General features: G+C 53.7%; 60 protein-coding genes and 1 tRNA gene (2 of these 61 only partly in view). 47 read left to right on the plus strand and 14 right to left on the minus strand.

The features are described from left to right. The 9 genes from F1379_RS06180 to F1379_RS06220 all read left to right on the plus strand — a co-directional run. On the plus strand, positions 1 to 625 hold the 3' portion of the coding sequence (locus F1379_RS06180) for a GntR family transcriptional regulator (RefSeq protein ID WP_150267518.1). Its footprint begins 44 nt before the window's first position; the window shows 625 of its 669 coding nt (coding positions 45–669); the start codon falls outside the window, past its left edge; its stop codon occupies positions 623 to 625. Positions 626 to 676: 51 nt separating this feature from the next. After that, positions 677 to 1831 (plus strand): amidohydrolase, encoded by a 1155-nt coding sequence (locus F1379_RS06185; RefSeq protein WP_150267520.1) that lies wholly within the window; start codon positions 677 to 679, stop codon positions 1829 to 1831. Between the two features lie 54 nt (positions 1832 to 1885). Next, positions 1886 to 2929, plus strand: a complete 1044-nt coding sequence (locus F1379_RS06190; RefSeq protein WP_150267522.1) for a methionine ABC transporter ATP-binding protein — start codon at positions 1886 to 1888, stop codon at positions 2927 to 2929. Next, on the plus strand, positions 2904 to 3563 hold the full coding sequence (locus F1379_RS06195; RefSeq protein ID WP_150267524.1) for a methionine ABC transporter permease: 660 nt from the start codon (positions 2904 to 2906) through the stop codon (positions 3561 to 3563). Before F1379_RS06190 ends, F1379_RS06195 begins: the two co-directional genes overlap by 26 nt. Before the next feature lie 32 nt (positions 3564 to 3595). Then, positions 3596 to 4615 carry a uroporphyrinogen decarboxylase family protein gene (locus tag F1379_RS06200; protein WP_150267526.1) on the plus strand — a complete coding sequence of 340 codons (1020 nt, stop codon included), beginning with the start codon at positions 3596 to 3598 and terminating at the stop codon, positions 4613 to 4615. Positions 4616 to 4628: 13 nt separating this feature from the next. Continuing rightward, positions 4629 to 5459, plus strand: coding sequence for a MetQ/NlpA family ABC transporter substrate-binding protein (locus tag F1379_RS06205; protein ID WP_150267528.1), 831 nt, complete (start codon positions 4629 to 4631; stop codon positions 5457 to 5459). Positions 5460 to 5478: 19 nt separating this feature from the next. Beyond that, positions 5479 to 6288 (plus strand): pyrroline-5-carboxylate reductase, encoded by an 810-nt coding sequence (proC, locus tag F1379_RS06210; RefSeq protein WP_150267530.1) that lies wholly within the window; start codon positions 5479 to 5481, stop codon positions 6286 to 6288. After that, on the plus strand, positions 6288 to 7052 hold the full coding sequence (locus F1379_RS06215) for a VOC family protein (RefSeq protein ID WP_150267532.1): 765 nt from the start codon (positions 6288 to 6290) through the stop codon (positions 7050 to 7052). The genes proC and F1379_RS06215 overlap by 1 nt, the downstream gene beginning before the upstream one ends. A gap of 254 nt (positions 7053 to 7306) precedes the next feature. After that, positions 7307 to 7843, plus strand: coding sequence for a GNAT family N-acetyltransferase (locus F1379_RS06220; protein WP_239004579.1), 537 nt, complete (start codon positions 7307 to 7309; stop codon positions 7841 to 7843). 63 nt (positions 7844 to 7906) lie between these two features. Here F1379_RS06220 and F1379_RS06225 read toward each other — a convergent pair whose 3' ends face one another. From F1379_RS06225 to F1379_RS06245, 5 genes are all read right to left on the minus strand, one after another. Next, positions 7907 to 8497: a DUF2812 domain-containing protein gene (locus F1379_RS06225; protein ID WP_150267534.1), complete on the minus strand. Its 591-nt coding sequence runs from the start codon at positions 8495 to 8497 to the stop codon at positions 7907 to 7909. Continuing rightward, on the minus strand, positions 8494 to 8823 hold the full coding sequence (locus F1379_RS06230) for a PadR family transcriptional regulator (RefSeq protein WP_150267537.1): 330 nt from the start codon (positions 8821 to 8823) through the stop codon (positions 8494 to 8496). Before F1379_RS06230 ends, F1379_RS06225 begins: the two co-directional genes overlap by 4 nt. Before the next feature lie 100 nt (positions 8824 to 8923). After that, positions 8924 to 9919 (minus strand): sugar ABC transporter substrate-binding protein, encoded by a 996-nt coding sequence (locus F1379_RS06235; protein WP_150267539.1) that lies wholly within the window; start codon positions 9917 to 9919, stop codon positions 8924 to 8926. Continuing rightward, entirely contained in the window at positions 9916 to 11508 is a 1593-nt protein-coding gene (locus tag F1379_RS06240) for a response regulator (protein ID WP_150267541.1), read from the minus strand. Before F1379_RS06240 ends, F1379_RS06235 begins: the two co-directional genes overlap by 4 nt. Position 11509: 1 nt before the next feature. Beyond that, positions 11510 to 13312: a sensor histidine kinase gene (locus tag F1379_RS06245; RefSeq protein WP_239004580.1), complete on the minus strand. Its 1803-nt coding sequence runs from the start codon at positions 13310 to 13312 to the stop codon at positions 11510 to 11512. 261 nt (positions 13313 to 13573) lie between these two features. Between F1379_RS06245 and F1379_RS06250 the strand changes: the two genes are divergently transcribed. The 7 genes from F1379_RS06250 to F1379_RS06280 all read left to right on the plus strand — a co-directional run bounded on the left by F1379_RS06250 (position 13574) and on the right by F1379_RS06280 (position 23559). Next, positions 13574 to 14611, plus strand: a complete 1038-nt coding sequence (locus tag F1379_RS06250) for an ABC transporter substrate-binding protein (RefSeq protein WP_162551088.1) — start codon at positions 13574 to 13576, stop codon at positions 14609 to 14611. An 88-nt stretch (positions 14612 to 14699) separates the two neighbouring features. Further along, the gene (locus F1379_RS06255; protein ID WP_150267543.1) at positions 14700 to 16211 is read left to right on the plus strand and encodes a sugar ABC transporter ATP-binding protein; all 1512 of its coding nucleotides are present in this window, start codon (positions 14700 to 14702) and stop codon (positions 16209 to 16211) included. 6 nt (positions 16212 to 16217) lie between these two features. Further along, positions 16218 to 17255, plus strand: coding sequence for an ABC transporter permease (locus tag F1379_RS06260; protein WP_150267545.1), 1038 nt, complete (start codon positions 16218 to 16220; stop codon positions 17253 to 17255). Beyond that, on the plus strand, positions 17245 to 18216 hold the full coding sequence (yjfF, locus tag F1379_RS06265) for a galactofuranose ABC transporter, permease protein YjfF (RefSeq protein WP_150267547.1): 972 nt from the start codon (positions 17245 to 17247) through the stop codon (positions 18214 to 18216). Before F1379_RS06260 ends, yjfF begins: the two co-directional genes overlap by 11 nt. Before the next feature lie 90 nt (positions 18217 to 18306). Continuing rightward, the gene (locus F1379_RS06270; protein ID WP_150267549.1) at positions 18307 to 19341 is read left to right on the plus strand and encodes an ABC transporter substrate-binding protein; all 1035 of its coding nucleotides are present in this window, start codon (positions 18307 to 18309) and stop codon (positions 19339 to 19341) included. A 289-nt stretch (positions 19342 to 19630) separates the two neighbouring features. After that, positions 19631 to 21490: a carbohydrate-binding protein gene (locus tag F1379_RS06275; RefSeq protein WP_203457058.1), complete on the plus strand. Its 1860-nt coding sequence runs from the start codon at positions 19631 to 19633 to the stop codon at positions 21488 to 21490. 50 nt (positions 21491 to 21540) lie between these two features. Next, positions 21541 to 23559 (plus strand): beta-xylosidase family glycoside hydrolase, encoded by a 2019-nt coding sequence (locus F1379_RS06280; protein WP_239004581.1) that lies wholly within the window; start codon positions 21541 to 21543, stop codon positions 23557 to 23559. A 74-nt stretch (positions 23560 to 23633) separates the two neighbouring features. Here the strand turns inward: F1379_RS06280 and F1379_RS06285 are convergent, their stop codons facing one another. The 3 genes from F1379_RS06285 to F1379_RS06295 all read right to left on the minus strand — a co-directional run bounded on the left by F1379_RS06285 (position 23634) and on the right by F1379_RS06295 (position 25998). Then, the gene (locus tag F1379_RS06285) at positions 23634 to 23900 is read right to left on the minus strand and encodes a hypothetical protein (RefSeq protein ID WP_150267556.1); all 267 of its coding nucleotides are present in this window, start codon (positions 23898 to 23900) and stop codon (positions 23634 to 23636) included. Between the two features lie 573 nt (positions 23901 to 24473). Further along, positions 24474 to 24944 carry an NUDIX hydrolase gene (locus F1379_RS06290; protein ID WP_150268119.1) on the minus strand — a complete coding sequence of 157 codons (471 nt, stop codon included), beginning with the start codon at positions 24942 to 24944 and terminating at the stop codon, positions 24474 to 24476. A gap of 220 nt (positions 24945 to 25164) precedes the next feature. Then, positions 25165 to 25998, minus strand: coding sequence for a MurR/RpiR family transcriptional regulator (locus F1379_RS06295; protein WP_150267558.1), 834 nt, complete (start codon positions 25996 to 25998; stop codon positions 25165 to 25167). 180 nt (positions 25999 to 26178) lie between these two features. Between F1379_RS06295 and F1379_RS06300 the strand changes: the two genes are divergently transcribed. The 7 genes from F1379_RS06300 (at position 26179) to F1379_RS06330 (ending at position 33076) form a co-directional block, all read left to right on the plus strand. After that, positions 26179 to 27054, plus strand: a complete 876-nt coding sequence (locus F1379_RS06300) for a DUF8171 family membrane protein (protein WP_150267560.1) — start codon at positions 26179 to 26181, stop codon at positions 27052 to 27054. Beyond that, positions 27047 to 29002: an ABC transporter ATP-binding protein gene (locus F1379_RS06305; protein WP_150267562.1), complete on the plus strand. Its 1956-nt coding sequence runs from the start codon at positions 27047 to 27049 to the stop codon at positions 29000 to 29002. Before F1379_RS06300 ends, F1379_RS06305 begins: the two co-directional genes overlap by 8 nt. Next, positions 28989 to 29822, plus strand: a complete 834-nt coding sequence (locus F1379_RS06310) for an energy-coupling factor transporter transmembrane component T family protein (protein ID WP_150267564.1) — start codon at positions 28989 to 28991, stop codon at positions 29820 to 29822. Before F1379_RS06305 ends, F1379_RS06310 begins: the two co-directional genes overlap by 14 nt. A gap of 71 nt (positions 29823 to 29893) precedes the next feature. Next, positions 29894 to 30685 carry a PHP domain-containing protein gene (locus F1379_RS06315; protein ID WP_150267566.1) on the plus strand — a complete coding sequence of 264 codons (792 nt, stop codon included), beginning with the start codon at positions 29894 to 29896 and terminating at the stop codon, positions 30683 to 30685. Between the two features lie 561 nt (positions 30686 to 31246). Continuing rightward, positions 31247 to 32086 carry a DegV family protein gene (locus tag F1379_RS06320; RefSeq protein ID WP_150267567.1) on the plus strand — a complete coding sequence of 280 codons (840 nt, stop codon included), beginning with the start codon at positions 31247 to 31249 and terminating at the stop codon, positions 32084 to 32086. A gap of 139 nt (positions 32087 to 32225) precedes the next feature. Continuing rightward, positions 32226 to 32579 carry a hypothetical protein gene (locus F1379_RS06325; RefSeq protein WP_150267569.1) on the plus strand — a complete coding sequence of 118 codons (354 nt, stop codon included), beginning with the start codon at positions 32226 to 32228 and terminating at the stop codon, positions 32577 to 32579. Positions 32580 to 32881: 302 nt separating this feature from the next. Continuing rightward, entirely contained in the window at positions 32882 to 33076 is a 195-nt protein-coding gene (locus F1379_RS06330) for a sporulation protein Cse60 (RefSeq protein ID WP_150267571.1), read from the plus strand. A gap of 188 nt (positions 33077 to 33264) precedes the next feature. Here the strand turns inward: F1379_RS06330 and F1379_RS06335 are convergent, their stop codons facing one another. From F1379_RS06335 to F1379_RS06345, 3 genes are all read right to left on the minus strand, one after another. Next, a complete protein-coding gene (locus F1379_RS06335) occupies positions 33265 to 33552 on the minus strand; it encodes a YxcD family protein (protein WP_150267573.1) in 288 nt (95 codons plus the stop codon). Next, complete coding sequence (locus tag F1379_RS06340) at positions 33552 to 33986, minus strand: hypothetical protein (RefSeq protein ID WP_203457050.1); 435 nt, start codon at positions 33984 to 33986, stop codon at positions 33552 to 33554. Before F1379_RS06340 ends, F1379_RS06335 begins: the two co-directional genes overlap by 1 nt. A gap of 265 nt (positions 33987 to 34251) precedes the next feature. After that, on the minus strand, positions 34252 to 34818 hold the full coding sequence (locus F1379_RS06345) for a beta-class carbonic anhydrase (RefSeq protein WP_150267575.1): 567 nt from the start codon (positions 34816 to 34818) through the stop codon (positions 34252 to 34254). A gap of 140 nt (positions 34819 to 34958) precedes the next feature. Between F1379_RS06345 and F1379_RS06350 the strand changes: the two genes are divergently transcribed. From F1379_RS06350 to F1379_RS06395, 10 genes are all read left to right on the plus strand, one after another. Further along, on the plus strand, positions 34959 to 36476 hold the full coding sequence (locus tag F1379_RS06350; RefSeq protein WP_150267577.1) for a carboxypeptidase M32: 1518 nt from the start codon (positions 34959 to 34961) through the stop codon (positions 36474 to 36476). Between the two features lie 82 nt (positions 36477 to 36558). Further along, entirely contained in the window at positions 36559 to 37206 is a 648-nt protein-coding gene (gene trhA, locus F1379_RS06355) for a PAQR family membrane homeostasis protein TrhA (protein WP_150267580.1), read from the plus strand. A 146-nt stretch (positions 37207 to 37352) separates the two neighbouring features. Then, positions 37353 to 37709: a putative DNA-binding protein gene (locus F1379_RS06360; RefSeq protein WP_150267582.1), complete on the plus strand. Its 357-nt coding sequence runs from the start codon at positions 37353 to 37355 to the stop codon at positions 37707 to 37709. 18 nt (positions 37710 to 37727) lie between these two features. Continuing rightward, positions 37728 to 39113 carry a signal recognition particle protein gene (gene ffh, locus F1379_RS06365; RefSeq protein ID WP_150267584.1) on the plus strand — a complete coding sequence of 462 codons (1386 nt, stop codon included), beginning with the start codon at positions 37728 to 37730 and terminating at the stop codon, positions 39111 to 39113. 304 nt (positions 39114 to 39417) lie between these two features. Next, the gene (gene rpsP / locus F1379_RS06370; RefSeq protein ID WP_150267586.1) at positions 39418 to 39690 is read left to right on the plus strand and encodes a 30S ribosomal protein S16; all 273 of its coding nucleotides are present in this window, start codon (positions 39418 to 39420) and stop codon (positions 39688 to 39690) included. A gap of 22 nt (positions 39691 to 39712) precedes the next feature. Beyond that, a complete protein-coding gene (locus tag F1379_RS06375; protein ID WP_150267588.1) occupies positions 39713 to 39943 on the plus strand; it encodes a KH domain-containing protein in 231 nt (76 codons plus the stop codon). A 114-nt stretch (positions 39944 to 40057) separates the two neighbouring features. Continuing rightward, complete coding sequence (rimM, locus tag F1379_RS06380) at positions 40058 to 40582, plus strand: ribosome maturation factor RimM (protein WP_150267590.1); 525 nt, start codon at positions 40058 to 40060, stop codon at positions 40580 to 40582. Continuing rightward, on the plus strand, positions 40582 to 41409 hold the full coding sequence (gene trmD / locus F1379_RS06385) for a tRNA (guanosine(37)-N1)-methyltransferase TrmD (RefSeq protein WP_150268124.1): 828 nt from the start codon (positions 40582 to 40584) through the stop codon (positions 41407 to 41409). Before rimM ends, trmD begins: the two co-directional genes overlap by 1 nt. Positions 41410 to 42226: 817 nt before the next feature. After that, positions 42227 to 42676 carry a GNAT family N-acetyltransferase gene (locus F1379_RS06390; protein WP_150267592.1) on the plus strand — a complete coding sequence of 150 codons (450 nt, stop codon included), beginning with the start codon at positions 42227 to 42229 and terminating at the stop codon, positions 42674 to 42676. A 347-nt stretch (positions 42677 to 43023) separates the two neighbouring features. Next, positions 43024 to 43102: transfer RNA gene (locus tag F1379_RS06395), tRNA-Pro, on the plus strand. 80 nt (positions 43103 to 43182) lie between these two features. Here the strand turns inward: F1379_RS06395 and F1379_RS06400 are convergent. Then, complete coding sequence (locus F1379_RS06400) at positions 43183 to 43380, minus strand: hypothetical protein (RefSeq protein ID WP_150267594.1); 198 nt, start codon at positions 43378 to 43380, stop codon at positions 43183 to 43185. A 212-nt stretch (positions 43381 to 43592) separates the two neighbouring features. Between F1379_RS06400 and F1379_RS06405 the strand changes: the two genes are divergently transcribed. Then, on the plus strand, positions 43593 to 43841 hold the full coding sequence (locus F1379_RS06405; RefSeq protein WP_150267596.1) for a hypothetical protein: 249 nt from the start codon (positions 43593 to 43595) through the stop codon (positions 43839 to 43841). A gap of 147 nt (positions 43842 to 43988) precedes the next feature. Here the strand turns inward: F1379_RS06405 and F1379_RS06410 are convergent, their stop codons facing one another. After that, positions 43989 to 44243, minus strand: a complete 255-nt coding sequence (locus F1379_RS06410; RefSeq protein ID WP_150267598.1) for a hypothetical protein — start codon at positions 44241 to 44243, stop codon at positions 43989 to 43991. Positions 44244 to 44452: 209 nt separating this feature from the next. Here F1379_RS06410 and F1379_RS06415 point away from each other — a divergent pair, with 209 nt between their 5' ends. The 11 genes from F1379_RS06415 to F1379_RS06465 all read left to right on the plus strand — a co-directional run bounded on the left by F1379_RS06415 (position 44453) and on the right by F1379_RS06465 (position 53782). Further along, positions 44453 to 44740, plus strand: coding sequence for a hypothetical protein (locus tag F1379_RS06415; protein WP_150267600.1), 288 nt, complete (start codon positions 44453 to 44455; stop codon positions 44738 to 44740). A gap of 147 nt (positions 44741 to 44887) precedes the next feature. Continuing rightward, entirely contained in the window at positions 44888 to 45232 is a 345-nt protein-coding gene (rplS, locus tag F1379_RS06420; protein WP_042128973.1) for a 50S ribosomal protein L19, read from the plus strand. 199 nt (positions 45233 to 45431) lie between these two features. Then, positions 45432 to 46052, plus strand: a complete 621-nt coding sequence (gene lepB, locus F1379_RS06425) for a signal peptidase I (protein WP_150267602.1) — start codon at positions 45432 to 45434, stop codon at positions 46050 to 46052. 31 nt (positions 46053 to 46083) lie between these two features. Beyond that, positions 46084 to 46947, plus strand: a complete 864-nt coding sequence (gene ylqF, locus F1379_RS06430; protein WP_150267604.1) for a ribosome biogenesis GTPase YlqF — start codon at positions 46084 to 46086, stop codon at positions 46945 to 46947. A gap of 174 nt (positions 46948 to 47121) precedes the next feature. Then, positions 47122 to 47733 carry a ribonuclease HII gene (locus tag F1379_RS06435; protein WP_150268126.1) on the plus strand — a complete coding sequence of 204 codons (612 nt, stop codon included), beginning with the start codon at positions 47122 to 47124 and terminating at the stop codon, positions 47731 to 47733. A gap of 98 nt (positions 47734 to 47831) precedes the next feature. Continuing rightward, positions 47832 to 50111 carry a ribosomal eL19 family protein gene (locus tag F1379_RS06440; RefSeq protein ID WP_150267607.1) on the plus strand — a complete coding sequence of 760 codons (2280 nt, stop codon included), beginning with the start codon at positions 47832 to 47834 and terminating at the stop codon, positions 50109 to 50111. Beyond that, a complete protein-coding gene (locus F1379_RS06445; RefSeq protein ID WP_150267609.1) occupies positions 50108 to 50407 on the plus strand; it encodes an EscU/YscU/HrcU family type III secretion system export apparatus switch protein in 300 nt (99 codons plus the stop codon). The genes F1379_RS06440 and F1379_RS06445 overlap by 4 nt, the downstream gene beginning before the upstream one ends. Beyond that, on the plus strand, positions 50407 to 50787 hold the full coding sequence (locus tag F1379_RS06450) for a YraN family protein (protein ID WP_150267611.1): 381 nt from the start codon (positions 50407 to 50409) through the stop codon (positions 50785 to 50787). Before F1379_RS06445 ends, F1379_RS06450 begins: the two co-directional genes overlap by 1 nt. 109 nt (positions 50788 to 50896) lie before the next feature. Beyond that, entirely contained in the window at positions 50897 to 51310 is a 414-nt protein-coding gene (locus F1379_RS06455; protein ID WP_150267613.1) for a hypothetical protein, read from the plus strand. A 96-nt stretch (positions 51311 to 51406) separates the two neighbouring features. Continuing rightward, a complete protein-coding gene (locus tag F1379_RS06460; protein WP_150267617.1) occupies positions 51407 to 51919 on the plus strand; it encodes a metallophosphoesterase in 513 nt (170 codons plus the stop codon). 144 nt (positions 51920 to 52063) lie between these two features. After that, a complete protein-coding gene (locus tag F1379_RS06465) occupies positions 52064 to 53782 on the plus strand; it encodes a YifB family Mg chelatase-like AAA ATPase (RefSeq protein ID WP_150267620.1) in 1719 nt (572 codons plus the stop codon). A gap of 275 nt (positions 53783 to 54057) precedes the next feature. Here the strand turns inward: F1379_RS06465 and F1379_RS06470 are convergent, their stop codons facing one another. Further along, on the minus strand, positions 54058 to 54486 hold the full coding sequence (locus F1379_RS06470; protein WP_150267622.1) for an organic hydroperoxide resistance protein: 429 nt from the start codon (positions 54484 to 54486) through the stop codon (positions 54058 to 54060). 146 nt (positions 54487 to 54632) lie between these two features. Here F1379_RS06470 and F1379_RS06475 point away from each other — a divergent pair, with 146 nt between their 5' ends. Then, complete coding sequence (locus F1379_RS06475; protein WP_150267625.1) at positions 54633 to 55097, plus strand: MarR family winged helix-turn-helix transcriptional regulator; 465 nt, start codon at positions 54633 to 54635, stop codon at positions 55095 to 55097. Between the two features lie 349 nt (positions 55098 to 55446). Then, positions 55447 to 55813, plus strand: the beginning of a protein-coding gene (gene sucC / locus F1379_RS06480; RefSeq protein ID WP_150267627.1) for an ADP-forming succinate--CoA ligase subunit beta. 791 nt of this gene lie beyond the right edge of the window; the window shows 367 of its 1158 coding nt (coding positions 1–367); it begins with the start codon at positions 55447 to 55449; its stop codon lies beyond the right edge, outside the window.

The following is a 55813-nucleotide window of genomic DNA, read 5'->3' on the forward strand; positions in this document are numbered from 1 at the left end:
CGAATTAAAGCAAAAGATTATAGACAGTGAATTAGAGCCGAATCAGCCGGTCAATGAAGAGAAGCTGTCGGCGCTGCTTGGGGTTAGCCGTACTCCGCTGCGGGAAGCGATTCAGCGGCTGGAGAATGAGGATTTTCTGGTCCGGCAGCCGAACGGAAGGCTCAGGGTTGCTTCGGTAACTGCCAGAGAGGTGGAAGAGATTTTTCAAATCCGCAGCATGCTTGAAGGATACGTTGCCAGAAGCGCCGCGAGGAACGCGACGGAGCAGGATATCCAGAAGCTCACCCGGATGATGGATCAGATTAAGCATTCCTTCCAGCATGGGGAGAATCAGAATTTTGTGACCTACGGCTTTGAATTCCATGATTACTTGTCGGAAATAAGCGGACTTCAGACCTTCGAGAAGGTATTGAACCAGTTAAGAGATCATTCGCTCCGCTACTGCCGGTACGTCTCCTTGCACGGGGATTGGAACACACAGGCGGATGAAGAGCATAATTTCATTTTGCAGATGATTATCGACAAGAATGAAGACGGTGCAGAGAAGGCCATGCGGGATCATATCCTTAGCAGTCTGGCTACGGCCCTGGAGCAGATCAAGGAAATGGAACCTGCCGATTCATAATAAATTGAAGACATAATGAATGGAAGACATATAGAAGGGAAGTGTCTGGCCATGGCACCGAAACTGGAGACGGACTTAGCCAATCAATTAATCGATGTACGCAGAAACCTTCACCGGGAGCCGGAGCTGAGCTATGAAGAGTTCCGGACGACGGCGAAGCTGCGGGAATGGTTGACCGAAGCTGAAATACGTATACTCGACCTCCCTTTAGCAACCGGACTGATCGCGGAGATTGGACATGCTGAAGGACCTGTTGTAGCGATCCGCTGCGATATTGATGCCCTGCCGATTGAAGAGCAGACGGGATTGCCGTTTGCCTCCGAGATTTCCGGTAAAATGCATGCCTGCGGCCATGACTTTCATACCGCTGTTATTCTGGGGGCGGCGCTCTTGCTGAAGGAACGCGAAAGCGAATTGCCTGGCAAGGTTCGCGTATTGTTCCAGCCGGCCGAAGAGACGGGACACGGTGCGGAAAGCGTCTTGGCTTCGGGAGGCCTTAAGGATGTAGCTGCCATTTTCGGACTGCATAATTCACCGGAGCTGCCTACAGGGACATTTGGAACGCGTTCCGGAGCTTTGACAGCAGGCGTAGACCGGTTTGAAATTACGGTAAAAGGCGTCGGCGCCCATGCGGCTACTCCCGAGAATGGGGTAGACGCTATCGTGACCGCGGCACAGATCATTACGATGCTGCAAACCGTCGTCAGCCGGCAGAGTACGGCACTGGAGCCGGTGGTGCTCAGCGTTACCCGCATCAACGGGGGCTTCACCTGGAATGTGCTGCCGGAGAAGGTTGAACTGGAAGGTACGGTACGGACTTACAATGAAGAGATCCGGCGTAGCATTCCTGAGCGAATGACCCGGATTATCGAGGGAATCGCCGCAGCAGCCGGAGCGGAGGCGGAGCTGCACTGGTATCCGGGCCCGGCGGCCACAATCAACCACGCAGAGTGGGCTGATTTTACGAAAGAGGTTGCCGCAGAGACAGGCTACGAGGTGCGGGATATTCCGCCGCAAATGGGCGGGGAGGATTTCTCGTTCTACCTGCAGCAGATTCCCGGCGCTTTTGTCAATATCGGAGCAGGGCCGGCGTATCCGCTGCATCACCCGCAGTTCGATGTCGACGAGGCGGCTATTGAACCCGCAGCCCGTTACTTTGCTTCTTTAGCCGAACGGGCGCTGGAGAAGCTGCAAGCGAAAGCGTGATTTTGTAAAACCAACAAAAAATCCTAACTTCACCATAAGAATGAGGGGATGAACATGCTTGAGATAAAGAATGTGTATAAGACATTCACACGGAAAGGCATCACGATTGAAGCCCTGAAGGGAGTCAGCCTGAAGGTAGAGAAAGGCGATATCTTCGGGGTCATCGGGTACAGCGGCGCCGGGAAGAGTACACTGATCCGTCTGGCCAATTATCTGGAAAGACCGACCGAAGGCCAGGTGTTCGTTGACGGCTTCGATTTAGGCGAATATAGCGCCAATGAATTGCGGGAAGCCAAGAAGAATATCGGGATGATTTTTCAGCATTTTAACCTGCTGGAATCTAAGAAGGTGTTCGATAACGTAGCGATCCCCCTCGTGCTGCTCAAGAAGAGCAAGGAGGAAATCCGCCAGCGGGTAACGGAACTGCTGGAGTTTGTGGGCTTAAGCGATAAGGCCGGCAGCTATCCGAGTGAATTGTCGGGCGGGCAGAAGCAGCGGGTCGGCATTGCCCGGGCGCTGGCTACGAATCCTTCCCTGCTGCTGTGCGACGAAGCGACTTCCGCGCTGGACCCGCAGACCACCCAGTCGATCCTGCAGCTGCTGAAGCGGATCAATGCGGAATACAACATTACGGTGCTGATTATTACGCATGAGATGTCTGTCATCCAGGAAATCTGCAACAAGGTGGCCGTAATGGAGGAAGGGAAGATCATCGAGCAGGGCAGCGTGCTGGAGGTATTCGGCCATCCGCGGCATCAGACGACGCAGAATTTTGTGAAGACCGTTATTCACAATGAGCTGACCGCCAGCGTACAGCAATCCATCAAAGCCGAGCATGGACGGCGGCTCGTCAAGCTTCATTTTCTCGGGGAAAGCACGACGGAGCCCGTTCTCTATGAGATGGTCCGCGCCTATGACATTAAGTTCAATATATTGTTTGCCAACACGACTGAAATTCAGGAGAAGACGCTGGTAACCATGATTCTGCAATTCAGCGGCGAAGCCGCAGAAATCGGCAAGGCATTAGAGTTCCTGGAGCAGCATGAGATTGGAATTGAGGAGGTGGATGACAATGTTTTCGACCACAGTAACCGGTGAGCAATTTATGCAGGCGATTATTGAGACCATACAAATGGTAGGGATTTCGCTGTTTGTAGGTTCACTGATCGGCATTCCCTTCGGCATCCTGCTTGTCGTTACCCGCCCAGGCGGTGTGCTGGAGAACCGGGCCGTCTACGCGATCCTTAATCCGGTCATTAACATTGTCCGGTCGCTACCGTTTATTATTCTTTTGGTAGCCATTGTTCCGTTTACGAGATTTATTGTGGGAACCTCGATTGGGACCAGCGCAGCGATCGTACCGCTGATCATCTATATCGCACCTTACATCGGACGGTTAGTGGAGAACTCGCTGCTGGAAGTAAACCCCGGAATTATGGAAGCTGCCGAGTCGATGGGTGCCACTCCGTTTCAGGTCATCCGCTACTTCTTACTGCCGGAGGCAGTAGGTTCACTGATTCTGTCGTTGACTACGGCAACGGTCGGCTTGATCGGCGCTACGGCCATGGCCGGAACGGTCGGCGGCGGCGGTGTCGGTGACTTGGCCATCGTGTATGGCTACCAGCGCTTTGACACGGTAGTCGTCATAGCCACAGTGTTAATTCTGGTCGTTCTGGTACAGGGCATTCAATCCTTGGGCAACACCTTGGCGAGAAAAATTCGCCGCTATTAGATAGAGCAAATTCAGGAGGGGGAAGCAGACAGATGAGTGCATGGACCAAGCAAGACCGATTCCAAGCGATTCTTTCCGGTGAACTGGCGGATCGTCCGATTGTCAGCGGCTGGCGCCATTTTATTGACAAGGAGCAAACGGCCGGGGATCTGGCGGACACGACGATTTCTTTTACGAACCAATATGATTGGGACTGGGTCAAAATCAACCCGAGAGCCACTTACCTGGCCGAAGCCTGGGGCAATCAGTATGATTTTGCCGATTACCAGACCGTGTTTCCGAGACAGAAGACGACAGTCATTCCGAAGGCGGAGAATCTGTGGGATCTTGAGGTGAAAAAAGCTGCCGAAACGCCATCCCTGGCCGAGCACCTGGACGCCGTCAGACGTATCCGGCAAGGACTGCCGGACACACCGCTGATCCAGACGGTATTCTCGCCGCTTACGGTGCTGCTGTTCATCGTGGGCCGTTCCGCTTATGTAACCAAGACGGTGTTCGGCATCGAGCAGCCGGTTACGCTGGAATCGCTCTTCAAGGAGCACCGGGCGGCTGCCCACCATGCGCTGCATGCGATTGCGCTGACCTTGGCAGATTATGTACAGGAGCTGAAGCAAGCAGGTTCCGACGGCTTGTTCTATGCGGTGACAGGTACAGCCCATCCAGGGCTATTTAATGAAGCTATGTTCGATGAGCTGTCCAGACCTTATGATTCGATTGTTCTGGAGGCCGCCAGCTATGGCAAGAACATCCTTCATACCTGCGGGGCTCATGCCCAGCCGGAGAAATTCAATGATTACCGGATCGACGGCATTAGCTGGGATACGGTCGCCGAAGGCAATCCGGGGCTGGAAGCCGAGCTCAAATCCACCAAGGTGGGCGGAGTGGATCATGGATTGTTTGCGGTGAATGACATCGCACAGATCCGGCAGCAGGCGGCAGACGCTTTGAAGCTGATGCAAGGCAAACCGTTTATTCTCTCGCCAAACTGCGCGATCCCGTTAAGTGTCACCGATGAGGCGTTAGAACAATTTAAAAACACAGTATTGGAATAGGAGAGGTGTACAAATGAAAAAGTTAATGCTGGTTATGCTCATTGGAGTTCTGGCGGTGCTGACCGCCTGCGGCAATAAAGAGTCCGCAAGCTCGGGGGACAAGAAGGAAATTACCGTTGGTTTCGGTGTCGGCACCTATGAGGAGCAATTCCGCCAGTCCATTCAGCCGATCCTGGAGGAGAAGGGCTACAAAGTGGATATTAAGACCTTCTCGCAAAATATGCAGGTCAACCCTGCCATGAAGGAAGGCTCCATTGACGCAAGTATTTTCCAGAGTACAGCCTATATGGAGGCCATCAATGAAGAAATCAATGCCGATATGACCGGAATTGCTTACGTGCCGGGCGCTCCGCAAGGCCTGTATTCCGTCAATCATACAACGCTGGATGATGTCAAAGACGGCACTACCGTGGCTGTTCCGAATGACCCCGTTAACCAGGAACGTGCACTCCGCATTCTTGAAGAGCTGGGCTGGATCAAGATCAAGGAAGGCGCAGGCGTAGCGGACTTCAACATCAACAGCATGGAGTCGGACAAATTTGATATTGACATCAAGGTGCTGGACCCTGCACAAATTCTCGTTTCCCTGCAGGATGTGGACTACGGCGTGGTGAATGGTAACTACATTGCCAACTCGCCGGACTGGAAGATTACCGATGCCCTCAAGATCGAGAATACGCCAATGCAGCACAGAATCATCGTGTCGGTGAACAAGAAGGACGAGAATACCCAGTGGGCCAAGGATTTGAAGGCAGCGTATGAGTCGCCGGAGTTCGAAGAATACATCACAAGCCAGGAGAAATATGACGGCTTCATTCTGCCGGAAGCATGGGACAACAACTAAGGTAAGGAAGTGGGCATAAGTGACGAAGCAACGAATTCATTTCATCGGCGGAGGACAGATGGCGGAAGCAATGATCCGCGCCTGTCTTGCCAATGGTACCTTGTCGGCTGACCAGGTCAGTGTAATGGATATTAACGAAGGACGCCTGCAGCTGTTAAATGCGAAATACGGCGTTGATACGGGAAGCTCGCAGGAGCAGGGGCTTTCTGCAGCAGACCTGATTGTCATTGCCGTGCGTCCTCAGGACGATCTGGCTCAGCTGGGACAAACCGTGCAGCAATTCGCCTCGGCGGATGCCGCTATCGTATCCATTGTGGCTGGGGTAACCATTGCTCAACTAGGCGGTTATTTTGGAGCGGAACGGGCCATTATCCGGGTCATTCCGAACACCTTGACCGACACGGGCTACGGGTACAGCGGTGTAACCCTGAACGCAAACGCAGCGCGGGAGCAAGTGGAGAGCTTCCTGCTCGGCTTCGGCAAAGTGCAGTACCTCGAAGAGTCCTACATTGATATCTTCACCGGCTTCGGTGTGGCTGGACCGAACTATATCTATTATTTCATTGAATCCTTTACGGATGCCGGCGTTCTTGCCGGACTGCCGCGTGAACAGGCGTGGCAGGTAGCGCTGGAGAACATGATGGGAGCGGTCAAAATGCTGCAGCAGACCGGCCTGCACCCGCGCCAGCTGCTGGATATCAACAATTCCCCCGGCGGCGTCGGCATGCACGGCTTGTATGAGCTGAACAACAGTGACTTCGCAGCCGGACTGCAGAGAAGTGTGCTTGCAGCGGTGAAGCGGACGACTGAGCTGGGAGTGAAGAAATAGTGGCGGAGCTAAAATGGGATCATTTAGTGCACTATGTCAATGTTCTGGATCAGCCGGTGGAACAGTTCCGTGAGCATGGCTTGATCGCTTTCCGGGGCGGCTCGCATACGAGCTGGGGGACCTATAATTCCTTAAGCTACTTCGGGTTAACATATATCGAGTTTCTGGGCATTGAGAACCTGGAGCTGGCCAAGGCCACCGAGCACAATGTCGTGGTGAGAGATGCGGTTAACGTTCTGCCGGAGCATGAGGTCTTAAGCCGGGTCGTGCTGCGCACCGATGATATCGAAGCCGTGGAAGCTTCCCTTAAGGCGGCGGGCCTGGCCCTGTCGCCGATCATCGACGGCAAGCGGCTGGACAATGAAGGCCGGTTAATCGAGTGGCGGATGATGACGATTGACGGAGATTTTCAGGGCCTCGTCTATCCGTTCATTATCCAGTGGAGCGGGACCGACCTGGAGCGGCTGCAGCGCCTGACCGAGTCAGGAGTCATTCAGCCTCATCCAGCCGGGAACACGGATATGGTGAGCGCGGTATTCCGCGTCTCCGATCCGGCAGCCGCCGCCAAGCATTGGGGAGAGCTGTTCGGATTGTCTCTTGCAGAGTCAGAGGGCAGCAGCTATTCGCTTCAGATCGGCGAGCAGTCCTTTGATTTCGTGCAGGGCGATGAGAACCAGTTCAAGCAAGTGGTTTTTGAGACGGATTCGGCTGAGCTGAAGGGGAAGACCCTGCAGATCGGTGAAGGGGAATATGTTTTTAATTAGTGAAAAAGAGCAGCACGGCAAGGAGCACAGCATTTATGCTGGGCTCCTTTTTGTTAATAAGTAAAAGGTAGGATGTGCCTCGAAGATTTTGCGTAGAGCCCGGGACTATTCCCTTCGGACAGGGTTAATTATTATCAGGATATCTTATTATTCTTTAATTTTTTAGTTTGACTGCTATATCTGTTATCATTTATATTATTTTCTGCCGGATTAACGGTGGAGCACAATCAATACACATAAGGAGGGGCTTACTCTTGAGAAGCGACAACATACATATCAGGGCTCTTACAGCCGATGATGCGCCGGCACTGCTGCAGCTGCAGCTTGAGAACCGCGACCTTTTTGAACGCTATTCGCCTACGCGCACCCCTGAATTTTATACATTGGAAGGACAGCACCAGCGTATACAGAAGCAGGCTGAAGCGAGGCAAAATGACCAGGCATACGATTTTGGGATCTTTACGAACAGTGACCAAAGGTTAATAGGGACGATCAGTCTCTTTCATGTGATGCGGGGCCCCCTTCAAAGCGCGATTATCGGTTATGACCTGGCTCAGAAGCATAATGGTAAAGGCTATACGACAGAAGCCGTTCGGCTTACCGTAGACTATGGCTTTCATCAATTGAATATACACCGAATTGAAGCTGGGGTAATGACGCATAACATCGCTTCCATCCGGGTGCTAGAGAAAAGCGGCTTCCACAGAGAAGGCATAGCCCGAAAGAATGTCCACATTAATGGAAGCTGGGAGGATCATCAGGTTCTCGCGATTCTTAACCCGCTCCATTAAATTGCTCAGTATGATTTCCCCTCTATAGGCCTTTTTTTGCGAAGACAACGGGTTAGCCGGAGACTATTCCCTATACGTCTGTTCCTTCTTCAACCGGCGGAGCGATTTACGGACAGGAAGGACGAAGCTTTGGATGATGAGGGCAAAGAGTGTACATAGTCCTCCCTCGACCAAAAGAATGGTTAAAGTAGAGTCTGCAAGACCGGTCCCCTGCCGTCCTCCGCCGTTGGAACCCGTTACTTGGTATCCGGCGGACACTATAATAATAGCGACGATGCCCAGTATAATGGTCAGCACATTGGCGAATGCGGTGATGCGCTTGAAGTGTCTGATTTTGGAGTCGACATCGGAATAGATCTCGAATGCGCCGTCCTCTGCCGGTCTGCGGTAGTACACCCATCTAATGTATGAGCCTATCACTTCAATGCCGGTTTCCTCCAGGAATTTGATGTAGGCCACACTCTCCGGATGGTCAGGAGGATGATTCAGCATTTCCAGACGGTAAATATATTTACCGGGCGTGTCTTCCTCGAACCAATATTTAATTCCCCCAACCTGCGCCAGCATCATCCCCTTGGCGGCCATTGCGTTCAGCCAGTGTTCTTCTTTCTCATGCTGTCCGATCGTAAAGAACTTGTAACAGCTGTATCTCATGGCTGACGACCTCCCATTATTCTGCTGCCATTGTCCACTAGCTCTTTAAGCCGTTCCAGCTCCGCACGTGCTGCGCTGCGTCCGCTTGCCGTGATCTCATATTCCTTCTTCCGCGAGCTGCTCTCTCCGGGCAGCGCCGTAATCCAGCCCCGTTCCACCAGCGTGCTGATCGCCCCGTACAAGGTTCCCGCCGCCAGAATCACCCGTCCGCCGCTCAACTGCTCGACATTCTGCATAATTCCATAGCCGTGCATAGGCTCGTGAAGGGACAGCAGGATATAATACACCGCTTCGGTCAGCGCCAAAGACCCTTTATCTGCAGACATGCTACACCTCCATACTCGTCTTCCGTTATATCGGTTGCCGATATATTTATTATAACGGCAGCCGATATAGTTGGCAAGGAGGATTTTCCAATTTGGACACTTAACCGTGATGATCACGATCGGTGGGTAAGGGCGACTCACCGATTATGGTAATGTTGGTATCAATCCGTTCAGGTGATTCAATGCCGCTGGACCTTAACAGAAGAGTATTTATGATATCGGCTCCCCAGTTCTGTTCGTTTTGCGAGATGATCCGGGTGATCTGGCCGTTGTCCAGCGCCTGTGTCAGGGAGGGAGTGAAGCCAAGAGCGATGTTATATCTCGTAAGGCCCTTGGCTTTCCAGACCAGCACAGAGCTTGAACTGGAGACAAAATCCAGGTTGACCAAGGCGCTGAAATGGGGATGATCCGTGATCATTTGCTCCAGCTGCAACGCACTGTAGTCCTCATTGCCATCATTATGACGGATTTCAAGGACATCAATCTCCGTATGCTTAGCCAAATAGTCCTGCAGCCCTTTCAGACGCTCCCCGTAACCAAGCATATGCGGCATACCGGACCCGACCAGAATCATTCCTTTTCCGCCCAGCAGACGGTCAACGGTCTGACCGATTACAGTTCCGGTCTTCCGGTTATCGGCGCCGATGTAAGCATCCCTGTTGCTGTCCGGCGAGTCGGACTCAAAACAAACCACAGGAATACCGTGGGATACAGCTTTGTTGATCACGCTGACGAGGGCTTTGGGGTCTACCGGGGCAATCGCAATTCCGTCAACTCCCCGTTTGATCATCAGCTCCATGAAACGGATTTGCTGCTCCAGATTCGCTTCATCGGGCGCCTGCACCAGCAGCTGAATGTTATTATCTTCTGCCGCTGCCTCGGCTTTCTCCGTAACCATTTCGTAGGTGGCATTTACCATGGGATAGATAATGCCGAAGGTCAATTGCCGGCCTGTGTTTTGACTTGTCCGGGATTCCCCGGAAGCTTGGGAGGGCGGGTCGATGACGCCGCCAGAATGAAAGCAACCGCTGAGCAGAATACCCGCCGCCAGAAGAACCGGCAGGACCAGGCCGTGCCTGAAGCAGAGCCGTTTCACCAATCTCCCGCCCCTTTGCGGGTGAAGTGAAGCTCATCCTCTGATGCACCGTGCTTCCGGTATTCCATTGGAGTCATACCCGTTACTTTTTTGAACAAATTGGAGAAATAGTGCTGGTCGTTGTAGCCTACGCTGAACGCAATCTCAAACGTTTTGTGTCCTGTTGTCTTGAGGAGCTCCTTGGCCTTTCCGATCCGCGTAGCGGTCAGGAATTCAGTGATGGTCTGCCCGGTCTCCTGGCTGAAAATCTTGCTCAGATGGCTGGAGCTGACGCCGACCTGCCTGGAAATCCCGCTAAGGGACAGCTGTTCATTGTCATAATGCTCCCGGATATAATGCCTGACCTTGTTAATCAGCTCCCGGTATTTATCGGAACCCTCGGACCTCCATTCCCACAGCCGTTCAAACAGGCGGTTCAAATAGACCAGGCATTCGTCTGTACTGGCAATATTCCGTATCTGCTGCTGCAGCTCTTTAACTAAGTCTGCAGGGTTAGCGGCAGTACGAAAAGAGGATTTAGCGGTCTGGACCAACTCCAGAGTGATATCATTCAACAGGTAATAGGCATATATGGATTTCCAGTTCAGGGCCCCAAGACCGGGAGCGAACTGCAGCAGGAACTCCGTGGCTTGCCTTGCATCTCCAAGCTTCAGAAATTGAACAAGCCGGCCCCGGTCTAGCGGCACACAATCTGTAGAGGGATCAAAGGAAGCATCCAGAAGCGCCGCTGCATTCTGTCTGGACATTTGCTTGAACATCCGGTCATTCTCGGCTTCCAGATAGGATAGATGGATTCCCTGAAGGCGCTCTTGTGCAGCGCCTAAACCGACGGTCAGCTCGCATTCATAAGCCGCTTGCAGCTTCTGCTTTAATTCATCTGTAATCGCTTCCAACTCGCTGCTGATTTGCTCCGGATCGTTACCTTTACAGATCAGCACGATTTCATTTCGGCTGCGCTTAAAGGTCAAGCTGCCTGGAATCTCCTCCAGGAGACCGGACATCAGATCTGCCGGGATTTGCGGCTGAAGCTCAGCGTGCTCTTCCTTCGAGGAAGGGCTCCATGCAAGGATGGCAACCGCATAATAGGCCGCTGCCAGAGGCAGACCCAGCTGTTCCGCTGATTCGATGGCAGCAGCAGGGCTGATCAGGCCGCCGCACAGATCTGCGAACAGCTTCTCCGGAGTATAGGCAGACTTTTGTTTGAGCCGCTGCTCTTCATCCATTCTACGGCTGACCTGATGAAGCAGCTGCAGCAGATCGGAAGCGCTGAACGGCTTCAAGCAGTAATCCTCGACTCCGAGCCGCAGGGCGGTCTGGGCATATTGGAAATCATCATGCCCGCTGAGGATAATGATCTTAATCTTCGGGAATTTCTGGCGGACGACCGAGCTAAGCTCCAGTCCGTTGATGAATGGCATTTTGATGTCGGTAATGAGAATGTCGGGCAGCTGTTCGCTGATGATGGGAAGAGCCAATTCTCCGTCGGGGGCGTCGCCGCAATAGATGAAGCCCTCTTTCTCCCAATCTACACATTCCCGGATGCTTTCACGGATCAGAATCTCATCATCGACAAGCATAACCTTTTTCATATCAGAGCCCCCTGTTCTTGGGAATGTATACCGAGATTTGTGTACCCATGCCTTCGGTGCTGTCGAGCCGGATGCCGTATTCCTTGCCGAAATAGAGCTGCAGCCGCTGATGGACGTTCTGGAGTCCGAAGCCGCTCCGGGCGGTGTCGGCATCCTCCGACTGAATAGGAAGCTGTATTTGTTCCCTGAGCAGCGCAAGCCGCTCCCCGGGAATGCCTATCCCGTTATCGGAGACGATTAGCACAACGAAGTGATCCTCCGGATACCCGGACACCGTGATCATGCCTTTGCCTCTTTTATTCTTAATTCCATGATAGAGGGCATTCTCGACCAAGGGCTGCAGCGTCATGTTCAGAACGGGATAGTCCTGCAGCTCCTCGGCAACCTCGATCCTGTATTCCAGAATGTCACGGTAGCGCATCTGCTGGATAATCAGGTAGCTTTGCGCATGTGCCAGCTCCGTGCGGATCTGTACCCAGTCGCGGCCTTTATTGAGACTGAGCCGAAAAAAGTCGGATAGCGCTTTCACTAACCGGATGACGCCGTCGCTTTTTCCAGCCTCGGCCATCCAGATAATCGAATCCAGGGTGTTGTATAAAAAATGCGGATTGATCTGCGCCTGAAGCGTCCGCAGCTCTGCTTTCTGCAATTGCTGCTGTTCGAGGATACTTCTCTCCAGCAGCACTTTGATCTGCTCCACCATAATATTGTAGCTTTGCCCCAGGTCGGCGATTTCGTCATTACCATCAGGCTTTACCTTGGCTTCCAGATAGCCGCTTGCGGTCAGCCGCATTTTGTGCTGCAGCTGCTGAATGGGCCGGGTCAGCCGCATGGTAAGCAGATAGTTCAGCGTGATCGCAAAAATAATGCTCAGTACCACACTGACGATAATGAGCTGCCTGATCCGGTTGGCCTCGGCCACGATCTCCTGCAGGGGAGCCATGCCAATGATCGTCCAGCCCGTTGCGAGGGAGGCGGTATGGACGATGAAGCGGGGCGGTCCGGCGGTCTGCAGCACAAAGCTGTCGCTTTGCCTGAGGTTCGGGTCAGGTATCCTGATGCTGTGAACGAGTGCCGAATCCGAGTTACCGACAGGAGGCACATAAATCGGATTTCCCTGCTGGTCGAGCAGATAGAAGAAGCCCGTCCTTCCAATCGTTACTTTGTCGCAGAACTCCTTAATGAACGAGTCCTTCAGGTCAACAATCACAAATCCGATGACTTCATGGGTGATCTGCTGCTTGACCGCCGTCATGATCGAGATGATTCCCTGGTTCCCGTAGGTGAAGCCATCGACCCTGTCGTAGGTGGAGAACGAGGATGGCGGAATCCTCAGGATGGACTCGGGATTCTGGGCCAGTGTCTGGAAGTGGGGATTGCGGAGCGGGTTCATGTTGGACTGAAAGATCCCCCGGCGTTCGCTGATGCCTTTGCCGTACAGGTTAATCAGGCTGATGTTGAGAACGTCCTCATATTTGTAGGTATCCCGGTATAGGCTGAATGTCCGCAGGATGTCTTTGGCCTCCTGATAGGTTTCCGACTGTGTAATCAGGAAATGGATGACCTGAGGATTATTGCTCAGCTCCAGGAGCCGTTCAGTATCTTTGAAGAGGTTATCAATATTCATTCCCAGCATGTCAGCCTGCAGCATACTCGAAGCTTTGCTATGGCTGGAGATCGAATGGTAGGACTTCTGGTAGGAAATGAGGCCGACGGTGATCAGCGGTATGGTGGATAGCACAATGAACAAAGCCAGCAGTTTAGCCCTCAGACTGGAGGTGATCCAGCGTTTGATCCGCATCATCAAAGTACCCTTTCTTAAACAAACCTGTTTCCCTTCGTAGTTAGTTTATAACAAACCCGGTGTGCCGGAAAGAAAAAAAGAAAGCGCAAACAAAATCTACACACTAAAAATAAAAAAGTGCACACAAACAGGATGCAGGCAGAAAAAACGAAAGAATAGAAAACAAACGCCAAAGGCTCCCCGTATAACGGCATTTTGAAAGCGTTCTATAATGAGCGCAACACCAGCACATGGTGACAGCTAAGGGGGAGGAAAATAAGGATGAAGAAAATCGGGAAAATGGGAGCTGTGCTTGCGCTTACTTTATCTATGGTGATGCTTGGAGCGTGTGGGAACAATGGCGGCGGGAATACAGCGGCTAAAGAAACCAGCAACGCTGCTGCAGAGGCATCGGGGAATGGCGGAACCAAGACAGAGGCTAAGGACATTACACTCGGCTTCTCGCAGGTCGGCGCAGAGAGCGGCTGGCGGAGCGCAAACACCAAGTCGATTCAGGATTCAGCCAAGGAAGCAGGAATCACACTGAAATTCTCGGATGCACAGCAGAAACAGGAGAATCAAATCAAAGCCCTTCGTTCTTTTATCCAGCAAAAGGTTGACGTCATTGCCTTCTCGCCGGTAGTGGAATCCGGGTGGGATACGGTACTGAAGGAAGCCAAGGATGCAGGGATTCCGGTAGTTCTGACCGACCGCGCCGTGGATTCCAAGGATACCTCACTCTATGTTACATTCCTCGGCTCGGACTTCGTGGAAGAAGGCCGCAAGGCAGGTCAGTGGCTGACCGAACAGTATAAAGATGCCGCAGAGGACGTTAAAATCGTTGAGCTGCAGGGGACTACAGGCTCGGCACCGGCCAATGACCGGATGTCGGGATTTGCCGAAGTGATTGCCGCCAATCCGCATTTAAAAATTATTGCATCACAGTCCGGCGATTTCACCCGGGCCAAAGGTAAGGAGGTCATGCAGGCATTCCTGAAGGCGAACAAGGACATTGACGTCCTGTATGCCCACAATGATGATATGGCGCTGGGCGCTATTCAGGCCATTGAAGCCGCAGGGCTCAAGCCGGGCGAGGATATCCGGATTATCTCTGTCGATGCCGTCAAGGACGGAATGCAGGCGGCCAGTGAAGGGAAGATCAACTTCATTGTGGAGTGCAATCCATTGCTCGGACCGCAGCTGATGCAGGTGGTGCAGGACGTGGTGGACGGTAAGCAGGTGGAGGCCCGGATCGTGACCGAAGAGTCGACGTTCACCTCCGAGCAGGCCAAGGAAGCGCTGCCTAACCGCCAGTATTAATTACAGGATTAGTTCATTCCCACTCCGCGGGCAAAGCGCCTGCCGGAGTGGGTTCTATCCCGCTAGAAAGAGGAGTGGACGTAAGAAGATGAGCACGCAGAAGCCCATATTGCAAATGACGAAGATTCATAAGCGGTTTCCGGGCGTCAAGGCGCTCAGTGATGTGAATCTGCGCCTGTTTCCGGGTGAGGTTCATGCCCTTATGGGGGAGAATGGCGCCGGCAAATCAACACTGATCAAAGTGCTGACCGGCGTTTATTCGATTGATGAAGGCCGTGTGGAAATGGAAGGCATAGCCACTACGCTGCACAGTCCCCTGGAATCGCAGGCTGCCGGAATCAGTACCGTGTATCAGGAGGTGAATCTGTGTCCCAATTTGACCGTTGCGGAGAATATATTCATTGGAAGAGAGCCGCGCAGATTTGGCCGGATTGTGTGGAAAGAAATGAACCGGCGTGCAGATGAACTGCTCCGGGAGCGGATGAATTTGCAGATTGATGTAACCCTGCCTCTGCATACGTATTCAGTAGCAGTCCAGCAGTTAGTTGCGATCGCCCGGGCTTTAAATATTTCAGCGAAGGTGCTCATATTGGACGAACCGACCTCAAGCCTGGATCAGAAGGAAGTGGAGCAGCTGTTCCGGATCATGAGGAAGCTCAAGCAAGGCGGCTTGTCCATATTGTTTGTCACGCATTTCCTGGATCAGATGTATGAAATCTCCGACCGGGTGACCATCTTGCGGGGCGGTGAGTTTGTCGGCGAGTATATGGCTAAGGAGTTAACCCGGCTGGAGCTGGTCATGAAAATGATCGGGAAGGAGCTCCATTTGCTGGAGGAGCTGCCAAGCTTGGCGGAAGCGGATCAGAATCCGCTGGGCGGTGAACTGATTAGAGCCGAAGGCTTGGGCCGCAAAGGCGGGATCGAGCCGTTTGACCTGGCGATTCGCCAGGGGGAGGTGGTCGGCCTGGCGGGCCTGCTCGGCTCAGGGCGGACGGAGACGGCGCGGCTGTTCTTCGGTGCGGACAAACCGGACTCGGGAAGATTGACGCTGCCGGAATCCGCAGGCACGGTTCGTTCTCCCCGTGAAGCCATCAGAAGACGGATCGCCTTCTGCTCCGAGAACCGCAAGACGGAGGGGATTATCGGTGATCTGACGGTAAGAGAGAATATTATTCTTGTACTTCAGGCTAAATACGGAGTCTTTAAGGCCATTTCCCGGAAGCGGCAGGAGGAGATTGCCGGAGAATATATCCGCATGCTGAACATCAATCCCCCAAATCCCGATCATCTGATCAAGAATTTAAGCGGCGGAAACCAGCAGAAAGTGCTGCTGGCCCGCTGGCTACTCACGGAGCCGCAGCTGCTGATCCTCGATGAGCCTACCCGTGGAATTGATATCGGGGCAAAGGCGGAGATTCAAAAGCTGGTGCTCTCGCTTTCCCGCCAGGGGATGTCATTCCTGTTCATCTCGTCCGAACTGGAAGAGGTGCTGCGCGTCAGCGACCGGATCGCCGTCCTGCGGGACCGCCGGAAGGTAAAGGAAATTACCGGCAAGGATATGAGCCAGCAGCACATTATGCAGTCGATTGCAGGAGGCTGACCAATCATGGGAAGATTAGTGAAACATCATTTATTCTGGCCGTTGTGCGTGCTGGCCGCATTATTGCTATTTAATCTGTGTTATTCTCCGGATTTCTTCACCATCACCATGCATGACGGGCATTTATACGGCAGCCTGATTGATATCCTTAACTTCGGCTCGCCGCTTATCCTGGTGGCGATCGGGATGACACTGGTCGTCGCCACCAAGGGCATTGACCTGTCTGTCGGGTCCATTGTTGCTATATCCGGCGCTGTTGCCTGCCTGAGCATCAGCAAAGGCCCGGATCAGAATTCCTTGGCGCTTATATTGATCTCCGTGCTGCTTGCTGTCGGATTATCGCTCATCCTGGGGTTATGGAACGGTCTGCTGGTCTCTGTAGCCGGTATTCAGCCCATTATCGCTACACTGATACTGATGGTTGCAGGGCGCGGGATTGCCCAACTGGTTACCGGCGGCCAGATTATTACGGTAACCAGCGCAAAATATGCATATATCGGCTCCGGATCACTTGCTACCCTGCCGTTCTCCATATTTGTCGTGATCCTCGTCCTGCTCATTGCCCTGCTTACCCGAAGAACGGCGCTGGGCCTGTTTATCGAATCCGTCGGCTGTAATCCTACTGCAAGCCTGATGGCCGGTGTCCGGGCGAAATGGGTTATACTGGCGGTGTATATCTTCTGCGGCTTATGCGCAGGCATTGCCGGACTGCTGCTCAGCTCCAATGTCTCCAGTGCAGACGGCAATAACGCCGGCCTGTGGTATGAGCTGGACGCTATTCTGGCGGTTGTCATCGGGGGGACGTCCCTCAATGGCGGAAGGTACTATCTCACAGGCACCGTCATCGGGGCGCTGATCATCCAAACGCTGACCACAACCATATATATGATCGGTGTACCGCCGGAAATAACCCTGGTCGTCAAAGCCTTTGTGGTTCTGGCCGTCTGTCTGATCCAGTCGGATGCGTTCCGTGCCGCTTTTGCCGCCCGCTGGAAGACGCGCCATTACCCCGCAGAAAAGGAGATCACCCGTCATGTCTCTTAACCGCAAATACATCCCGATTGTTGTTACCATTCTGCTGTTTCTGGTTATGTTCGCAGCCGGTTCCTTCAGATATACCGGATTCTTCTCCCTTCAGGTACTGATGAACCTGCTGGTCGATAACGCCTTTCTGCTGGTGACCGCTGTCGGCATGTCTTTTGTTATCCTGTCGGGGGGGATTGACCTCTCTGTCGGATCGGTCATTGCCTTGTCGACGATGATCTCTGCCAGTCTGGTGCAGCAGCTGGGCTGGCCGCCGCTGGTCGTCATTCCGCTGGTGCTTCTGATGGGTGCTGCGTTCGGGAGTGCCATGGGCGCGATTATTCATTATTTTAAAATACAGCCATTCATTGTTACGCTGGCGGGGATGTTCCTGGCGCGGGGACTATGCTATGTAATCAGCATCGATACGATAACCATTGATCATCCGTTCTACACGGCCGTCGCCCAGACCAAAATTCCGCTGCCGGGTGGCAGTTTCCTTTCCATTAGCGCCGTTATTGCCCTGATCGTGGTCGCTGCGGCTATTTATACCGCCCACTATACCCGTTTCGGGCGCAATGTATATGCGCTTGGAGGCAATGAGCAATCTGCTCTGCTGATGGGACTTCCCGTCGCGCGGACCAAGGTGCTGGTTTACACGTTAAGCGGATTCTGCTCGTCGCTGGCCGGGGTGGTCTTTACCTTCTATATGCTGTCGGGATACGGGCTGCATGCGGTCGGCTTTGAGCTGGATACGATTGCGGCTGTTGTCATTGGCGGCACGCTGTTGACCGGAGGCGTGGGGTATGTGCTCGGCACCTTCTTTGGTGTGCTGATTCAAGGGGTGATCCAGACCATCATCAGCTTCGAGGGGACACTTAGCTCCTGGTGGACCAAGATCGTCATCGGTCTGCTGCTGTTTGTGTTCATCCTCCTGCAGCGGGTGCTTAGCTCGGGAGGCCCTGCCCGGAAATCATCATAAGAAAAGCCTGCATCGGGAGACAATAACCATTTGTTTCCTGATGCTTTTTCTATATAATTGTAATCGCTAACAATTCTGGGAGGGATGCCGATGAGAATGGGGAAATGGGCGCTGGTCCTGATGCTGTTGCTGTTAAGCGGCTGCTCATCCGCGAATACCGGGGATAGGCAGGTCCCGCTGCGTACTGCGGCTCCCGCGTTAACCGGACAGCTGCTTCCCGAAGACGGGCCTGCGGCGGCCGAACGGATCGTGCTGGGCTTCTCGCAGCTTGGTTCGGAGAGCACCTGGCGGGAAGCCAATACCGCTTCGATCCAGGAAGCCGCCGCTGAGGCGGGCATTTCCCTGATCCTGAAGAACGCCGAGCAGGACCAGCAGAAGCAGTTTGATGCGATCCGTTCGTTTATCGAAAGCGAAGTCGATATTATTGCGATTGCACCTGTCGTGCAGACAGGCTGGGAAGCGATTCTGCAGGAGATCAAGCTGGCCGGGATTCCGGTTATTATTCTGGACCGTTCGGTGAATGTGAAGGACAGCTCGCTCTACGTCACGTTCATCGGCTCCGACTTTTATGAGGAGGGGGTGAAGGCGGCGAAATATATGATTGATAAAATGCGTCATGATTCCGGTGTGATTACCATCGCTGAATTGCAGGGCACAGAAGGCTCAACGCCGTCGATAGACCGGGGGCGGGGTTTCCGCAAGATGATTGAGGACAAGCAGAATTTCCGCATTACGCAATCGAGGCCTGCAGGCTTCACCAAGCGCGGAGGGCGGGAGGTTATGCGGGAGTTCCTGCAGCAGCCGGAGGAAGAATGGCCTCAGGTACTGTATGCCCACAATGACGATATGGCGATTGGTGCGGTGGAAGCCATTGAAGAGGCAGGGCTTACGCCCGGCAGCGATATCATTATTATTTCCGTAGACGGCACAAGGCGGGCGTTCGAGCAGATGATCGCGGGCAATATCAATGCAGTGGTGGAGTGTAACCCGCTGCTTGGTCCGCTGCTGATGCAGGCTGCTAAAGAAATCATGTCGGGACGTACACTGCCGAAGAGAATCGTGCCGCCCGAGGACATTTTTACCCAGGAGCTCGCCGCCATGGAAGTGGAGAACCGCAAATACTGAAGGGAAGCAGGCGGAAATAAGATGCCTGCTTTCTTTTATTGAGAAATCTAACAATTGCGCAAAAAATCAAACTTTTCAAATATGAAACTACATTGTTCCAATAATGTAATTATAATATGATGTTTTCGAGTAACAAATATTAGAAATAATATAAATTAATACAAAAAAGAAGGGAGGAAAGGTTAAGGCAACTATTTTTGCCCCTCTATTATGTAAACGATTACAATTATGATCGGGAGGTATTTTGATGAAAAAGATCGCAGCTATTCTATTAACGTTTATCGTAATAATGGGTTGTATGCCCATCATGTCTGTGTTCGCTGCCAATAGTGCAACGGCCAAGCAGCCGGGGAAATCCAATCCGCTCATGGACCATAAGCTGGGTGCCGATCCCTTCGCACTGACGTATAATGGCAGAGTCTATGTGTACATGTCCAGCGATGCGTATGTTTATAACAGCGATGGCTCGGTTAAGGACAATGATTTCAGCGCTTTGAATAAAATCAATGTCATCTCTTCGGCGGATATGGTGAACTGGACGGATCATACGGCCGTTCCGGTTGCCGGAGCCAACAATGCCAATAATGGTCAAGGTATTGCCAAATGGGCATCACTCTCCTGGGCCCCTTCCGTGGCGGTGAAAAAAATCAATGGCGTTGACAAATTCTTTCTGTACTTTGCAAACGGTGCCTCCGGGATCGGCGTGTTAACGGCTAACTCTCCGGTAGGTCCATGGACAGATCCGCTCGGCAAAGCGCTGGTTACGAACAGCACAGCCGGCATGTCCGGCGTTACCTGGCTTTTTGACCCGGCCGTATTGGTGGACGATGATGGAAACGGATATCTGTACTGCGGGGGAGGGATACCGAATACCTCGGATCCCGCATCCATCGCCAATCCCCGGACAGCCAGAGTTCTGAAGCTGGGCTCCGATATGACCAGTATTGTCGGAAGTGCGACGACCATTGACGCGCCTTATATGTTTGAGGATTCGGGAATTCACAAGTATAACGGCAAATATTATTATTCCTACTGCATTAATTTCTCCGGCACTCATCCGGCAGCTTATCCGGCAGGCGAGATCGGCTATATGGTAAGTAACAGTCCTACAGGCCCTTTTACGTATGTCGGCCATTTCCTGAAGAATCCGTATACCTTCTTTGGGGTCGGCGGTAACAATCATCATGCCGTCTTTAACTTTAACAATCAGTGGTATGTGGTGTATCATGCTCAGACCGTCAGCAAGGCGCAGCTTGGAGATGGCAAGGGCTACCGTTCGCCGCACATCAATAAGCTTGTCCATAATGCCGACGGCACGATCCAGGAAGTTCAGGGTAATATGGACGGCATCGCCCAGATTGCCAATCTGAATCCGTATACCCGAGTTGAAGCTGAAACGATCGGTTGGAATGCCGGCATCGGAACTGAGGCAACACAGGCAACTGGCGGACCGGTAAGCAATATGAATGTGACGAATATTCACAATGGTGACTGGGTTGCTGTAGGGAATGTTGACTTTGGCACCGGCGGAGCCAAGACTTTTAAAGCGAACGTAGCTTCGAGCACCGGCGGCAAAATCGAAATCCGGCTGGACAGCGCTACGGGTACGCTCGCAGGAACGCTTACTGTCCCTTCTACAGGGGGAACACAAGCCTGGAAGGAAGTTGAGACTGCTGTCAGCAACGCGACGGGAGTTCACAGGCTGTTCCTGGTATTCACCGGATCAGGCAGCGGCCAGCTGTTCAATTTCGATTACTGGCAGTTTGCAGCAAATGCAGCCGGCACAGGAAACCGGGTGGAAGCTGAAGATATGACCCTCAGCGGGACTTACGCCGGTAAGATTACTTCTCCTTTCAATGGAGTTGCCCTCTACGGGAACAATGATGCCGGTTCATTCTCACAGTACTTCGCCTATGACACCCATACGCTCTCGATCCGCGGGGCATCCAGCAATGCTTCTACGGCCAGGGTGGATGTGCAAATCGGAGGTACGACAGTAGGTTCCGTTTATTTCACCGGAACTACACCTACGGTCCAGCAATTGACCAATGTGGTCCATGGCACCGGAGCCCAGGATGTCAAGCTGATTGTGACCACAGATAACGGAACCTGGGACGCTTACGTGGATTATATAGAGTGGAGCTTATGAGACGACTACGGTTTGGCAAGAGTCCGTTAAAGAAGTTGGGTATTCTTCTGATGGCTGTGTCCTTGTTGATGATCGTAGTACCGAATTCCGGCACAGCTTCCGCTTCGTCATTTACCAATCCGTTCATCTATGCCGATGCTCCTGACAATGATGTGATCAGGGTAGGCGATGCGTACTATATGACCAGCACCACCATGCACATGAACCCCGGAGTTCCGATCATGAAATCCTATGATCTCGTCAATTGGGAGATTGTGAACTATGTATACGATACCTATGCGAACGGTGACGCGCAGAATCTGAATAACGGACAGAATGAATACGGCAAGGGTTCCTGGGCCAGCAGTCTCAGATACAGCGGCGGAATCTACTATGTGTCCTTCGGGTCCAATTCAACCGGCAAAACCTATATTTATCAGACCAGCAACATCGAGAGCGGTCCATGGACATCCTCTGTGCTCGGAAGCTACTATCATGACGCCTCGCTGCTGTTCGATAACGGCCGGGTATTCCTGGTGTACGGCAGTGATAATATCAGCCTGATTGAGCTTACAGCTGACGCCAAGGCGATCAAGCAAGGGGGATTGAACCAGGTTATCATCCCTAATTCCAGCAAAGTTGCCGGGTCCAGCTTCATCGTCAAGGCCGAAGGGGCACATATCCAGAAGATCAACGGCTATTATTACGTCTTTCTGATCTGCTGGCCTTCGGGGAGCGGACGCACCCAACTGACCTACCGTTCCGGCAGCCTGACGGGAACCTATACGGGGCAGGTGTCATTAAGCGATTCAGGCATTGCACAGGGAGGCATTGTGGATACGGCCTCCGGCTCCTGGTATGCCATGCTTTTTAAGGACAGTGGAGCGGTCGGGCGAATGCCGTATCTTGTCCCCGTCACCTGGTCTAACAACTGGCCGGTATTCGGTGTTAACGGTAAAGTGCCGCTGTCGATGAATGTACCTGCCGAAGGCTATCCCGTCAAAAAGGTGTATGCCTCCGACGAGTTTTCGGCGGCCCAATCCTCCGCAGAGCTGATTGTAAACGGCGGATTCGAAGAGAACGGCATCAGCCCGTGGACCAGCAACAATACGGTTACTGTGACGGCCAACACAACCGAGCATTCCGGCGGCTCCGCGAGCTTATTGGCCAGCGGCAGGCAGCAGACAGGCGCGGGTCCAAGGCAGGATATTACCGGAAAAGTGAGTGCGGGAACAACCTATACGTTCTCTGCAAAGGTTAAATACACTACCGGGCCGGCCACCAAGCCATTCAACTATGCTATCCAGAATGGTCCCAGCTACACCGGCATAACAATACTGGGGTCAGCCACCCTGAGCAAAGGGCAGTGGGGCACTATTCAGGGAACCTATACGCTTCCTGCAGGTGCGGACCTTACCCGGACATTTCTTTTTATTGAAACCCCTTATAACCAGTCGCCGGATCCCGTCAATGACCTGATGAACTTCTATGTCGACGACGTTTCGTTTGCCTCAGCTGCCTCATCGGGAGCTGCGCTCGCTAAGGTATGGCAGTGGAACCACAATCCTGACCGGACGAAATGGTCGCTGACCCAGCGTCCCGGCTTCATGAGATTGACCACCGGCAAGGTGAGCACATCTATTCTGGATGCCCGGAACACGCTGACGCAAAGAACGTTCGGACCCAAAAGTACAGCGGTCACGGCTCTGGAAACCGGCGGGATGAAGGACGGAGATTATGCCGGACTGGCCGCCTTTCAGGCGAAATACGGGTTTGTCGGTGTGAAGGTGACCGGGAGTTCCAAGTCTATTGTGATGGTTAACGCCAGCTCCGGTGCTATGGTTGAAGTGGCCAATGTGGCGCTTACCCAAAACAGGGTATATTTGAAGGCGGTTTGTGATTTTACCAACCAGACGGATAAGGCCTATTTCTATTACAGCCTCGACGGCAGCAACTGGATCGTGGCAGGCAACACGCTTCAGATGTCCTATACGATGCCTCACTTTATGGGCTACCGGTTTGCCTTGTTCAACTATGCGACCAAGTCAACGGGCGGTTTTGCCGATTTTGATTATTTACGCCTGGAGTAGCAGAGGCTAAATCCAACCAGGCAGCGAGTGGAACCCGCACAGTGTCATGCCAAACCGTCCCGGTGAAGAGCTCTTCACCGGGACGGTTTCGTGTGGGTGCGCCAGGCCAATGATTTCAACGGCTCCCGTCGCTCCCGCAGCTCACATGCCACTCGCAGCTCCCGCAGCTCACATGCCACTCGCAGCTCCCGCAGCTCACATGCCACTCGCAGCTCCCGCAGCTCACATGCCACTCGCAGCTCCCGCAGCTCACATGCCACTCGCAGCTCCCGCAGCTCACATGCCACTCGCAGCTCCCGCAGCTCACATGCCACTCGCAGCTCCCGCAGCTCACATGCCACTCGCAGCTCCCGCGTACATAAGTGTATTTTGTACAACTATTTCATCCAATTTAGGCTGGTGAAACGATATAGTTGCACTTTCTACAACTAAATGTCCGGGATAACGCATTTTGCCGACAAACTCCTTGTTTTAGTTGTATGGAGTGCAGCTATTCCTTATAAATAGCCAAATGGCGGCCGTTTAGTTGTACAAAATGCAAGTAAACTCGTCCATCTGTTGCTGCGAATGATCAGTGTCGCACGTACAACACCTATTGCTGCGAACGTTAACGTCACCCGACTACCATTGTTGCTGCGAACGTTCAGCGTCACTCGGCTACCATTGTTGCTGCGAACGTTAACGTCACCCGACTACCATTGTTGCTGCGAACGTTCAGCGTCACTCGGCTACCATTGTTGCTGCGAACGTTAGCGTCTCCCGGCTACCACTGTTACTGCGAACGTTCAGCGTCACTCGGCTACCATCAGAATGCTGCGAACGTCCAGCGGCTAACGGTCATCATCCATTCCCGCGAACGTCCTGTGGTTACCTTTGGTTGTCGTGCTGCCTCATGAAACGGATGTCGCCATGCGTCACCGGTATGCACCATATCTTCCGCCCAGCCAATCCTCATATGCATCCTGATGCTGCTTCACGAACAGCGGAGGCAGACTGTTTTTCGGAAAAAATTTCAGCTCCAGCGTCTCGCCGCCATCCACAGTCAACTCGCCTCCGGTAACGTTGCATTCAAAGAAGAATGCTATCGTCTGTGCAGCATCCCCGTTCGGATACCGGTTGAAGTACTTCGTGTATACTCCGATAAGCCGCTCAGTTCGCACCGTAAGGCCCGTCTCCTCCAGTATTTCACGGACCGCCGCTTCATCGGCGGATTCGCCCAGCTCCAGCGCACCGCCTGGAAAGCCCCAGGTGTTGGTGTCACCGCGCCGCTGCAGCAGGACTTCGTCCTGTTCATTGCAGATGATGCCGCCGGCGAAGTTCAGAATAATCGGCTCATGACCGACCTTCCCCCTGATCCAGCGGATATAATCCGGCTTGGTATCCATCATTGTAAAAGCCTCCTGTCATTAACTCCCTATGCCAGTGATTAACTTCGACATGGCTTGGTGAAAATCCTGGGCTAAGGCCTCTTCGCCCAGCTTACTGTATATCCCATGTCTCTCAGCTACATGATAGTATCCCGCCATCCCGTACTCTCAGGGCAAGGGTAGTGTCCCGCTAAACCCAAAGTCTCAGCCCTTGGCAGTCTCCCGCCATCCCGTACACTCAGCTCCGCGGCAGCTTCCCGCCATACCTGGCCCGGAGCTGCTGGAGCTTATCCAGCTTGCGCAGGCTGCGGTCCTTGTGCAGCAGCCCGACGCCGAGTATCAGATTCTCGACGATGTAGGTCGGACCGACCATGGAATGGAACTCCCACACTTCGCCGCGCCCCGCATACAGCACGATATCGGCATCCTGGGAACGGGGGAAGACCAGCCGGTCGGTAATCAGGATAATCCGGTAGCCCGCTTCCTTGGCGTAATCCAGAATGACCTCCGTTTCCGGCAGGAGCTGCACGAACCCGAATACGACGATGACATCCTTGGCTCCGGCATGCATCAGCGTCTCCAGCAGCTCATGGCCGCTCGGGGCCATCTTTTTGAGGACAAGCCCATAACGCGCCATCCGGTATGCCATCAGCTCGGCCAAGCCTGCGCAGGGACCGGGACTGTAGATGTAAATATGCCTTGCACCGGCCAAGGCGCCTATGGCTTCCTGAAGCACCGCTTCATGTAAATATCTGCCGGTCTCCTCCAGATGGTGCGAGGTGATTTCCAGCAGCTTGCGCGGGAGGGAGTTGCCGCCGGTCCGCTGCATAGCGTCGCGCATCTTTTCTGAAGGGGTCGATTCAAAGCGGAAGCGCAGCTTGCTCTTGAAATCCTTGGCGTGCTTATAACCGGCTGCTTTCCAGAACCGGGAGACAGAAGCGATGCTGAGCCCCAGCTCATCGGCAATTTCCTGCTCGGTCATATAAAGGATACGCTGCTCGTTCTTCGGAATGAAGTCGGCGAGAATGCGCTGGTTCGGGGAGAAGGGGCGGGTGTTCCAGTCTTTATACATCAGATGTTCCTCCTGCGTGGTTGGTGATGCCCCTACTATAGCCCGAGAGTGTGATGTAAATATTTTTACAGCGTTAAAAATACTGAAAAAAATATTACCCTCCCTTAACAATCGGGAAAAGCTGTGCTGACATGCGCTCTCTATACTGAGAGTAAATTCCTGGAGGGGGCCGATTCGTTAATGAGTACGTTAAAAACGCGTTACACGCTGACCCAATCGCAAAAGATGATGATTTTTGTGCTGTCCATGTCGCTGTATGGATTGTCCAACATGTTCACGGAGCTGATTCCGAGTGTGCAGCTGGGGCCGATCGAGCTGTCGGTCGAGTATTTCGCCTTCATCCCGCTGACGCTGTGCATGCTGTTTCATCCGCTGTATGCCGCCGTGGGGGCTGCGGTTGGAGAGATTATCTTCGGCGAGCTGATGCTGGGACAGTTCGGAGGTCTTGGCGAGCTGGAGAAATTCATTACCTTCTCACTGGCCATGTATACGGCGGGCCGCATGGTGTCCGATCCGAAGAACCGCCGCCAGGTCGGCATTGCGGCCATCACCGGTGTGGCCATCCATCAGTTCTTTAGCTCGGTTATCGACATAGTGAAGGTCTGGGTGGGCGTTGAGGAGCTGGAAGCGGTGCAGGGTCTGGCGGAAAGTGTCGTGCTCATCGAAGGCGTCAGCTTTCTGAATGATGTGCTGTTCTCGGGCATTCTGTTCGCGCTGCTGCCGACGCTCTATCTGGTACCCCGCCTGTATGGCAAAATCGAGCCGCTCCTCGGCATGAAGCCGCGCGAGCGCAATATGCAGTATGCGACAGGCGCCTGGCTGTCGCCAAAGCTGGTCATCGTAGGCACCCTGCTCGCCGCCGTAGCGCTCGGCGCGGAGCTGATGTCCGAATCCGGCTGGAGCTTCGGTGAATTCGAGCTGCCGGGCGCAGAGTCGAATGAAGGCAGCCTGATCTGGATCAGCATTGCGGCTGCGGCACTCGTGGCCGCCGCGATTATCCTGATCCTGCGCCGCAGCGCCCGCAGGCGGCAGGAAGCGGGGCAGCTCGATGGCTAACAACATCTTAGAGCTGCGCGGTGTGTCGTTTACGTATCCGGGGGCGGAGACGCCCGTACTGCAGGACGTATCGCTGTCGCTTACGGAGGGCGATTTCGTGGCGGTGATCGGCGGCAACGGCTCCGGGAAATCAACGCTCTGCAAGACCTTCAATGGACTGATTCCGCATTATTATACCGGCGAATTCGCCGGGGAGGTCATCCTGCACGGCAAATCAACGGAGGGCAAAACGGTCAGCCAATTGTCGCGACATATCGGCTACGTGTACCAGGATTTCGAGAACCAGCTGGTCCGGCCGACCGTGCTGGACGACGCCTGCTTCACGCCGCTGAATTACGGCCTGGCCGATTACAGGCAGCGCGGCGAGCGTGCGCTGGAGCTGACAGGCCTGACCGGCAAGCGCCATGATTTCATCTGGCAGCTCAGCGGGGGGCAAAAGCATCTGCTCGCCCTGGCCGGGGCGCTGGCGATGGACCCGGACATTCTGGTCATCGATGAGCCGATCTCCCAGCTCGACCCGCAGCATGCCCGGCACATCTACGATATTCTGCGCAGCCTGAACGAGCGGCTGGGCAAGACCATTGTGGTCATTGAACATCATACGGAGTTCATTGCCGAATACTGCCGCAGCGTCGTGCTGATGGACGGCGGGCGGCTGCGCTGGCAGCGCCCGGTGCACGAAGCGCTGTCGGCCGTTGCCGAGCTGCTGCCGCTCGGCATCTATCCGCCCGATGTGACCCGGGCGGCCTGGATGCTCCGCCCCGGCGCTCCGGCGGGCACGCTGTATCCGCTGAGCTGTGAGGAAGCGGAAGGCAGCTTTGCACGGCGCGGTGCAACGGAAACGGCGCAAAGGATAGAGCGTGCAGGAGTGCATCTAACAGAGCTTAGGACTGAACGTAGGGAAGAACATGAGACAGGACTTCGGGAAGATCATCAGGGAGGGCATGTGGCAGAGCACGGCGTAAAGGGTGCAGGAGAGCAAGCTGTAGGACACGGCTCAAAGGGTGCAGGAGAACAAGCTGCAGAGCGTAGGGTGCTGAGGAACCCGAATCATAGTACTGCCGCCGCTGCGGCTGGCGAGCAGGAGCCCGTGGTGCATATGGATAAGGCCGGTCTGGCTTACCGGACCATTCACAAGACGCTGCAGCCTGTACTCAGCGAGGTTTCCCTGACGCTGAACGCCGGCGAACGCGTTGCGCTCGTCGGCAATAATGGTGCCGGCAAATCCTCGCTGATGAAGCTGATCGCCGGGATTGCCCAGCCGACAGCCGGAACCGTTACCGTTAAGGGAATTACGGTGAACGGGCAGCCGCCTGAACGCCTGGCAGGAACAGCCGCTTATGTGTTCCAGAACCCGGAGGACATGTTCATCGACGATTCTGTCCGCGGCGAGGTGTCTTATTATCTGAAGGCGAGGCACAGGGAGGATAGAGCTGAGACGGTGGAGCGGATGCTCGCCGCCTTCCGGCTGGAGGAGCTGGCCGAGCGGGATGCGCGGCTGCTCAGCGGCGGCCAGCAGCGCCGCGTCTCGCTGGCTATCGGCGCCGCGATGGCCCCGGCGGTCATGCTGCTCGATGAGCCGACCGCCAATCTGGACATTTCCACGAAGCAGGAAATGATCGGGGTGCTGCACACGCTCCGCAGCCACGTGGAGACGGTGGTCATCGCGACACACGACATGGCGCTGGTGGCGGAGTGGGCGACCCGGGTCATCGTTATGCATGAGGGGCGGATCATTGCCGACGGCAGCAAGGAGGAGGTCTTCGCCGACGCGCTGCTTCTGCGGCGCGCGGGGCTGACGGAGACACAGCTGATGAAGCTGAGCCGCAGCCTGGGGCTGCCGCAGATCTGCGGCAGTCTGGAGGAATTTACTTCGCAGGTCAGCTGGCAAGAAGATGTGAAACTTGAGCATAAAGAGGAAGGGGTGGCGCTAAGTGGAAGCCGTTAAACGGGCACTCGACAAGATCTCTGTCGAGCGCATCAAGCTGGAGCTGCTCGGGAATGCGTACAACAGCAGCAGTACTGTTCTGGGCCGGCTGGACCCGCGTACGCTGCTGATCTGGTATTTGTTCTTCGCCATTGTCCCGTGGTTCATGCACAACCGGACAATTCTGCTCGGAATGTTTATCCTGATGGCGGTCTGCACTGTCCTGGCACGGGCCAGTACATTCATCATCTTCATCCTCTGCCTGGGCCTCATCACCCAGGTTGGCTGGATGTTCCTGCTGTCGCTGTTCTTCGGCGGCGGGGGCGAGTCAGTGCTGCCGATGCTTACCCTGACGCTGAAGCTGTCGGTCATCTCGCTGGCCAGCATTACCGTGTTCTCCAGTCTGGACCCCGAACGGCTCAGTGACGGCCTCTCTGCGCTGGGAGTTCCCGACGCTTTTGCCTTCAGCTTGTCCTATGGCTACCGCATTCTGCCGACGCTGCTGGAGGAGTTCCACCAGATTCTGCTGTCGTTCCGGCTGCGCGGTCTGCGCCCGCAGAAGAACGGTATGCTCTATTGGCGCACTGCCGCCTACTATTTGCGGATCATCGTGCTGGTCTTCTATCCTCTGATGCTGAATACGGCCAAACGCTCGCGCACTACCGTCGAAGCGCTGGAGACCCGGGGCTACAACTACGCCGTCAATAATCCGCAGGTTAAGAAGCTGAAGCTGTCCTACCTCTCCCTAAAGCCGCGCGACTGGATGTTCGCGGGAGTTACGGCGCTGTATTTGATCGCACTGTTTACCCTGGGTACCGCTTTTCCTGAATTGATCTATTAAGCCGCCCAAACAGGCATTCTTCACTGTGCCCGGATTATCCGTCACTACACCTACAAAGGAGAGAAATCGCGATGATTATCGATTTGCATACACATGGCAAGCTGTCCAAAAAATCTGTCTTTGACCCGGAGTATTTCCGGCAAATGGTGTACGAAGCCAAGGAGAACGGACTGGATGCACTCGCGCTGACCGAGCATTTCAATACCCTGAATTTCTTCGGCATGTACGCTGCACTGGATGAAATGTATCCCTACAACGGACATTACTATGATGCTGACGGCCTGAAAATCTTCCCCGGCATGGAGGTCGACATCGCCGAGACCGGGCATATCCTCCTGATCGGACGGAAGGAGGAGATTCTGGAGGTCCGCGCCGCGCTGGAGCCGTATACCCGTGAAGGACATTTCATTCCCTTCCGTCAACTGCTGGACCTGGCCGACAGCCGCGGCCTGTGGAAGATCGGGGCCCATCCGTTCCGGCGCTCCACCCCTCTGCATCATCTCAGCCCGGAGCTGCTGGTACGGCTGGATGCGGTGGACTTTAACGCCAAGGATATTTATGTGCAGGGAGAGGAGGCTTACCGCGCACTCATCACCCCTTTTGCCGCCGGACTGGGTCTTCCGGTGATTGCCGGCAGCGACAGCCATCAGTGCCTGCAATACGGAAGTGTCCTGAACAAGCTTGAGGTTACTTGCGAGACGATGGAGGAGCTTCGCGCAGCAGTCCGCTTAGGTGCGTATACGCTGGAGGTATCGCATTGCCTGCCGGTCAAGGTGAAGGCTTCCGTCATGATGAAGAAGCTGCTCAAAGAGATGCGCGGCGAAGCCCCGTCGCGGGATGAAGAAGCGGAGTATTTGGTGTAGCGGCACCTGTGGCCTGGCTGCTGGCGCAGAGTGGCGATATCGTTCACGGTTCCCAGCACCAAACCGAGCAGTTCCCTGGAGAGAAGAATGGTGGGGTGGAGCTTTCCCTTTCGCCGATGACTTGAGCAGAATTGCGAAGATTGCCCCGCAGTGTGGCGACTCATAAATATGTTATCCGAAGGCGGTTATGAGGAAATATCATTTAACTTTGAGAGAAAGTTAACAGGAGATAAAGCAAGCCGGGGTATGATTATATTCATGCCTGAACCGGTTTGCTTTTTTTGCTGAAGAGTAAAGGTTTGATCGGGCGATGTCCTGATAGGGATGGATAAACCGTTTCTTATTGTGCAGGATGGGGAATAAAGAAGGTAGCGGCTGTTTCAGAAACGCTGCTGAGCGTGAAATATGTCTATATTGCAAACGCAAACTGCATAATATCTGGGGCTCATGACCATATATGCCACCATGCACAGAATCGCAATTTTGGCAAGTTATATATTATACTATCTGAGTCCCTGGAGGGTGGCTATAATGGGATAGAATTGAAAGGAGAGCATCCTGATGACCATCAAGATTATTACGGACAGCGGGTCCGACATACCACAGGCTTACATTGACCAATATGATATCGGCATTGTGAAACTTCCCGTCCATTTCGGACATGACCTGATGCCGCCAGAGACGGAAACGATAGATTTTTATTCCCGGATGCGCGAGGCGAAAGAGCTGCCCACGACAGCAAGCCCCAGTCCGCAGGAGTTTGTAAATACATTCAAGCAGGTAGAGCCGGGGACCGATATTCTGGTGATCTGCATGTCGTCCAACATCAGCAGCACCTATCAGGCGGCAGTGATTGCCAAGGAAATCTATGAAGATGAAGGTTTTACGGGGAATCTTGAAGTTATTGATTCCCGTACTTTTTCAGGCGGCCTGTCTCTGATAATTGCATTGGCGGCGAAATGGGCCAGCGAGGGCGCAGGCCTGGCAGAGCTGAAGTCAAGAGTGCTGGCGCAGATTGAGGAAGTGGTGGCGTACTTCACGCTCGATACATTGGAAAATGTCATCAAGGGCGGACGTCTTAACCGGTTGTCCGGGGCGGTTGCTTCCGTGCTGAACATCAAGCTGCTGCTCAAGATCAGCGAAGAGGGCCGGGTTGAGGTGGTGGAGAAGACGCGCGGTTTGCCGAAAGCGCTCAATCAGTTGCTGGCGAAGCTTGACGAGAAGCAGCATGATTATGAAAAAGCAGTCATCGCTATTGTCCACAGTAACTGCGAAAAGCTGGCGCTGGAGATCAAAGAACGCATTCTGGCGAAGCATCCGTTTAAAGAGGTTGTGTTCTCCAGTATGGGACCGGTTATGGGTACATATGCAGGAGAAGGCGGAATCGGCGTGGCTTTTTAAGGCGTAGATGGTTTCTCGCTACTTAATATCGAAGCGCTATCCTACCATTGCAGAGCAGACAACGGTATAGGCAGCTGCACCTTCCTATAGGCATCCGCATAGAATGGAGCAAAATCGAATTCTAACGGAGGTCTGCGACATGTCGATATATACTCCTGAGGTGCGGGGCCCGGTGATCTATCAGGCTGATCCCGCGGTTGCCCAGCATTATCATGGCGTACGCAATACGTTGCACCACACCTGCAAGCCTTATCTGAATCACAAAGTGAAGGTCGAGACCCATGACGGCATCGCCCATGAAGGCGTTCTGGCAGGAATGGACGGTAAAAATTTGTACCTGCTCATTACCGTCAATACGGACCCGGTACGCGGATTTTACAATCCTTACTACAAGCCGTACCCGTATCCGCCTTATCCATACCCCGGACCGGTGAGCGGTAATGCCATCCTGCCGCTGGTTCTGTATGAACTGCTGGCCATCTCCCTGCTGTAGCCGGTGCCTTCACTAGCATAGTTGACGCTGAATTTAGCATTAAGATAATCATGAAAATGATTAGTAGTAACCAGAGACATGAGCGAGGAACGTGGAGAGTCCGTTCTTTTGTGCATGTCTTTTTGCAATTTTGAGACCCTTAGCTTAATTAAACACTGGTCAATGGAAGAATGTGAAATTTTATGAAAAAAGCTATTGACCCTGCTTACACCGGGTGTTAAGATAGATTGAAATTTGGGCATTTCGCGATTGACTGCGGGGTGCCTTACTATTTGTGAAGGCTTGTGCCAAAGGAGAAGAACATGATTCAAGTCAAAGAGTTTGTGGATGCGGATAATTCGTATGCCGTCAATACAGCCAATGAATTTCTGAAGGGGCTGCGTGAGGAGCAGGTGGTCAATGTTTGCTACGGTTCGGTTGTCAAAGCTGCGCGCGACGGCTCCGAGCATCAGCGGAGTACCATTTTGGTGGTGTACAAGACCAATGAAGAACTGTAACTGGAACAAATTTTTCACCTGGTTGTCCATCGGTTCCACTATGTGCATCTTCATCCTCGGATTCTATTATGTAGTAGTGAACTAGCGCCAGCATACTTGCCCGTTTCCTATAAAAAATACGACAACGCACAAAGAAGGGACAGCCGCCAGGCTGTCCCTTCTTCACGTCAAGCATATATTGTGCCGGTTTATGTGGTAACCACTGCCGTAATCTCCTCATCCAGCTCCAGCCGTACATTCTCACGGTAAGCGCGGATGCCGTATTCGCTGTGCAGATAACGGAGGATCGCTTCGTTCAGGTTGGATTCCACTAAATATTGGCTGCGTCCTTGAATCCAGACCTCGGCTGTATAGCCGGTATCTTCATCCCAGCTTAGCTCAACCTGAACCTCCTGGACACGCACGCCTTTGCGCTCTGCCATATGCAGGCAGACGGCGTTAATAATTTCGTCCATGCTCAGAACGGTTGTTGACATCAGTAACGGTCATCCCTTTCCTGGAACTTGCGCCGCTGCTGGCGGCTGCGGATGAAGGACATCACGAGCATGAAGACAAGATAAATGGCAAGCAGGTTAATGGCCAGACCAATAATGTTGCCGAAGGCACCCATGCCGGCGAACATACCGCCGAAGAGCATGCCGGCGATTCCGCCGATCATCAGGCCCTTCATCAAGCCGCCGCCGCTGAAAAATCCGCGGTTCGCGGTAGTGGCCGCTGCACCGGTGGATGTAGTGCCTCTGCTGCTATCGTTTGGTTTCACGCTGTCTGTCGTAGATTTCTTCGGAGTCGTGGTGAAGCTCCGGGTGCCGGATTTAAAGCCGCCGCGTTTCGCATCCGCAAAATCCGGTGTTGTTACGGCAAAAAACAGGGTGAAAGCCATTACAATCATCATTACGCGTTTCAATTTCATTGAGTATAGATACCCTCCTAGAATTATGGTATGCAGGGTAATACGTAGCAGGGTTCCGGTAGGTTTCAAATTTAAATAAAAACTTTCGTATTTTTTTGAAAAAATATTTTTAATGTCGCTTATTAAGCCTGTGAAGCATATAAGCATAAGCACTTCAATATTCAGTGCATGCAATAAGGCATGAAGTAAATTGCATTAGACAGCGCAAATAAAAAGGACGGAGATCCAGAGGATCTCCGCCAAACAAAGAGTTCAGAGAGTTGCCTTATGCTCCGCTGTACCCGTCAACGACCAGCTCAAGCGCTCCGGTAGACGGATCGATGATCATGCCGTGCACAGGTACCTTGGGGGGGAGTAAGGGATGGCGCTTGATTAGCTCCACAGTCTGAATTACCCCGTCCTGAACATTGTCAAACCCGCGCAGCCACTTTGTCAATTTGATTCCCGAATTCTCCAAAGTGCTCAGCACTTCCTCGGAAACGCCGCGCTCCTTGATCGAATTAATCATCCGGTCCGCGTTGAGCGAGGCCATCCCGCATTCGTAGTGGCCCACGACAATCACTTCATCGGCATCCAGCTCATATAGAGCGACCATCACGCTGCGCATTACGCTTCCGAACGGCTGGGAAATGACCGCGCCGGCGTTCTTGATGATTTTGACATCGCCGTTCTTGAAGTTCATCGCCTTGGGAAGCAGCTCCACAAGCCGTGTGTCCATACAGGTGATGATCAGCATTTTTTTATCGGGAAAGCGGCTGGTCATATAGGCTTCGTATTCTTTTTTCTCGACAAATTGCTTGTTAAACTCCAGAATGTTGGTTATTTGACTCATGACCATGCTTCCTCCCAATCAAAATGTGTTAAAAGCTTTAATACTTCAAATTAGAGATGTACGCTCTGAAGTTGATTATACGCATTCAAAAAAGTATCATCAAGAGGAGCAGCTAAAACATAGAAAGCGGGTGAACCCCCATGGAACAATCAGTCCGGGAACAATGGGAGAATTTCAAGGCACTGCTGGGCAAAATTCAGGCCTTTAGCGAAGCGGCCTCACTCATGCACTGGGATCTGCGGACCGGCGCGCCGCGCAAAGGAGTGGAAATGCGCTCCGCTACCATCGGTACATTGAGTACCGAAGCCTTCAAGCTGCAGACCTCGCCGCAAATGGGCGAATTTGTAGAATTCTTCAGCCGGCCGGCGGTGATGAATCAGCTGTCTGCCGCGGAGAATAAGCTGGTTGCCGACTCCCGCAAGGAATATGAGCGCAGCAACCAGATTCCGCCTGAACTGTTCGAGGAGTACTCCGTACTCTCGGCGACGGCGCAGACGATCTGGGAAGAGGCCAAAAATAACGATGATTTTGCTTCCTTTGAGCCGTATCTGACCAAGATCGTGGAGCTGAAGCAGAAATTTATCGACTATTGGGGCGTGAAGGACAGCCGGTACGATACGCTGCTGGACATGTACGAGCCCGATTTAACCACGGATAAGGTGGACGAGCTGTTCGGACGTCTGCGCAGCCGCCTCGTACCGCTGGTGGAAGCGATCAACGCTTCGCCGGATAAGCCGGACACCGGCTTCCTGAGTGAAATTTATGCCAAGGAGCAGCAGGAGAAATTCGCCCTCTTTTTGCTGGAGCAGATGGGCTATGACTTTGAAGCGGGACGGCTGGATGAAAGTGTGCATCCGTTCGCTATCGGGCTGAATCCGGGTGATGTGCGCATTACGACCAACTATTTGCTCGACAATGTGACCAGCTCGATCTTCAGCTCGCTGCATGAAGGCGGCCACGCGCTGTATGAGCAGAATATCAGCAAGGAGTTCGTAGGCACGTCGCTGGCGCAAGGGACCTCGATGGGCATCCATGAATCGCAGTCGCGCCTGTGGGAGAACTTTATCGGCCGCAGCCGTTCCTTCTGGGAACGCTACTACGGCGATTTGCAGCAGCATTTCCCCGATCACCTGGCGAACGTGGAGCTGGAGGATTTCTACCGGGCGATCAACAGCGTAGCCAATTCCTTTATCCGTATTGAAGCGGATGAGCTGACCTACAATTTGCACATTATCGTGCGCTATGAGATTGAGAAGCAGATTTTTAATGAAGGCCTTGAAGTCAAGGATCTGCCGAAGATATGGAACGCTAAGTACCAGGAATATCTGGGCATCACCCCTCCGACGAATGCGCTCGGCGTCCTGCAGGATGTGCACTGGTCGGGCGGCGATTTCGGTTATTTTGCCTCCTACTCCCTGGGAAATATGTATGCGGCGCAAATCGTCAACACACTGCGCAAGGAGTTGCCCGAATTCGATAGCCTGATTGCCGAAGGCAACCTGCTGCCGATCAAGGAGTGGCTGACCGGGAAGATATACCGCCACGGCGCCAGCCTGACGCCTTCCCAGATCATTGAGCAGGTTACAGGCGAGCCGCTGAATCCGGATTATCTGGCCGATTATCTGGAGAGCAAATACAAGGAGTTATATAAGTTGTAAGAATTGAACCCGGCCTGGTGGCTGGATTCCGGTACGCAGAACAGGATATAATAGAAGAAAACCGAAATGGAAGGATTTTGTTATGGCCAACACGCATACTTACAGCCGCCGCGAAGAGGTCGCAAATGCCATTACGCATGGAATCGGTACGGTGCTGAGCATCGCCGCGCTGGTCCTGCTCGTTGTTTATGCCAGTCTGGAAGGGACCGCATGGCATGTGGTCAGTTTCTCGATTTACGGAACGACCATGCTGCTGCTGTACTTGAATTCAACGCTGGTGCACAGCCTCAAGGAAGGCAAATGGAAGGATTTATTTGAATTTTTCGATCATTCCTCGATCTATCTGTTCATTGCCGGTACGTACACGCCGTTTCTGCTGGTGGCGATCCGGGGACCGCTCGGCTGGAGCCTGTTCGGAATCATTTGGGGCATTGCCCTGTTCGGGGTCTTGTTCAAGGCCTTCTTCGTCAAAAGATTCCTGTTCATGTCGACGATCTTCTACATCGCCATGGGCTGGCTGATCGTCATTGCCTGGAGCCCGCTTGCAGCCGTCGTGGCCAGCGGGGGGATGACGCTGCTTGTTGCAGGAGGTCTCCTGTATACGCTTGGTACCATCTTCTATGTCTGGCGGGGGTTCCCGTTCCATCATGCCGTCTGGCATATGTTCGTTCTGGCAGGCAGTGTGACCCACTTTTTCGCGGTGCTAATCTACTTGCTGCCGATCCGTTAGGGGCAGAGAAGCTGCCTTACAACTATATTTGATCCCACAGAGAAAGATGACAAGTAAAAGTGCTTGACATCTTTCTTTGTTTTAGGTATGATAAGGGACGTTGTGAGGCTGTAAAGTGTTTTTCCTTGACGAAGGGAGTGCCCTTAATGAGTCAGGAAGATCGGCTCGAGAAGACCAACCGGATTAATTTGCTGTTCGCTTTCTATGAGCGTCTGTTAACGGATAAGCAGCAAACCTTCCTTAAATATTATTTCCACGATGATTTCTCCCTGGGAGAGATCGCTGCGGAATTTGAAATCAGCCGTCAGGCTGTCTACGAACATATTAAACGGGCGGAGCAGGTACTGGAGAATTACGAGGAGAAGCTCGGATTGCTCAGCAAGCATGAGAGCCGCAGCCGATACCTGGAAGAGCTCCGCGGACTGCCCGGCAACGGGAAGTCGCCCGATGAATACAATGAGCGTTTTACGGAAATTGTGGATGCATTGCAGAGGTTAGAGTAACGGAAGGGAGAACCCGATATGGCATTTGAAGGCTTAACCGGCCGGCTGCAGAATGTGTTCAGCAAGCTGCGCGGCAAGGGCAAGGTCTCCGAAGATGATGTCAACGAAGCCATGCGCGAAGTGCGGCTGGCGCTTCTGGAAGCCGACGTTAACTTCAAAGTCGTCAAGGACTTCGTGTCCAAGGTGAAAGAGAAGTCCATCGGCAAAGAAGTGATGGACAGCTTCACTCCCGGCATGGTCATCATTGATATAGTCAACAAGGAAATGACCGAGCTGATGGGCGGCAGCCAGGCAAAGCTGGCCAAGGCGAACAAGCCGCCGACCGTCATTATGATGGCCGGTCTGCAGGGCGCCGGTAAGACAACAACTTCCGGCAAGCTGGCCAAGCTGCTGCAGAAGGGCAACCACCGCCCGCTGCTGGTAGCGGCGGATATTTATCGCCCGGCGGCAATCAAGCAGCTGCAGATTCTCGGCGAACAGATTAAAGTGCCTGTGTTCTCCTTGGGAGACCAGACCAGTCCGGTTGAGATCGCCAGACAGGCTGTCCAGCACGCGAAGGACAACAATCTGGATTATGTAATTATCGATACCGCCGGCCGGCTGCATATTGATGAGCAGCTGATGGAAGAGCTGAAGCAGATTCATACCACTGTCAGCCCTGACGAAGTGCTGCTCGTTGTCGATGCCATGACCGGTCAGGATGCGGTCAACGTGGCCGACAGCTTCAATAAGCAGCTGGAGCTGACCGGGGTTGTACTGACCAAGCTCGACGGCGATACCCGCGGCGGCGCCGCGCTGTCCGTCAAGGCTGTCACCGGCTGCCCGATCAAGTTCGCCGCTCTGGGCGAGAAGATCGACGCGCTGGAGCCGTTCCATCCGGAGCGGATGGCATCGCGGATTCTCGGCATGGGCGACATGCTCTCCCTGATCGAGAAGGCACAGGCGAACATCGACGCCGATAAGGCCAAGGAAATGGAGCGCAAGATGCGCAACGCCGAGTTCACCTTCGACGATTTCCTGGAGCAGATGGACCAGGTGAAGAAGCTCGGTCCGCTGGACCAGATCCTTGATATGCTGCCTGGCATGGGCAAGGCCAAGGGCATGAAGGACCTGAAGGTGGATGACAAGCAGATGGGCCGCGTCGAAGCCATCGTGCATTCAATGACGAAAGCAGAGAAAGCCCAGCCCGAGATTATCAACCATAACCGCCGCAAGCGCATCGCCGCCGGCAGCGGAACGTCCGTCGCCGAGGTTAACCGGCTCATCAAGCAGTTCGATGAAATGCGCAAGGTGATGAAGCAGTTCTCCGGCATGATGGGCGGCATGGGCAAGGGCGGCAAGAAGAATGCCATGAAGCAGCTGAAGAATCTCGGCGGCAAGGGCATGAAGTTCCCGTTCCGTTAAGATCTGACATTGTACAACATCAGAAGATCAAGCAAGCCTTTGACCTTAGGTTTTAGCTTTTGTTATTGCAGTAGCAATATACCGCCGCAGTTAAGCGGGTCCCGTAAGGGACGGCAAGCGCTCTTACCACCACTCGTCGCAAGGTCCCGCTTCCCCAAGCTCCTTCGCTAGTTGCACTTAGCGGGTGTCCAGAGGGCGGCAGCCCTTGGGGCCCTCCCTTAGGAAGGGAGGGTTTGGGTGGGATGGCAAAAGGTTTTAATAAAGCTTTCCTGTTTTCTAATACTTTTATAAGGAGGTGAATCAAGTGGCAGTACGTATTCGTTTGAAAAAGATGGGTGCGCATAAAGCGCCTTTCTACCGCGTAGTGGTTTCCGATTCCCGGTCCCCTCGTGACGGACGTTTCATCGAGGAAATCGGTTATTATAACCCGATTGAGCAACCAGCAGTTGTGAAGATCGATGAGGAAAAAGCTCTGAAATGGCTTCAAACCGGTGCGCAAGCATCCGATACCGTCCGCAATCTGCTTTCCAAAGCAGGCGTGATGAAGAAGTTCCATGAGCTGAAGCAACAGAAATAATGACTGATTGCGAGGGTCCTCTATGGAAGAATTAGTTGGCGTTATTGCTAAGGCTTTAGTGGATCATCCCGAGGATGTGGCGGTACGGACTGTGGAGAAGGATCACTTGATTGTGTATGAGCTCTCCGTTCATCCAGATGATGTCGGTAAGGTCATCGGCAAGCAGGGGCGGATCGCCAAAGCGCTCCGTACAGTAGTCACATCGGCAGCAGTCAAGAATGATAAGCGCGTTACCGTAGATATTTTATCTTAATGGATGCGTTCAGGAAGGGGCCAGGGATAGTATATCCCGGCTCCTTTTTGTTGAAATATATAAGAAGAGCAATTACCCGAGCCTGTATGGGGACAATTGAAGGGAGAGGACATTATGGCGCAAGAGTTGACCGTAGGCAAGCTGGTGAATACGCATGGCATCCGCGGCGAGATCAAGGTGGTGTCGCGCACCGATTTTCCGGAAGTGCGCTTTGCGGCCGGAAGCAAGCTGCTGATCGAGCCGCAGGACGGCGGAACCAAGGTCGAGGTAGAGGTGGAAGCCGCCAGAGAGCATAAGGGAACCTTTATCGTTAAGCTCAAAGGAATCACAGATATCAATCAGATCGAGAAATATAAAGGCAGTCTGCTGAAGGTGCCGGGTGATGATCTGGTTGAGCTGTCCGAAGACGAATATTACTTCCATCAGATTGTGGGCTGCACGGTATATACGGAAGACCAGCCAGACCAGCCGCTGGGCCAAATCACTGATATTCTGCAGCCCGGCGCCAATGATGTCTGGGTCGTGAAGCCCTCCAAGGGCTCGGAGATTCTGATTCCGGTCATCAAGGATGTCGTGCTGAACGTCGATATTGCTGAACAAAAAGTAACGGTCCGTCTGATGGAAGGGCTGCTGCCATGATGCGGATCGACGTGCTGACGCTCTTCCCGGAGATGTGCGAAGGGGTGTTCGGCACAAGTATCCTCGGCAAAGCCCGCGATAAAGGGATTGTTAGTCTGAATGCGGTGAATTTCCGCGATTTCTCGGGCAACAAGCATGGCAGCGTCGATGACACGCCTTACGGCGGCGGTGGAGGCATGGTGCTGAAGCCGGACCCGATCTTTGCTGCGGTGGAGCATGTGCTGGGGCTGGCGGGACAGGAAGCCGCTCCTGGCGAGGCAGAGGAAATGCAGCTGCAGGAGCCCCTTGTGTCCCCGGACCATGCAACTGACAACGCATCGCCAGCTTCTGTGAAGCCGCGAATCATCCTGATGTGTCCGCAGGGACGGACCTACAATCAGCGCATTGCCGAAGAACTGGCCCAGGAGCAGCATCTGATCTTCATCTGCGGCCATTACGAAGGCTATGACGAGCGGATTCGCGAGCATCTCGTGACCGATGAGCTGTCCATCGGAGATTATGTTCTGACTGGGGGAGAACTGCCAGCGCTGACGGTTATTGACTCGGTCGTGCGGCTGCAGCCGGGGGCACTCGGCAATGAAACCTCTGCAGTGACGGATTCCTTCAGCACCGGGCTGCTGGAATACCCGCATTATACGCGCCCTGTGGAGTTTCGCGGCTGGAAGGTGCCGGACATCCTGCTCAGCGGGCATCATGCCAATATCGAGCAGTGGCGGCGGGAGCAGGCGCTCCAGCGTACGCTGGAGCGGCGTCCGGATCTGCTGGATACGGCGGAGCTGACGGCGAAGGACCGGCAGGCGATTGACCGCTTGAAGCGGCAGGATTAACTAGGCGAAAAATGGTGGACAAGAACATAGCCCTTTAAGAGCCCGCGCCCAGCGCGGGTTTTCTGTTGCATTTTTATAGGATGGAGGCTTTAGTAACCCAGGAGCGATCCCTTGTAGCGAGTGGAACTAATCCGTCAAATTTATAAGGCATTTGGAGCGTCTTTTTAACGTAGATTATGTTGAGAAGGCTTTTTTTGTCGTTATGCTCAGGATTGCTTCCGAGGGAGTGAATGAATGGCGAATAATATTTAAAAATTAAACAAAATAACCGATAACATAGAGGTAGGCACAAAATCTTCACAAAAATACGAGCAAATGTGCGTTGCTTTCCTGTGGGCTGGGTAATAAATAGAGGCGCCGAGATAAGCAATGCAGCTTAAACACACCAAGCTATAATCTGAAAGGAATGAAAGCAAGTGACTGCGAATACGCATGAAGAACTCAAGCAGAACGCGGACACTGTCCGCAAGGAAGCGGAGCCGCTCCGTACCGTAAACGATATTATTGATTTTTATACGAACCGCAAATCGTAACCAATAATTATGACAAGAGCCTGGACAGCAGGTACTATAGCCAATCGGCAAACAGAATAGCCCGGACAAGAGGACAGCGAATCCGCATTCGTTGTCCTCTTGTTTTTGGAAAAAGAGAAGGATAAGCGGAAGCCGCAGGCGAATATCGTAGTTAAAGCTGGTATTCCCGAAAGGAGTGATGTTGTATGAAAAATATTGAGCGCACAGGTGGAGTTTGCTGGCTTGGCAGATAACCGCAGAGGAACGATTCCTCTGCAAATGAGACATTTGGGAGGAACGAAAGGATGAGCATAGCATTAAGGCCGGTGTCGGCTGAAAACTGGTATGAATGTACACAGCTTAAGGTTAAGCCGGAGCAGCTGGCTGTTTTTCCTGCGCCTGTCGTGTACTGGATTGCAGAATCCAGATTTGTTGAAGCGTTTGAATTGCGGGCCGTGTATTCGGGCGACATTCTGGTGGGGTTTATCGTATTTTGTGCGAAGCCGGACGAGGATGGTAACTGCTGGATTCAGGCTCTGATGATTGATGATGAGCATCAAGGCAAGGGTTACGGCAAGGCGGCAATGCAAAGGCTGCTTGAAACCATGAGTAGATTACAATGCCGAAGAATCATGGTCGGACACCGTCCGGACAATCAGATTGCGGATCAGCTGTATGCGTCGCTCGGATTCCAGAAGATTAGTGAAGAGGCAATAGACGGCGAGATCATACGTCTGCTCGGCAATAATATATAAAGGATAGCCAATAAAAAAGACCGTCCGAAGACGGTCTTTCTACCCGAGGCGCTTGTGAAGCTCGTGATCCGTATCCCGCGCCACCAATGCTGTCAATTAGCGGTTGGTCCGGGTAAGGGATACGTTCAGCATGTCATTATTGATGTGAACGCACCTCCTTTCCTTGTGCCCAAAGTATAACACAGCTCTAATGAGAAATCTATAAAATTTTAGGAATATTTCAAAATAAATAGGAGAATCGGAGAAGCAGCCGCTATCCAAAAAGTAAGCGCATTCCCCTTGCCAAAAAACCGCCTTTGGCCGTATAATTATGGAAGCGCCATTTCTGGTTACATCTTACATATTCGTCGGGGTATAGCGCAGTCTGGTAGCGCGCACCCTTGGGGTGGGTGAGGTCGTGGGTTCGAATCCCGCTACTCCGATCCAAACAAAGAACCGCTGCACACGGAAGATCTTCCGTAAGCAGCGGTTCTTTGTTTGGTATCCCATATTAGACTGTGCGGGCTCTAAGATCCTTGCTTGGTCTCCTGTGTATGTTTCTTCATCATCACTACACCGGTAACAAGCGCATATACTGCAAAAATCCCCAGCACCACGATGGCCCACACGTAATTGCGGACCGAATAAGTCAGCGAAGCCAGCATGAAAAAGATAGCGACGCGCAGAATGCCTTCATTAATAAAGGTTCGTTCAACTGCACTCATGATTGTTGCCTCCTTCTTATCATATGAAGCTTAATGGACAAGACCGTAAGCGTTTCCTTCTTATAATGCATATTATAAACCTTGTTCTTGTAAAAGTCACATATTGTTCACAAGTTAATCTTTTCACAGCTCCCCAATCTGTACCTTAGCCGTTGCCCGCTTATCCCGGTATTCATACAATACACCAACACGAGGTGAGGAGGAGTTCTCTGGTGGAAGCCTATTACAACTGTTTGCACTGCAAAAACAAACGGGTCCGCATTCTGACCAAGGATGGCAAGCGGTATGAGGGTGTAGTTGTCGATGTGGATAACAACAATGTCTATTTACGGACCAAGGGTAACGGGAAAGTGAAGACCTCAGCATTCTATCCCGGCAACTATTACGGCGGATATTACGGCTACGGCAGTGAAATTTTGACGCTGAGCCTGTTCACTCTGCTGGCCATTGCGCTGATCTAAATTTCTGGCGGACGAAAAAGTGGGCTGCCCTATGAAAAAGGGAGCCCACTTTTTTGATACATATATGATTTTAACGTTAGTTAAAGCTGAGATCGGAGTGTCCATTTATTTGCCGGGCCCTATTCCACAGTTACTGCTTTGCCGCTATTACTCCCCAGTGACACCAAGCTGATCTCCCAGCTCGTGAGCAGTATCCGTCATGGTTGCGCCTGCCTCTTCGAGATCTCCGTTGATCTCTGGTGACAGGCCTTCCGGTTGCAGTTCGCCGAAGAATCCGGACAGGCGCTCCTGAAACTGATTATCGACGGCTTCCTTATGCGGAAGCTCGCGGCATCCCGCCAGCATAACGGCCGATAATACGCAGACTGCAGCAAGCGCTGTCACTTTATGTTTATTGTACATGATTCCCGTTCCTCCCGTATGTTTCTTTCAGTTCTATGTATGTGTATACAAGTATATCCCCTGGAATTTATATGGAAAACGGACCACGGCCCGGTTGCCGCACTGGACCATAGTCCAGGGAGGGCGGCTGCTGTAATTCAGTTGTTGTTTATGCTAAAATAAGCGCAGGAATACCGATAATACGCTGGTCAAGGGAGCGGATGAGGCATATGCAGTATGCAGTGGGTGTAGTGATACTGTTGATCGTTACTGCGGGATATGCCGCCTATCGCGGACGTATGCGCAAGCCTGCGCAGCCGGAGACGAGAACGGCGGGCAATGTAATATCCATGGAAAGTCACCGTAAAGCCAAACGGGAGGCTGCAGAGCAGGTATGCTCTTCATGCAAGAAGAAGAACGGGAAGCTTATCTTTTATGCACAGGACAATGGAACTATCGTCGGACTATGCAAGAATTGCCAGGACCAGGCGAAGAAACGCGATTTGCTCCCTTTGTAAAAATAAAATAAGTATATTGAATTTACCCGACACTTGTGATAATATTAATTCTGTTGTGTTGAATACGGCGGTCCTCTGCGGATAATGATGAAGAGCAAGGCTCTTTGGAAGATGTATGAACGCCCGTACGGAAGGAGGAAGTCCTAAATGAATATCCTGCAAGCAATTACACAAGAGCAGCTTCGTAAAGATATCCCAAGTTTTCGTCCTGGCGATACACTGAAGGTGCATGTAAAGGTTATTGAAGGAACTCGTGAGCGTATCCAGCTGTTCGAAGGCGTTGTAATCAAACGTCGCGGTGGCGGAATCAGTGAAACTTTCACTGTTCGCAAAATCTCTTACGGCGTTGGTGTGGAAAGAACTTTCCCAATCAACTCGCCTAAGATCGAGAAGATCGAAGTGGCTCGCCGCGGTAAAGTTCGTCGTGCCAAGCTGTACTATCTGCGTGAACTGCGCGGTAAAGCTGCCAGAATTAAAGAAATCCGCCGTTAATTTCGGCAAAGGGGAGGGGCTTGGGTGCAAGCCCCTTTCGTTCTTTCTTGAATACAGAGAAATCATCAGCAGGATGCTTTCTTTAGCATATTATATTTTCAAAGCATGTCATATGAGAAGGCCCCACTTTGTGGGGTTATTTTCAAAATATAAGCATTTCCGGGCTAACTGTATAGCATAAAGAGAGGAAGGTGAAACTATGCAGCAGGATTTTCAACAAGGCCGGAACGACGTTGTGGAGCCGGACGGTGATAACGTCAAGAAGCCTAAGAATGAAGCGATGGAATGGATTAAAGCGATCGTGATTGCGCTGGTATTGGTGATCCTGATCCGGTGGCTGCTCTTTAAACCGTTTATAGTGGACGGGCCTTCCATGAAGCCTACTTTCCATACCGGAGAGCGGGTTATTGTCAACGAAATTTTGTATGATATCCGTTCACCGCAGCGCGGCGAGGTCATTGTCTTCCATGTACCGTCCGAAGGCAGAGATTTCATCAAACGGGTGATCGGCGTAGCCGGGGATACGGTGAAAGTAGAAGGGGATGTCGTTACAGTCAACGGCCAGCCCGTCAACGAGACCTATATCCAGGGCGCCATTGACGCCGCCCATCAGAACAATGCCCTGTACAACAACAAGGATTTCCCTAATGAAGAATTCCCTGACGGCACGGTACCCGAAGGCCACGTATTCGTGATGGGCGACAACCGTTCGGACAGTACAGACAGCCGGATGATCGGCTATGTACCGCTGGATGATATTGTCGGCCGGGCGGATCTGATCTTTTGGCCGGTAAAGGATATTTCCATTGTTAATCACTAAATGAAGTAAGCAGTCGAAGGAGGTGACGGCTATGACCATCCAATGGTTTCCCGGTCATATGACGAAGGCCAGACGGCAGATCGAGGACAAACTGAAGCTGATTGATGTGGCAATCGAATTGATTGACGCACGTCTGCCGCTTTCCAGCCGCAATCCGATGATCGACGATATTTTGCGGGACAAGCCGAAGCTGATTATACTTAACAAAGCGGATTTGGCCGATCCGGAAGCGACGCGCAAGTGGCTGGCTCATTTCAAGGAGCAGGGCTTTGTGGCTCATCCGGTCGATGCATCCACCGGCAAAGGCGTGAAGGAGATTCCTGAGCAGGTGAAGACGCTGCTGAAGGAGAAGCTGGAGCGTCAGATCGCCAAGGGTATGAACCCGCGTCCGATGCGGGCCCTGATTGTCGGCATCCCCAATGTCGGCAAATCAACGCTGATCAATAAGATGGCCGGCAGAAACATTGCCGCAACCGGAGACCGTCCGGGTGTGACGAAGGGCCAGCAATGGATCAAGACCGGTGGCAATCTGGAGCTGCTGGATACACCGGGCATTCTCTGGCCGAAGTTCGAGGACCAGGAAGTCGGATATCGGCTGGCAGTGACGGGTGCGATCAAGGAAGAGATTCTGAATGTCGAGGACATCGCCTTTTTTGCGGTAAAATATTTACTGCGGGATTACAGCGAACGCTTCAGTGAGCGCTTCGGCATCGAGAAGCTTCCGGCGGCGGATACGGATAATCCGGACGATATTGTTGCAGTATTGGAGGCGGTCGGCCGCAAACGCGGCTGTCTGATCAGCGGCGGCAGGGTCGATCTGGAGAAAGCCTCACGTACGCTGCTGCACGAACTCCGTGCCGGCAAGCTGGGGTCTTATACGCTGGAAATGCCATAACACATAGCAAGCTATAACTATACACAAGGTTAAGCAAGCCATCCATGAATTGGGTGGCTTTTTGCGTGAAATTGCAGGACGGCGGGGATGACCGGTATCCTTTCCTATGATAAGCTGGGAGAAAGAGAGACCGATGAAGTTATGGATGGTGAATAATAGGTGAGTACAATAGATATGCTGGTTCATGAAAAAGAAATCTGGGAGCAATCCTACCGCAGAATTGCCGGTGTGGATGAAGTAGGCCGGGGCTGTCTGTTCGGCGATGTGGTGGCGGCAGCGGTGATCCTGCCTGAAGGACTCATCATTGAAGGGGTGGACGACTCCAAGAAGCTGACGGCCAAGAAGCGGGAGGCGCTGTTTGCGCAGATTATGGAGCAGGCGCTGGCGGTCAGTGTAGGCCAGGTGGATGCCGCCATGATTGATGAAATCAATATCAAGCAGGCTTCGAGGCTGGCTATGAAGCTGGCGGTGGAGGGGCTCGGAGAGGTTCCGGATTACATGCTGATTGATGCGGAGAAGGTGGATCTGCCGCAGCCGCAGCGTGCGATTATTAAAGGCGATGCGAACAGCCAGTCCATTGCTGCCGCTTCCATTGTCGCCAAAGTGACACGCGACCGCCTATGTGAAGGGGAATGGGAAGAGCTGTACCCGGATTACGGGATCAAAATACATAAAGGCTATGCCACCAAGCTGCACCGGGAACAGCTGTTGTCACTGGGACCGACTCCGATGCACCGGCGCAGCTTTATCGGCCGGATTATGGCGGACCAGATGACCTTGTTCTAAGCTGGACCCGGTCTAGCTCTGGGCATCAGGGCTTTCATAAAATGACCCGGATAGCCGATATAATAAGTAGTAATTAGCTGTGGAAGGAGGGGAGACAAATGAACATCGGATCGCTAGTACGCGGTTTATTGGGCGACAGCCGACCCGGCGAGATGAAGACCGCCGAGCTGAAGGAAGGCCAGGTTGTCCGCGGCACGGTGCTCAGTGTCTCGGAGTCGGGCAGAGAAGCGGTGGTGCAGATTCAAGGCACACCGGTACGGGCAGAGCTGGAGACACCGCTGACGCCGGGACAAGTCTTGGCGCTGCAGGTCGCCCCGCCCGGAGAGAACGGGCTGCCTGTTCTGAAGCCGGTACCCGCCGAGACGGCGCTCCTGGCGTCGCCCCAGAGCATGGGCGAAGCCCTTGAGTCGCTTGGCTTGAGCCAGTCCAAGGCCGGGCGGGAAATCATCCAAGCCATACTGTCAGCAGGATTGCCGCTGGACAAGGAGACTGCCGCTAAGCTGGATGCGGTTATGGGCACGAAGCCGCAGGGCGTTCCCGACGGGGAATGGCTGGAGTCGGCGGCAATCTCGCTGAAGCGCGGCCTTCCGGTGACTTCCGAAAGCATCAAAGGCATTCATCAAGCCGTGTTCGGTCCAAAGCTGCATGATTTGCTGGCCAATCTGGAGAATGAGCTGCGGCTCTGGGCGGAACAATCGGCGAAGGGGAGCGGTGCAGCAACTCCTTCCGCTTCAGTGCCAGGGAGCGGCGGAACAGCGGGAATGCAGGCTTCGGCATCGGCTCCGTCGACGCTGGCTGCTTCCGCAGCTGGCGTGCACGGAGCGGATGCCGGACCGGACGTCTCCGCTGTCCGGCCTGGATTGACAGGCGCCGCAGCTCCTGCAGCCACAGGTTCTGCGGGAGAAGCGGCTCCCGCCGCACAGGCAGCAGTCGGGCAAACGGAGGCAGCGGAGGGGTTACCGCAGGCCGGTTCCGGCAAGGCCGGACTGCCTGGCGCGAATCCGGCGACGCTTGCCGGTGGAAGTGCTGCACCTGGAGAGTTGCAGCAGACTGCTGCCGGAAAGGCAGAGACACTGTCCGGTAACCTGCAGCAGGCTGCATCAGGAAGTGCGGATGAAGCTGCGGCTAATCCGCAGCCTGCTGCAGGAAGAAGCGAAGCTGTAGCGCCGCAAGGTAAAGGACTCGACGGCAGCCAGCAGGGAGCAGCAGGGCGAGCGGAAGGCTCCGCCGGGACGCAGCAAGGAGCGGCAGGGCGAGCGGAAGGCTCCGCCGGGACGCAGCTAGGAGCGACAGGGCGAGCAGAAGGCTCAGCCGGGACACAGCAAGGAGCGGCAGGGCCTGCAGGAACGCCGCAAGCGGCTGCGGGAGAAGGCGGAACGGCAGGAGCCGGCAAGCCCGCTCCTGCGGCGGGCCAGGGGTTGACCAGCGCAGCGGCGCCGGGCGGGCAGGCGCCTGCGGACACGCCGGCCGCGCAGCCGGTGCCGGCGGGACCGGCCGCCCTGCAGCAGCGCCTGCAGGGCGTGCTGGCCGAGCTGCGCGGCACGTTGCCGCAGCTCGCCGAAGCTTCGCCCGCCGCCGGCGCAGCGGGCGAAGCTACTCCCCCTGCGCCCGCTGCGGCGGCGCAGGGCACCGCGCCCACCCAGGAGGCGGAGCCTTGGGTGGGGCGGGTGCTGAAGCTGCTCGGTGCGGAGCACGAGCAGCAGGCCGTGCGCGGCGGCGGCGAGCCGGCCGCGCAGCTGCGGTCCGCGGCGGCAGCGGCGGCCGCGGGGACGCGCGAAGCAGCGCTGCCGCAGGCGGCGCTGCAGGGGACGGGCGCCCAGGCGGAGGCGGCAGACACGCTGAAAGGCGTGCTGCTGCAGGTGCTGGGCGCCGCGGATGTGCCTCCCGCGGTCAAGGAAGCCGCGGGGCAGCTCGTGCAGCAGCTGACGGGACAGCAGCTGCTGCTCAATACCGACCGCACGGCGCCGTTCGCGCAGGTCACGATGTTCCTGCCGCTGAGAGGTGCGGACGGGCAGGAGACCGCTTCTGTCCATATCCAGTCGCGGCGCGGCCGCAAAGGCGAGCTCGACCCGGCGAACTGCCGGCTCTGGTTCGATCTGGACATGCGGCAGCTGGGCCAGACGCTGGTCGATGTGCAGGTGGTAGACCGTATCGTCAGCCTGAAGCTGCATAATGATACCCCTTGGGTGCTTGAATTGCTGGAAGCGCGGCGGGATGATATCCAGGGGGCGATTGAATCTATCGGCTACCAGTTGTCTGGCTTACGGACAGAGCCGCTTCCTGAGCGCAGCGTCACTGCATCCTCCGGTGCAGCTGCACCGGGCAAGCTGGCTGACTTTGTGCCGGATGCCTATAAAGGAGTCGATTACCGGATATGAAAGAGACTGATCAGGAAACTGCGCTGCACCGCAAAAAAGCAGTGGCGCTGAAGTACACCCCCGGCCAATCCGAGGCTCCGGTTGTGGTAGCGAAGGGCCAGGGTGCGGTGGCGGAGGCCATTTTACAGAAAGCCAAAGAGAACGGAGTGGCTGTTCAGGAAGATGCGGCTCTTGTGGAAGTGCTGTCCAAGCTGGACCTCGACCAGCAAATTCCCCCGGAGCTGTATCAGCTTGTGGCTGAGATCTTGAGCTATGTGTATCAGAGCGACCGCTCTGCAGCGCAAAGGCCAATGTGATGGAGCCGGGGCGCGAGCGGTACAGCCGTAAGCAAAAAGGAACCGCGGCCGAAGATGCCGCCGCCCTTTATCTGGCTTCACGGGGCTACGCCATTCTGGAACGGAACTGGCGCTGCCGCAGCGGTGAGCTCGATATTGTTGCCGAGCTTGCAGGGAGACTTGTAATAGTGGAAGTCCGCAGCCGTGGCAGCAATCCGCTGCCGGGTACCCCTGAAGAATCGGTGGACGCGCGCAAAATCCGCCGTGTCCGTCAAGCCGCAGCAATTTATTTGCATCAGCAGCGCCACGCGGACCGGCAGGTTACATTTGATGTGGTGACAGTCCTGCTTCATGAGGATTTGAGCATCGCGGCTCTGCATCATATCCGTGAAGCCTTTTAGCGGAAATCAAGTCATGATTCGACTATGACACCATCCCTGGGTCATTTCTTGAGGGAAATGGGTATACATAATTGTAACTTTGAATGCCACCGGGAGGGGGTTGTCCGCTATGAGTAAACCAATATCTCACATACACATCTCCTTTGCCTGCCAGCATTGTGAGCATAGCCTCGATGTAGACTTGGGCGGAGAACCGATGTCTGTCGTCCGCTGCAGTCACTGCGGCAAGAGCTTTACCGTCATGCGGCCGAATATCGCCGAAGAGATATTAATTGATTGGGAAAGCGAAGCGCTGTTCCAGAAAATAAGGGCTGAACAAAACCAGCGCAACAACAGCAGTCTGCTTTCACTGGTAATCCGGGTCATTGAACTGCTGACATGGCGGGATAAAGGAAACGGTCAGGTCGAAGCGATCAAGGAGATGCGCAGCTGGCTGATTGAGCATGAAGAAACACCTCCGCTTGCAGAGCTGATTCAGATGGACGGTAATGAGCGCAACGGCAAGCGGAACTGGGACAAATGATGCGTTTTTTTGCATAAAAGCACATGAAATACGGTTTGAGTATTGAAATTCGCACTTGTGCAGAGACACAAGACTCATGGAAAGAAGAGGATCGTGATGTCAAACGTATTCTTTACCTCTGATCACCATTTTGGCCATCGTCATATCATAGATTTTGAATCCCGCCCGTTTGCGGGTGTGGCGGAAATGGACCGCAGTATGACGACGGTCTGGAATTCGGTCGTGAATGCTGAAGATACCGTGTTTCACCTGGGTGATTTCTCGTTCCGCAATCTGGAGGAGACCCGCAGCATCGTAAACGCACTGCATGGCTACAAAATATTGATTCTGGGCAATCATGACCGGGGGCGGGGGCGTGCCTGGTGGCTGGAGGCGGGCTTTGACGAAGTCAGTGAGTATCCCCTCATTTATAAAGACTTCTTCTTTCTTTCCCATGAGCCGATGTATATGAACAGGCATATGCCTTACGTCAATGTGCACGGACATATTCATGGACAGAAATACGAAGGCCTTCAGCATTTCAATGTTTGTGTCGAACACTGGGAATACCGTCCGCTGGCATTTGGACAAATCAGGGATCAGGTGACCGCTAAAGAAGACGGCTCCTAAGGGTGACTGCTGAAGACGGCTTGCCGCCGGTCCGGCGAAGAGCGTATACTGTGGATAAAAGAATAATCGGAAATAAGGAAGCACCTTTTTCTTGAATGAGCGCCCGGATAGCCCGGCGTATTTCTCAGGAAGAGGTGTTTTTTTATGTATGGAAAATTGCATAGTGCCTGCTTGTACGGAATAGAAGGGGTCATGATCGGGGTGGAGGTGGATTTAGCCAACGGACTCCCGCAGACGAATATAATCGGTCTCCCGGATTCCGCTATCCGCGAAGCCGTAGAACGGGTGCGTGCGGCAGTCAAGAACTGCGGCTTCCGTTATCCGCAGCAGCGGGTGACGATAAATCTCGCCCCCGCTGACCTGCGGAAGGAGGGCTCGGCCTTTGATCTGGCAATAGCCCTCGGGATACTGACGACCAGCGGGCAGCTTATCATGCCTGCAGCCCGGGACATGCTGCTGATCGGAGAGCTGGCGCTGGATGGAAGCCTGCGGCCGGTAACCGGGGTCCTTCCGATGGTGGAAGCCGCACGACGTGCCGGATTCCGTAAGGTGCTGGTGCCGAAAGGCAATGCGCCTGAAGCTGCGCTTATCCGCGAAATGACGGTCTATGCGGCTAACCATTTATATGAGCTTCCTCAGGAGGGTGTAGCTCGGGAGAAGTTCATACTGCCCGCGAAGCATGATGCAGACAGAAAGACAACTGGCGATGCAGCGAACACCCTGACGTCAAGGACAGGATCAGCCGGTACGGACGCGCTGCCTTTTCCGGTAACCGTAAGTACCGGATCGGCCATGCATGACCGGGCACCGGTGGAAGTGCTGAGTCTGGAGCACTTGTTATACAGGCCGGCAGCAGCCGATGATCCTACTGAAGCTGCCGGGCATTTATTGCTGGAGGATTACAGCGATGTGCTGGGTCAGGACCATGTGAAGCGGGCGTTGACGATTGCCGCCGCCGGCATGCATAATATCGTCCTGGTCGGTCCGCCAGGGACGGGAAAGACGATGCTCATCAAGCGGCTGCCGGGCATCCTGCCGCCGCTAAGCGACAGCGAGGCGCTGGAGGTGACACAAATCTTCAGCGCTGCCGGCAAGCTGAAGGACGCCCGCAGCGGCTTGCTGCGCAGCCGTCCGTTCCGTTCACCGCACCACACGGTCTCCGGGGCGGGACTTATTGGCGGGGGCGGCATCCCCAAGCCGGGCGAAGTCAGCTTAGCCCACCGGGGTATTCTGTTCCTCGATGAGCTGCCGGAGTTCTCCCGGAATGTGCTTGAGGTGCTGCGCCAGCCGCTGGAGGATGGTGTCGTCACTATCAGCCGCGCCCGGGCCACCTTTACCTATCCAGCCAAATTTTTACTCGCAGGATCAATGAATCCGTGCAGCTGCGGCTTTCTCGGCAGCGGAAGTCCACAGCAACGCTGCACGTGCAGTGCTGCAAGAATTGCTCATTATCGTTCGCGGATCTCCGGGCCGTTAATGGATCGGATGGATATGCACGTGGTTGTTCCGCGCAGCAGTAATTGGGACAGCGGGCGACCATCCCGGTCCACAGCGGAGATGCGCGCTGAGGTGCTGAAGGCACAGGAGCTGCAGACGCAGCGCTACCGGGCGCTGCCGATCTCGTGGAACAGCGAGCTGACCGGCAGAGCGCTCCGCAAATATGCGGCGCTCAGCCCGGAAAGCGCCTGTATGCTGCAGGGCGTACTGGACGGTCTTGGACTCAGCATGCGGGCCCATGACCGGATTATCAAGCTGGCCCGCACAATCGCAGATTTGGACGGGTCGTCCAATATTTCCTCTGCCCATCTGGCCGAGGCGGTACAGTACCGCAATTTGGACCGCCAGATTCAGCATGAAGAGTAAGCAAATGATAAAGCATATCAGAAGATGGCATGAGTCAGAGATGAGTAAGGTGGGAGTATGCACGACGTGAGAAAGTGAAAATGAGAATGAGAGTGAGTATGGTATGAATACGAGTATGGGAGTGAGTATGGGTATGAATACGAGTATGAGCAAATGTAGAGCCTAAAGAGCAAAGTATGATTAGAGTGATATATAGTAGGAGTAACATGTGATAAGAATATAAGAATGCCGCCCTGGTTCCGGGCGGCATTCTTAAGTGATTTCAGTTGTTATGCTTACAGCACGTTGATTTCTACCTGGATGTTGCCGCGGGTAGCTCGGGAGTAAGGGCAGGCACCGTGAGCAGCCTCTGCCAGCTGGACTGCGGTGGCGTGGTCTACGCCCTTCACAAGAACATCCAGCTTGACGCCGATGCCAAAGCCTCCGTCTTCCACTTTGCCAAAGCTTACGGTTGCTGTTACTTCGCTGCCTTCGATCTTCACTTTACCCATCCGGGCAACCATGTTCAGAGCGCTGTCGAAGCAGGCGGAATAGCCGGCTGCGAACAACTGCTCAGGGTTAGTGCCGTCACCGCCGGCACCGCCCATTTCGCGTGGGGTGCTGATGGTCAGGTTAAGCTGTGGATTAGCGGATTCTACATAACCGTTGCGGCCGCCCACCGCTTTTACTGTGGTTTCATACATTTTTTGCTGGATCGTCATCATTATAATCGCTCCGTTCTTTTTATAAATACATTGTACACAATTTAATTTACCAAAATAAAAATAATAGTCAATATATTTTTCGCTATTAACATGATATTAAGCATGAATTGTGATAAAATAATGTCCGAGAGGCAGGTGAAGATAAAATGCATAAGCCCACTACATCACCGGAACTGATGCTGGACAATCAGCTTTGTTTTACGATATACGCCTGTTCCCGCGAGTTCACCAAGCTTTACCAGCCCCATCTGGACAAGATTGGTCTGACCTATTCCCAATATCTCGTTATGATGGTGCTTTGGGAAAGACAGGAATGCACCGTCAAAGAGTTGGGCGAGGCTCTGTTCCTGGACTCCGGCACACTTACTCCGCTCCTCAAGCGTCTGCAGGCGGCAGGTCTGATTTTGCGCGAACGTTCGCAGCAGGATGAACGCAAGGTCCTGATCTCACTCACCGAGAAGGGCTGGGCGCTGCGCAGCGAGGCTGCCTGCATTCCTGCAAAGATGGCGGAAGGAACGGCTCTGTCCCCTGAAGAGTTCTTCCGTCTGCTGGGAGAGTTCAAGGACCTTCTGGGCCGGGTACATGAAGCCAACGCCAATTCCAACAAATAAAAGATAAAATGAATGTCAATGAAACCGTTCGCGCTACGGCATGAAACTTAGCGAAAAAATGTGTACAAATAATGAAAGTTTTTGAGGAAAGCGTTTTTAAATCATGTTACAATATTCTGGGTTTCCCATTCTGTCATATACGTAATATAGATATTGACTCTCTATTACATGGCAGATGTCACAGGTGAGAGCAGTGCCGCTGGGTGTTCGCACCGGCGCCTGTGTTCACCTTGATTCCGGGTGTTGTATCATCCACCGGTCTGGACCCGGCTTTGGACAATCAAAACGGAAAGCGGAAAGGCTTAGGGGAGCCTGCCCCGGCCGCCGCCACATTTAGGAGGCTTCCGGTATGAATATCCACGAGTATCAGGGAAAAGAAGTACTTAAGAAGTACGGCGTTGCCGTACCGAACGGCAAAGTAGCTTACACAGTGGAAGAAGCGGTAGAAGCCGCGTCATCTCTGAGCACACCGGTTGTGGTTGTAAAGGCGCAGATTCATGCAGGCGGCCGCGGGAAAGCGGGCGGTGTCAAGATTGCAAAGTCGCTGGATGAAGTAAGAGAATACGCGGCGGAGCTGCTTGGCAAAACGCTGGTGACGCATCAAACGGGGCCTGAAGGCAAGGAAATCAAACGCCTTCTGATTGAGGAAGGCTGTCAGATTGTCAAGGAATATTACATTGGCCTGGTGGTAGACCGTGCTTCGGGAAGGGTCGTGA

Origin of the sequence: Paenibacillus tepidiphilus (genome assembly GCF_008635795.1) — a bacterium.
Taxonomy (GTDB): Bacteria; Bacillota; Bacilli; order Paenibacillales; family Paenibacillaceae; genus Paenibacillus_AQ; species Paenibacillus_AQ tepidiphilus.

Excerpts from the sequence above, each read along its gene's own strand:
- F1379_RS06465 (WP_150267620.1), top strand. The coding sequence starts at position 52,064 with ATGTATGGAAAATTGCATAGTGCCTGCTTGTACGGAATAGAAGGGGTC.
- F1379_RS06375 (WP_150267588.1), top strand. The coding sequence starts at position 39,713 with ATGGAAGAATTAGTTGGCGTTATTGCTAAGGCTTTAGTGGATCATCCC.
- F1379_RS06205 (WP_150267528.1), top strand. The coding sequence starts at position 4,629 with ATGAAAAAGTTAATGCTGGTTATGCTCATTGGAGTTCTGGCGGTGCTG.
- F1379_RS06315 (WP_150267566.1), top strand. The coding sequence starts at position 29,894 with ATGATTATCGATTTGCATACACATGGCAAGCTGTCCAAAAAATCTGTC.
- F1379_RS06280 (WP_239004581.1), top strand. The coding sequence starts at position 21,541 with ATGGCTGTGTCCTTGTTGATGATCGTAGTACCGAATTCCGGCACAGCT.
- F1379_RS06255 (WP_150267543.1), top strand. The coding sequence starts at position 14,700 with ATGAGCACGCAGAAGCCCATATTGCAAATGACGAAGATTCATAAGCGG.
- F1379_RS06440 (WP_150267607.1), top strand. The coding sequence starts at position 47,832 with ATGAACATCGGATCGCTAGTACGCGGTTTATTGGGCGACAGCCGACCC.
- ffh (WP_150267584.1), top strand. The coding sequence starts at position 37,728 with ATGGCATTTGAAGGCTTAACCGGCCGGCTGCAGAATGTGTTCAGCAAG.
- F1379_RS06250 (WP_162551088.1), top strand. The coding sequence starts at position 13,574 with ATGAAGAAAATCGGGAAAATGGGAGCTGTGCTTGCGCTTACTTTATCT.
- F1379_RS06270 (WP_150267549.1), top strand. The coding sequence starts at position 18,307 with ATGAGAATGGGGAAATGGGCGCTGGTCCTGATGCTGTTGCTGTTAAGC.
- F1379_RS06360 (WP_150267582.1), top strand. The coding sequence starts at position 37,353 with ATGAGTCAGGAAGATCGGCTCGAGAAGACCAACCGGATTAATTTGCTG.
- F1379_RS06245 (WP_239004580.1), bottom strand. The coding sequence starts at position 13,312 with ATGATGCGGATCAAACGCTGGATCACCTCCAGTCTGAGGGCTAAACTG.
- lepB (WP_150267602.1), top strand. The coding sequence starts at position 45,432 with ATGCAGCAGGATTTTCAACAAGGCCGGAACGACGTTGTGGAGCCGGAC.
- F1379_RS06260 (WP_150267545.1), top strand. The coding sequence starts at position 16,218 with ATGGGAAGATTAGTGAAACATCATTTATTCTGGCCGTTGTGCGTGCTG.
- F1379_RS06435 (WP_150268126.1), top strand. The coding sequence starts at position 47,122 with ATGCTGGTTCATGAAAAAGAAATCTGGGAGCAATCCTACCGCAGAATT.
- F1379_RS06345 (WP_150267575.1), bottom strand. The coding sequence starts at position 34,818 with ATGAGTCAAATAACCAACATTCTGGAGTTTAACAAGCAATTTGTCGAG.
- rimM (WP_150267590.1), top strand. The coding sequence starts at position 40,058 with ATGGCGCAAGAGTTGACCGTAGGCAAGCTGGTGAATACGCATGGCATC.
- F1379_RS06470 (WP_150267622.1), bottom strand. The coding sequence starts at position 54,486 with ATGATGACGATCCAGCAAAAAATGTATGAAACCACAGTAAAAGCGGTG.
- F1379_RS06195 (WP_150267524.1), top strand. The coding sequence starts at position 2,904 with ATGTTTTCGACCACAGTAACCGGTGAGCAATTTATGCAGGCGATTATT.
- F1379_RS06390 (WP_150267592.1), top strand. The coding sequence starts at position 42,227 with ATGAGCATAGCATTAAGGCCGGTGTCGGCTGAAAACTGGTATGAATGT.
- F1379_RS06460 (WP_150267617.1), top strand. The coding sequence starts at position 51,407 with ATGTCAAACGTATTCTTTACCTCTGATCACCATTTTGGCCATCGTCAT.
- F1379_RS06445 (WP_150267609.1), top strand. The coding sequence starts at position 50,108 with ATGAAAGAGACTGATCAGGAAACTGCGCTGCACCGCAAAAAAGCAGTG.
- F1379_RS06200 (WP_150267526.1), top strand. The coding sequence starts at position 3,596 with ATGAGTGCATGGACCAAGCAAGACCGATTCCAAGCGATTCTTTCCGGT.
- F1379_RS06455 (WP_150267613.1), top strand. The coding sequence starts at position 50,897 with ATGAGTAAACCAATATCTCACATACACATCTCCTTTGCCTGCCAGCAT.
- F1379_RS06475 (WP_150267625.1), top strand. The coding sequence starts at position 54,633 with ATGCATAAGCCCACTACATCACCGGAACTGATGCTGGACAATCAGCTT.
- trmD (WP_150268124.1), top strand. The coding sequence starts at position 40,582 with ATGCGGATCGACGTGCTGACGCTCTTCCCGGAGATGTGCGAAGGGGTG.
- F1379_RS06410 (WP_150267598.1), bottom strand. The coding sequence starts at position 44,243 with ATGTACAATAAACATAAAGTGACAGCGCTTGCTGCAGTCTGCGTATTA.
- F1379_RS06340 (WP_203457050.1), bottom strand. The coding sequence starts at position 33,986 with ATGAAATTGAAACGCGTAATGATGATTGTAATGGCTTTCACCCTGTTT.
- F1379_RS06240 (WP_150267541.1), bottom strand. The coding sequence starts at position 11,508 with ATGAAAAAGGTTATGCTTGTCGATGATGAGATTCTGATCCGTGAAAGC.
- F1379_RS06295 (WP_150267558.1), bottom strand. The coding sequence starts at position 25,998 with ATGTATAAAGACTGGAACACCCGCCCCTTCTCCCCGAACCAGCGCATT.
- F1379_RS06325 (WP_150267569.1), top strand. The coding sequence starts at position 32,226 with ATGTCGATATATACTCCTGAGGTGCGGGGCCCGGTGATCTATCAGGCT.
- trhA (WP_150267580.1), top strand. The coding sequence starts at position 36,559 with ATGGCCAACACGCATACTTACAGCCGCCGCGAAGAGGTCGCAAATGCC.
- F1379_RS06190 (WP_150267522.1), top strand. The coding sequence starts at position 1,886 with ATGCTTGAGATAAAGAATGTGTATAAGACATTCACACGGAAAGGCATC.
- F1379_RS06330 (WP_150267571.1), top strand. The coding sequence starts at position 32,882 with ATGATTCAAGTCAAAGAGTTTGTGGATGCGGATAATTCGTATGCCGTC.
- F1379_RS06400 (WP_150267594.1), bottom strand. The coding sequence starts at position 43,380 with ATGAGTGCAGTTGAACGAACCTTTATTAATGAAGGCATTCTGCGCGTC.
- F1379_RS06450 (WP_150267611.1), top strand. The coding sequence starts at position 50,407 with ATGGAGCCGGGGCGCGAGCGGTACAGCCGTAAGCAAAAAGGAACCGCG.
- yjfF (WP_150267547.1), top strand. The coding sequence starts at position 17,245 with ATGTCTCTTAACCGCAAATACATCCCGATTGTTGTTACCATTCTGCTG.
- F1379_RS06300 (WP_150267560.1), top strand. The coding sequence starts at position 26,179 with ATGAGTACGTTAAAAACGCGTTACACGCTGACCCAATCGCAAAAGATG.
- ylqF (WP_150267604.1), top strand. The coding sequence starts at position 46,084 with ATGACCATCCAATGGTTTCCCGGTCATATGACGAAGGCCAGACGGCAG.
- F1379_RS06305 (WP_150267562.1), top strand. The coding sequence starts at position 27,047 with ATGGCTAACAACATCTTAGAGCTGCGCGGTGTGTCGTTTACGTATCCG.
- F1379_RS06415 (WP_150267600.1), top strand. The coding sequence starts at position 44,453 with ATGCAGTATGCAGTGGGTGTAGTGATACTGTTGATCGTTACTGCGGGA.
- F1379_RS06230 (WP_150267537.1), bottom strand. The coding sequence starts at position 8,823 with ATGTCTGCAGATAAAGGGTCTTTGGCGCTGACCGAAGCGGTGTATTAT.
- F1379_RS06335 (WP_150267573.1), bottom strand. The coding sequence starts at position 33,552 with ATGTCAACAACCGTTCTGAGCATGGACGAAATTATTAACGCCGTCTGC.
- F1379_RS06225 (WP_150267534.1), bottom strand. The coding sequence starts at position 8,497 with ATGAGATACAGCTGTTACAAGTTCTTTACGATCGGACAGCATGAGAAA.
- F1379_RS06290 (WP_150268119.1), bottom strand. The coding sequence starts at position 24,944 with ATGGATACCAAGCCGGATTATATCCGCTGGATCAGGGGGAAGGTCGGT.
- F1379_RS06350 (WP_150267577.1), top strand. The coding sequence starts at position 34,959 with ATGGAACAATCAGTCCGGGAACAATGGGAGAATTTCAAGGCACTGCTG.
- F1379_RS06275 (WP_203457058.1), top strand. The coding sequence starts at position 19,631 with ATGGGTTGTATGCCCATCATGTCTGTGTTCGCTGCCAATAGTGCAACG.
- rplS (WP_042128973.1), top strand. The coding sequence starts at position 44,888 with ATGAATATCCTGCAAGCAATTACACAAGAGCAGCTTCGTAAAGATATC.
- F1379_RS06185 (WP_150267520.1), top strand. The coding sequence starts at position 677 with ATGGCACCGAAACTGGAGACGGACTTAGCCAATCAATTAATCGATGTA.
- F1379_RS06320 (WP_150267567.1), top strand. The coding sequence starts at position 31,247 with ATGACCATCAAGATTATTACGGACAGCGGGTCCGACATACCACAGGCT.